Annotated in this window: 43 protein-coding genes and 1 pseudogene; 21 read left to right on the top strand and 23 right to left on the bottom strand. The window is 65.5% G+C overall.

Annotated features, from left to right (window positions below):
• The 3 genes from atpE to Q0672_RS11865 form a co-directional block, all read right to left on the bottom strand.
• A partial coding sequence (gene atpE / locus Q0672_RS11875) for a F0F1 ATP synthase subunit C (RefSeq protein ID WP_298622414.1) occupies positions 1-184 on the bottom strand: 184 nt, incomplete at its 3' end.
• Positions 185-245: 61 nt separating this feature from the next.
• Positions 246-1,088: a F0F1 ATP synthase subunit A gene (gene atpB, locus Q0672_RS11870; protein ID WP_153162341.1), complete on the bottom strand. Its 843-nt coding sequence runs from the start codon at positions 1,086-1,088 to the stop codon at positions 246-248.
• Positions 1,089-1,090: 2 nt separating this feature from the next.
• Complete coding sequence (locus tag Q0672_RS11865; RefSeq protein ID WP_153162340.1) at positions 1,091-1,432, bottom strand: ATP synthase subunit I; 342 nt, start codon at positions 1,430-1,432, stop codon at positions 1,091-1,093.
• Between the two features lie 185 nt (positions 1,433-1,617).
• On the opposite strand from Q0672_RS11865, the gene Q0672_RS11860 reads away from it, so the two are divergent.
• Genes Q0672_RS11860 through Q0672_RS11830 form a run of 7 tightly spaced genes read left to right on the top strand, consistent with a single transcriptional unit; the run spans position 1,618 to position 8,547 of the window.
• On the top strand, positions 1,618-1,929 hold the full coding sequence (locus Q0672_RS11860; RefSeq protein WP_153162339.1) for a helix-turn-helix transcriptional regulator: 312 nt from the start codon (positions 1,618-1,620) through the stop codon (positions 1,927-1,929).
• A gap of 17 nt (positions 1,930-1,946) precedes the next feature.
• Positions 1,947-2,522, top strand: coding sequence for a 1-acyl-sn-glycerol-3-phosphate acyltransferase (locus Q0672_RS11855; RefSeq protein ID WP_298622410.1), 576 nt, complete (start codon positions 1,947-1,949; stop codon positions 2,520-2,522).
• Positions 2,510-4,078 (top strand): AMP-binding protein, encoded by a 1,569-nt coding sequence (locus Q0672_RS11850; RefSeq protein WP_298622408.1) that lies wholly within the window; start codon positions 2,510-2,512, stop codon positions 4,076-4,078. Before Q0672_RS11855 ends, Q0672_RS11850 begins: the two co-directional genes overlap by 13 nt.
• A 15-nt stretch (positions 4,079-4,093) precedes the next feature.
• On the top strand, positions 4,094-4,915 hold the full coding sequence (gene rhlP, locus Q0672_RS11845; protein ID WP_298622406.1) for a rhombotarget lipoprotein: 822 nt from the start codon (positions 4,094-4,096) through the stop codon (positions 4,913-4,915).
• The gene (gene rrtA / locus Q0672_RS11840) at positions 4,905-5,441 is read left to right on the top strand and encodes a rhombosortase (protein WP_298622405.1); all 537 of its coding nucleotides are present in this window, start codon (positions 4,905-4,907) and stop codon (positions 5,439-5,441) included. Before rhlP ends, rrtA begins: the two co-directional genes overlap by 11 nt.
• Positions 5,438-6,670, top strand: a complete 1,233-nt coding sequence (locus Q0672_RS11835; RefSeq protein ID WP_298622403.1) for an amidohydrolase family protein — start codon at positions 5,438-5,440, stop codon at positions 6,668-6,670. Before rrtA ends, Q0672_RS11835 begins: the two co-directional genes overlap by 4 nt.
• Positions 6,667-8,547 (top strand): MFS transporter, encoded by a 1,881-nt coding sequence (locus Q0672_RS11830; RefSeq protein ID WP_298622401.1) that lies wholly within the window; start codon positions 6,667-6,669, stop codon positions 8,545-8,547. The genes Q0672_RS11835 and Q0672_RS11830 overlap by 4 nt, the downstream gene beginning before the upstream one ends.
• An 8-nt stretch (positions 8,548-8,555) precedes the next feature.
• On the opposite strand, the gene Q0672_RS11825 is transcribed toward Q0672_RS11830, so the two are convergent.
• From Q0672_RS11825 to earP, 7 genes are all read right to left on the bottom strand, one after another.
• Entirely contained in the window at positions 8,556-9,152 is a 597-nt protein-coding gene (locus Q0672_RS11825) for a hypothetical protein (RefSeq protein ID WP_153162333.1), read from the bottom strand.
• A gap of 5 nt (positions 9,153-9,157) precedes the next feature.
• On the bottom strand, positions 9,158-10,123 hold the full coding sequence (locus Q0672_RS11820; RefSeq protein ID WP_298622399.1) for a DUF3365 domain-containing protein: 966 nt from the start codon (positions 10,121-10,123) through the stop codon (positions 9,158-9,160).
• An 11-nt stretch (positions 10,124-10,134) separates the two neighbouring features.
• Positions 10,135-10,827: a hypothetical protein gene (locus Q0672_RS11815; RefSeq protein WP_298622397.1), complete on the bottom strand. Its 693-nt coding sequence runs from the start codon at positions 10,825-10,827 to the stop codon at positions 10,135-10,137.
• Positions 10,828-10,986: 159 nt separating this feature from the next.
• A complete protein-coding gene (locus tag Q0672_RS11810; RefSeq protein ID WP_153162330.1) occupies positions 10,987-11,529 on the bottom strand; it encodes a YaeQ family protein in 543 nt (180 codons plus the stop codon).
• A 69-nt stretch (positions 11,530-11,598) separates the two neighbouring features.
• Positions 11,599-11,997, bottom strand: coding sequence for a hypothetical protein (locus tag Q0672_RS11805; RefSeq protein ID WP_153162329.1), 399 nt, complete (start codon positions 11,995-11,997; stop codon positions 11,599-11,601).
• A gap of 174 nt (positions 11,998-12,171) precedes the next feature.
• Positions 12,172-12,732: an elongation factor P gene (gene efp, locus Q0672_RS11800; RefSeq protein WP_153162328.1), complete on the bottom strand. Its 561-nt coding sequence runs from the start codon at positions 12,730-12,732 to the stop codon at positions 12,172-12,174.
• A gap of 56 nt (positions 12,733-12,788) precedes the next feature.
• Entirely contained in the window at positions 12,789-13,934 is a 1,146-nt protein-coding gene (gene earP / locus Q0672_RS11795) for an elongation factor P maturation arginine rhamnosyltransferase EarP (protein ID WP_298622393.1), read from the bottom strand.
• 296 nt (positions 13,935-14,230) lie between these two features.
• Here earP and Q0672_RS11790 point away from each other — a divergent pair, with 296 nt between their 5' ends.
• The 3 genes from Q0672_RS11790 to Q0672_RS11780 all read left to right on the top strand — a co-directional run bounded on the left by Q0672_RS11790 (position 14,231) and on the right by Q0672_RS11780 (position 16,537).
• Positions 14,231-14,500, top strand: coding sequence for a hypothetical protein (locus tag Q0672_RS11790; protein ID WP_153162326.1), 270 nt, complete (start codon positions 14,231-14,233; stop codon positions 14,498-14,500).
• 386 nt (positions 14,501-14,886) lie between these two features.
• Positions 14,887-15,360 carry an SRPBCC family protein gene (locus tag Q0672_RS11785; RefSeq protein ID WP_298622391.1) on the top strand — a complete coding sequence of 158 codons (474 nt, stop codon included), beginning with the start codon at positions 14,887-14,889 and terminating at the stop codon, positions 15,358-15,360.
• Positions 15,361-15,403: 43 nt separating this feature from the next.
• The gene (locus Q0672_RS11780) at positions 15,404-16,537 is read left to right on the top strand and encodes an alanine--glyoxylate aminotransferase family protein (protein WP_153162324.1); all 1,134 of its coding nucleotides are present in this window, start codon (positions 15,404-15,406) and stop codon (positions 16,535-16,537) included.
• A 36-nt stretch (positions 16,538-16,573) separates the two neighbouring features.
• Here the strand turns inward: Q0672_RS11780 and Q0672_RS11775 are convergent, their stop codons facing one another.
• Both Q0672_RS11775 and Q0672_RS11770 read right to left on the bottom strand, forming a co-directional pair.
• Positions 16,574-16,828: a hypothetical protein gene (locus Q0672_RS11775; protein WP_298622388.1), complete on the bottom strand. Its 255-nt coding sequence runs from the start codon at positions 16,826-16,828 to the stop codon at positions 16,574-16,576.
• A gap of 124 nt (positions 16,829-16,952) precedes the next feature.
• A complete protein-coding gene (locus Q0672_RS11770; RefSeq protein ID WP_153162323.1) occupies positions 16,953-17,237 on the bottom strand; it encodes a helix-hairpin-helix domain-containing protein in 285 nt (94 codons plus the stop codon).
• Positions 17,238-17,416: 179 nt separating this feature from the next.
• Between Q0672_RS11770 and Q0672_RS11765 the strand changes: the two genes are divergently transcribed.
• The 10 genes from Q0672_RS11765 to Q0672_RS11720 all read left to right on the top strand — a co-directional run bounded on the left by Q0672_RS11765 (position 17,417) and on the right by Q0672_RS11720 (position 27,791).
• The gene (locus Q0672_RS11765) at positions 17,417-17,620 is read left to right on the top strand and encodes a hypothetical protein (RefSeq protein ID WP_298622384.1); all 204 of its coding nucleotides are present in this window, start codon (positions 17,417-17,419) and stop codon (positions 17,618-17,620) included.
• Positions 17,621-17,707: 87 nt separating this feature from the next.
• Positions 17,708-19,519, top strand: coding sequence for a GspE/PulE family protein (locus tag Q0672_RS11760; protein ID WP_298622382.1), 1,812 nt, complete (start codon positions 17,708-17,710; stop codon positions 19,517-19,519).
• Positions 19,520-19,597: 78 nt separating this feature from the next.
• Complete coding sequence (locus Q0672_RS11755; protein WP_298622380.1) at positions 19,598-20,545, top strand: AEC family transporter; 948 nt, start codon at positions 19,598-19,600, stop codon at positions 20,543-20,545.
• A gap of 69 nt (positions 20,546-20,614) precedes the next feature.
• Positions 20,615-21,520, top strand: a complete 906-nt coding sequence (locus tag Q0672_RS11750) for an EamA family transporter (RefSeq protein WP_298622378.1) — start codon at positions 20,615-20,617, stop codon at positions 21,518-21,520.
• A gap of 216 nt (positions 21,521-21,736) precedes the next feature.
• On the top strand, positions 21,737-22,618 hold the full coding sequence (locus Q0672_RS11745) for a putative selenate ABC transporter substrate-binding protein (protein ID WP_153162318.1): 882 nt from the start codon (positions 21,737-21,739) through the stop codon (positions 22,616-22,618).
• A 51-nt stretch (positions 22,619-22,669) separates the two neighbouring features.
• Positions 22,670-23,476 (top strand): phosphonate ABC transporter ATP-binding protein, encoded by an 807-nt coding sequence (locus tag Q0672_RS11740; RefSeq protein ID WP_298622375.1) that lies wholly within the window; start codon positions 22,670-22,672, stop codon positions 23,474-23,476.
• Between the two features lie 121 nt (positions 23,477-23,597).
• Complete coding sequence (locus Q0672_RS11735; protein ID WP_153162316.1) at positions 23,598-24,419, top strand: ABC transporter permease; 822 nt, start codon at positions 23,598-23,600, stop codon at positions 24,417-24,419.
• 112 nt (positions 24,420-24,531) lie between these two features.
• Complete coding sequence (gene phnE / locus Q0672_RS11730; RefSeq protein ID WP_298622372.1) at positions 24,532-25,299, top strand: phosphonate ABC transporter, permease protein PhnE; 768 nt, start codon at positions 24,532-24,534, stop codon at positions 25,297-25,299.
• Positions 25,300-25,397: 98 nt separating this feature from the next.
• Positions 25,398-27,062 carry an AarF/UbiB family protein gene (locus Q0672_RS11725; RefSeq protein WP_298622370.1) on the top strand — a complete coding sequence of 555 codons (1,665 nt, stop codon included), beginning with the start codon at positions 25,398-25,400 and terminating at the stop codon, positions 27,060-27,062.
• 45 nt (positions 27,063-27,107) lie between these two features.
• The gene (locus Q0672_RS11720) at positions 27,108-27,791 is read left to right on the top strand and encodes an SDR family oxidoreductase (RefSeq protein WP_298622368.1); all 684 of its coding nucleotides are present in this window, start codon (positions 27,108-27,110) and stop codon (positions 27,789-27,791) included.
• Between the two features lie 120 nt (positions 27,792-27,911).
• Here the strand turns inward: Q0672_RS11720 and Q0672_RS11715 are convergent, their stop codons facing one another.
• Positions 27,912-32,657, bottom strand: coding sequence for a S1 RNA-binding domain-containing protein (locus Q0672_RS11715; RefSeq protein WP_298622366.1), 4,746 nt, complete (start codon positions 32,655-32,657; stop codon positions 27,912-27,914).
• Positions 32,658-32,939: 282 nt separating this feature from the next.
• Here Q0672_RS11715 and Q0672_RS11710 point away from each other — a divergent pair, with 282 nt between their 5' ends.
• A complete protein-coding gene (locus Q0672_RS11710) occupies positions 32,940-33,410 on the top strand; it encodes a hypothetical protein (protein ID WP_298622364.1) in 471 nt (156 codons plus the stop codon).
• Positions 33,411-33,749: 339 nt separating this feature from the next.
• Here Q0672_RS11710 and Q0672_RS11705 read toward each other — a convergent pair whose 3' ends face one another.
• The 10 genes and pseudogenes from Q0672_RS11705 to Q0672_RS11660 form a co-directional block, all read right to left on the bottom strand.
• Entirely contained in the window at positions 33,750-34,286 is a 537-nt protein-coding gene (locus Q0672_RS11705) for a DUF2058 domain-containing protein (RefSeq protein WP_298622362.1), read from the bottom strand.
• Positions 34,287-34,397: 111 nt separating this feature from the next.
• A complete protein-coding gene (locus Q0672_RS11700) occupies positions 34,398-34,823 on the bottom strand; it encodes a hypothetical protein (RefSeq protein ID WP_298622361.1) in 426 nt (141 codons plus the stop codon).
• A gap of 11 nt (positions 34,824-34,834) precedes the next feature.
• Complete coding sequence (locus tag Q0672_RS11695; RefSeq protein ID WP_298622359.1) at positions 34,835-36,091, bottom strand: hypothetical protein; 1,257 nt, start codon at positions 36,089-36,091, stop codon at positions 34,835-34,837.
• Between the two features lie 132 nt (positions 36,092-36,223).
• Entirely contained in the window at positions 36,224-36,568 is a 345-nt protein-coding gene (locus Q0672_RS11690) for a (2Fe-2S) ferredoxin domain-containing protein (protein WP_298622357.1), read from the bottom strand.
• Positions 36,565-37,548 carry a precorrin-3B C(17)-methyltransferase gene (gene cobJ / locus Q0672_RS11685; RefSeq protein ID WP_298622355.1) on the bottom strand — a complete coding sequence of 328 codons (984 nt, stop codon included), beginning with the start codon at positions 37,546-37,548 and terminating at the stop codon, positions 36,565-36,567. The genes Q0672_RS11690 and cobJ overlap by 4 nt, the downstream gene beginning before the upstream one ends.
• On the bottom strand, positions 37,545-37,946 hold the full coding sequence (locus tag Q0672_RS11680; protein WP_298622354.1) for a cobalamin biosynthesis protein: 402 nt from the start codon (positions 37,944-37,946) through the stop codon (positions 37,545-37,547). Before Q0672_RS11680 ends, cobJ begins: the two co-directional genes overlap by 4 nt.
• A 4-nt stretch (positions 37,947-37,950) precedes the next feature.
• Positions 37,951-38,727 (bottom strand): cobalamin biosynthesis central domain-containing protein, encoded by a 777-nt coding sequence (locus Q0672_RS11675; protein WP_298622353.1) that lies wholly within the window; start codon positions 38,725-38,727, stop codon positions 37,951-37,953.
• Between the two features lie 30 nt (positions 38,728-38,757).
• Positions 38,758-39,534, bottom strand: coding sequence for a precorrin-2 C(20)-methyltransferase (cobI, locus tag Q0672_RS11670; RefSeq protein WP_298622352.1), 777 nt, complete (start codon positions 39,532-39,534; stop codon positions 38,758-38,760).
• Positions 39,531-40,814, bottom strand: a complete 1,284-nt coding sequence (gene cbiE / locus Q0672_RS11665; protein WP_298622351.1) for a precorrin-6y C5,15-methyltransferase (decarboxylating) subunit CbiE — start codon at positions 40,812-40,814, stop codon at positions 39,531-39,533. The genes cobI and cbiE overlap by 4 nt, the downstream gene beginning before the upstream one ends.
• Positions 40,807-41,006: pseudogene (locus Q0672_RS11660) on the bottom strand (cobalt-precorrin-5B (C(1))-methyltransferase); the annotation flags it as partial. The pseudogene Q0672_RS11660 and the gene cbiE, both read right to left, overlap by 8 nt.

Below are 41,006 nucleotides of genomic sequence, written 5' to 3'. Positions count from 1 at the left end.
CAGCGTCGATCAGACCGGCCAGCAGGAACATCTTGGTCTGCAGGGCGTTCATCAGCTCGGGTTGGCGAGCGGAAGCTTCCAGGTACTTGCTACCCATGATGCCGATACCGATACAGGCACCGATAGCACCCAGACCGATGATCAGACCGGCGGCCAGAGCAACAAAACCGAGAACGTGTTCCATGACTACTCCTTTAGTTGAGATGATTTAAATAGAAACCGAAACGACTGCTTGAAACTGAAACTTAGTGGCTTTCGTGCGCCTGACCAATGTACACCAGGGTCAGCATCATGAAGATGAAGGCCTGCAGGGCGACGATCAGGATGTGGAAGACGGCCCAGATGGAGCCCGCAACGACATGACCGAGGAAGCCGAAGACAGTGGCGGTGCCGCCCATCAGCGCGATCAGCATGAACACCAGTTCGCCAGCGTACATGTTGCCGAACAGTCGCATGCCGTGGGAGACGGTCTTGGCCAGGAATTCGATCATCTGCATCAGGAAGTTGATCGGATACAGGAGCGGGTGGGAACCGAACGGCGCGGTGAAGAGCTCATGCACCCAGCCACCGAAACCCTTGATCTTGATGTTGTAGTACAGACAGATCAGCAGGACACCGATGGACATGCCGAGGGTGCCGTTCAGGTCGGCGGTGGGAACGACGCGGAGGTAAGCGTGCTCGTCACCGGAGATGAGCGCCCAGATCTTGGGAAGCAGATCGACCGGCAGGAAGTCCATGGAGTTCATCAGGAAGATCCAGAAGAACACCGTGAGAGCGACGGGCGCGACGAACTTGCGGGATTCGGCGCTATGCACGATGCCCTTGGCCTGGTCGGCGACCATCTCGACGAGAATTTCGATTGCGGCCTGGAAGCGGCCGGGAACACCGGAAGTGGCGCTGCTCGCGCACTTGATCAGGATCAGCAGCGTGACGATGCCGAGACCGATCGAGAAGAACAGGGTGTCAAGGTTCCAGACACTCCAGTCAATGATCGCAGTCTGGGCATGACCCGTGCTGTTCAGGTGGGTCAGGTGGTGGACGATATATTCGCCAGCGGTGGGTGCGTGGGCTTCGTGGCCAGTACTCATGGTCAGGTCTTCACCAAAAATGCAAACAAATTCGCCTTAAGCGCCACGACCAACCCGATGAACAACGCCAACCAATGGACGTCTGGATACACGAGTTGAACGGTCGCCAACAATCCTACGGTTGACGCGATCTTCAGAAACTCGCCAACAAAAAACGCAAGCGGGTACGACGCAGCCGGCCGCTTTGAAACAAAGTGCAGGCGCAGGGCGAACAACAAATTGGGAAGAACACAGGCTGCGCCTCCCAACGCCGCCGACAACGCACCGCGCACCCCTGTAATCGCTCCGACGATCAATGCCGTCAGAATTGTCGCGCCTATCTGCAGGAATACCGCTTTGAACATGGCTCTCTGCGTGGCACGCCGGGTGTTGCGCCGTCCGCCGTACGAAAAACACGCGGATCCTACGGGTTAACCGTGACAAAGTCAATTACTGACGCACCGCAACATCGCATCAGGGGCTTGAAATTCCGCAGTTCGCCACAAGGGGGCGCTTGACATGCCCGAAAAACATATCGATGATTATCGACATGAACAAGAACTACTCCCGGTCGATCCCCGAAACATGGCGTGATATCTCCGCCATCTTTGCCGCGCTGGGCGATGAACATCGCCAGCGCATCCTGCTCACCTTCGAGCCGGGTGAGCGCCTCAACGTGGGGCAGATCGCAGAGGTCTCGACCCTCGCCCGCTCCACGGTTTCCCACCACCTCAAGGTGCTCCGCGAGGCTGGCGTGCTGATCGCCGAGCGGCAGGGCAAGGAGATTTACTTCCATGTAAACAAGCCTTTCCTGCAAGACGCCTTCGGCAAGGTGACGACTTACCTCGACACCGATCTCTGATCCACTCCGCACGAATCATGCGAAATCTCGTCAAGTCCGTTCTGCGCCGGGTGGCCGGCCTGCTGTTCCGTGTGCGGGTCGCCGGAGCGCTGCCCGATGTCCGCTCGCGCCTGCTGGTGGTGGCCAATCACGAATCCTTCCTCGACGGCCTGCTCCTCGGGCTGTTCCTGCCCCTGGACCCGGTGTTCGTGGTGCACACCGGCGTGGTGCGTAATCCACTGTTCCGGCTGATGCTGAGCCTGGTGGATTACCTCGCAGTCGACCCAACCAGCCCGATGGCGATGAAAAAGGTCATCCGTCTTATAGATGAGGGAAGACCGGTGGTGATCTTTCCCGAGGGGCGCATTACGACCACCGGCAGCCTGATGAAGACCTATGACGGTCCGGCCTTCGTCGCCGCCAAGACCGGTGCGACCATCCTCCCGGTGCGCATCGACGGCGCGGCGCGCAGCTACTTCTCGCGGCTCGCGGCCCATGTGCCGAAGCGCCTGTTCCCGCAGATCAGCCTGTTCCTGCGCCCCACCACCACGATCCCGATGCCGGTAGCGCCCGCCAGCGTCGCCGCAAGGCCGGCGAAGCAATGCGCCGGCTGATGCAGGACATGATCTTCGCCACCCGCCCCACGCAAACCCTGTTCGAGGCGCTCCTAGACGCCGCCGACATCCAGGGCCACGGCCACACCCTGGTCGAGGATCTGAAGCAGATCGAATACACCTACCGGGACCTCATCAAGATGTCCCTCGCCCTCGGCCGCCTGGTGGCCCGCGAGAGCACGCCTGGCGAGCGGGTCGGCCTGCTGCTACCCAACCTGGCGCCCACCCTCGGGCTGGTCTTCGGCCTCACCGCCCACCGACGCGTGGCGGCGATGCTCAACTACACCGCCGGCGTCGACGGCATGCAGGCCGCCTGCACCGCCGGGCAGATCCGCACCATCCTCACTTCGCGCGCGTTCGTCGAGCAGGCCAAGCTGGGCGACAAGCTGGCGGCGCTCACCGATGTGCGTCTGGTGTGGCTGGAAGATCTGCGCGACCGGATGACCCTCGGCGACAAGCTCTGGCTGATGGCCTGGGCGCTGCCCTTCCCCCGCGCCGCGCTGCCCGCCGGTTCGCCGGAGGACGCCGCGGTGGTGCTATTCACCTCCGGCTCGGAAGGCAAGCCGAAGGGCGTGGTGCTGTCGCACCGGGCGCTCCTCGCCAACATCGCCCAGATCCGCGCGGTGGTGGATTTCTCCATCGACGACAAGATCCTCAACGCGCTGCCGCTGTTCCACTCCTTCGGCCTCACCGCCGGTGGGCTGCTGCCGGTGCTGGCTGGCGCCAAGGTCTTCCTTTACCCGTCGCCGCTGCATTACCGGGTGATCCCGGAGCTCGCCTACGACCGCAACTGCACGGTGCTGCTGGGCACCAGCACCTTCCTGGGCAACTACGCCAAGTTTGCCCACCCCTACGATTTCTACCGCCTGCGCTACGTGATCGCCGGCGCCGAGAAGCTCGCCACGCCGGTGCGCGACCTGTGGTTCGAGAAGTTCGGCATCCGCATTTTCGAAGGCTACGGCGCCACCGAGACCGCGCCGGTGCTGGCCGTCAATACGCCGATGGCCTTCCGCAGCGGCACGGTCGGCCAGCTTTTGCCGGGCATCCAGCACCAGCTGGTGCCGGTGCCCGGCATCCCGTCCGGCGGCATGCTCCACGTGAAGGGCCCCAACCTGATGTCCGGCTACCTCCGCTTCGAGCAGCCCGGCGTGCTGCAGCCGCCCGTCTCGCCCGCCGGCGAAGGCTGGTACGAAACCGGCGACGTGGTGGAGATCGACGATGACGGTTTCGTGAAGATCGTCGGCCGGGTGAAGCGCTTCGCCAAGGTCGCCGGCGAGATGGTGTCCCTCGAAGCGGTCGAGAAGCTGGCCGCCGCCGCCGCGCCCGGCGCCACCCACGCTGCCTCGACCCAGCCCGATGCCAGCCGCGGCGAGAACATCCTGCTGTTTTCCACCGATCCGACGCTCACCCGCGACCGCCTCCAGGCCGCTGCCCGCGACGGCGGCTGGCCAGAGATCGCGGTGCCACGCCGGGTCGTCCTGGTCGATGCGCTGCCGCTGCTCGGCACCGGCAAGATCGACTACGTCACCCTCAAACAATGGGCCGAAAAGGCCTGACATCCCGGAGAACCCATGCGTCATCGCACCCTTGCCGCCCTCGTCGCCTCAGCACTGATTTCCACCGGCTGCGCCACCTGGTTCGATCCCCCCGAGAAGACCCACCGCGCCAGCGTCGTGGATTATCTGTACCCGCAGAACGAGCGGCCCGCGCTCAAGCCCACCGTCCCAGAGCTGCACCTGCCGCTGCGCGTCGGCATCGCCTTCGTGCCCGGCGACCTCAGGGGAGACCTGCCGGAAGTCGAACGCAACAACCTACTCAACCGCGTCAAGAGCGCCTTCTCCAACCGGCCCTACATCGACAGCATCCAGGTGATCCCGACAACCTACCTGCGCAGCCGCGGCGGTTTTGGCAACCTGGAGCAGGCCGCCCGAATGTTCAACGTGGATGTGGTCGTGCTCCTGTCCTACGACCAGATGCAGTTCAGCGACAACAACCGGCTGTCGGTCTTCTACTGGACCATCGTCGGCGGCTATCTCGTCAACGGCAGCCAGTACGACGTGAGCACGCTGGTGGATGCGTCGGTCTTTGACGTGGCGAGCCGCCAGCTACTGTTCCGCGCCCCGGGCACCAGCCAGCTCAAGGGCAGTTCGCCGCTGGTCAAGTTTGGCGAGGCATCCCGCGAGGCTCGCACCGAAGGCTACCGCCAGGCGGTGGACTCGCTCATCCCGCAGCTCGACGCCGAACTGGAAGCCTTCAGGCAGCGGGTAAAGGAGCAGAACGCCGCCCGCATCATCCACACCTCGCGCAGCTCCGGCGGCGACGGCGGGCTCGCCGGCCTGGGCCTGTTTGGCGCAACGGCCGCCGTCGCGATCTACCGACGTCGTGCTGGCTGAACATTGGCGCCTGGGGTTGCCCGCCGGGCTGCTGCTGGTCGCCAGCCTGCTGCCGGGCGAGGCGATGGAGCTGAACCGCCAGGCGGTCGCCGAAGGTCAGCTCTGGCGGCTATGGACGGGCCAGTTCTGCCACTGGTCGGTGCTCCATCTGGCCGGCAACCTGGCGGCGGCGGCGGCGATCTGCGTGATCGCCGGCCGGCCGATCCGCCCATGGCTGGCCGCGCTGCCGCTGGTGGCGCCGCTGCTTTCCCTCTTCCTGCTGGCGGCCGCGCCAGAGCTGGAGCGCTACCGCGGCCTGTCCGGGCTGGTGGCGATGCTGGTGGTGGGCGCGGCAATCGAAGGCGGGCTAGTCGGGCGGATTCTGGCGGTGGCCTACCTGGCCAAGCTCGGCTTCGATGCCTTCACCGGCAGTCAATCCGCGCTCCTGCCGGAAGGCATCGCCGTCGCCTGGCCGGCCCATCTGGGTGGATTGTTGCTGGGCCTCGCCACCGCCGGCTGGCTTCATGTGAGACGAAACCCACGATGAACCGCCGTCATTTTCTGCTAGCCGGGCTGGGCGCCTCGGCGCTGCTGGGCGTCGGCGCGGCCAGTGCCGCCCGTCCGCGGGTGTGGAATCCGTGCCGCGCCACGTTGCCACCGGCCGTCCTCGAGCACGACATCGTCCGCGCTGCGTGGGACGGCATCGATGCGGGCAAGGTGTGGGACGTCCACGCCCACCTCGCCGGCACCGGCGACAGCGGCGGAGGCATCCAGATGAACCCGCGGATGCTGAGCCCGCTCCACCCCACCGAATACATCCAGCGCCTGTTCTACCTCAACGCCGGCTGCGCCCACGAGGCGCCGGGCCGGGTGGACCAGAGCTACGTGGAGCGCCTGCACAACCTGGCCGACAGCATGCGGCCCGGCTTCAAGCTGGTGCTCTTCGCCTTCGAGCAGACCCACAACGCGAGCGGCCAGCCCCGCCCCGATCTCACCGCCTTCCACGTGCCCGACCGCTACGCCCGCGACGTGGCCCGCGCCCATCCGGCCTACTTTGAATGGGCCTGCTCGATCCACCCGCTGCGGGAAGACTGCGTCGAGGCGCTCGAAGCCGCCGCGCGCGATGGCGCCCGGGCGGTGAAATGGCTGCCGCCAGCCATGGGCATCGACCCGGCCTCGCCGGCCTGCGATCGCTTCTACACGGCGCTGGCCCGGCTCGATCTGCCGCTCATCACCCACGCCGGCGAGGAGAAGGCCGTCCACGGCGCCGGCCGGCTGGAATGGGGCAACCCGCTGCGCCTGCGCCGGGCGCTGGATCACGGCGTGCGGGTGGTCGTCGCCCACTGCGCAACCCTCGGCGAAGATCGCGATGAAGACAGCCGCCACGGCGGCAAGGTCGCCAGCTTCGATCTCTTCGCCCGGTTGATGGCCGAGCCGCGCGCCGAGGGCCGGCTCTTTGGCGACATCTCGGCGATCACCCTGCGCAACCGGCGCATCGAGGTGATCCGCCAGCTCGTCGAGCGCGACGACTGGCATTCGCGTCTGCTGTTCGGCACCGACTATCCACTGCCCGGCATCCTGCCGCTGGTGTCGCCAGCCAGGATGGCCGCCGAAAAACTCCTGCCGGCCCACGCCGTGCCGGTGCTTGAAACCATTCGCGAGCACAATCCGCTGCTTTTCGATTTTGTCCTCAAGCGCACGCTGCGCTCTGGGGCCCACCGTTTTGCCCCGGGCGTCTTCGAGACGCGGGCCTTCTTCGACCGGAAAACCCCATGAGTTCCCAGTTCCGCCTGCTCAACGAGCAGCGCTTCCGCCCGTTCTTCCTGACCCAGTTTCTCGGGGCGTTCAACGACAACCTGTTCAAGAACGCGCTGGTGGTGCTGCTCACCTTCCAGGCGGCCAGCTGGACGACCATCGACCCGGCGCTGCTGGCCAACCTGGCGGCGGGGATCTTCATCCTGCCATTCTTCCTGTTCTCGGCCAGCGCCGGCCAACTCGCCGACAAGTACGACAAGGCGTACCTCACCCGGCTGGTGAAGGTGCTGGAGATCGCCATCATGGCGGTGGCGCTCGCGGGCTTCCTGGCCCACAGCCTGACGGTGCTGCTGGGCGCGCTGTTCCTGCTCGGCTGTCATTCCACACTGTTCGGGCCGGTGAAGTACGCGCTGCTACCCCAGCACCTGCACGAAGACGAGCTCGTCGGCGGCAATGCGCTGGTCGAGGCGGGCACCTTCGTGGCGATCCTGCTCGGCACACTGGTGGGCGGGCTGTTGGCGGCGGCCGACCACGGTGACCTGTGGATTGCCGGTGGCGGGCTGGTGGTGGCGGTGGCGGGCTATCTCACCAGCCGTGGCGTGCCGCCGGCCCCGGCACCGGAACCCGGGCTGAAGGTCAATCCCAACCCGATCTCCGAGACCTGGCGCAACATCGGCTTCGCCCGCAAGGATCGACCAGTGTTTCTGGCGATCATGGGGATCTCGTGGTTCTGGCTGTACGGCGCGCTGTTCCTGGCCCAGTTTCCGGCCTACGCGAAGAACGTGCTGGGCGGTGGCGAGGGCACGGTGACGCTGCTGCTGGCCACCTTCACGGTGGGCATCGGGCTGGGCTCGCTGCTGTGCGAGAAGCTCTCCGGCGGTCATGTGGAGATCGGGCTGGTGCCCTTCGGTTCGATCGGGCTCACCCTGTTCGGGCTGGACATCGCGCTGGCCTCGCCGTCGGTGGTGCCAGCCGGGGCGCCACTGGCGATCGGCGCGGTGCTGGCTCAGCCGGGCATGTTCCGGGTGCTGCTGGCGCTGCTGATGCTGGGGGTGTTCGGCGGCTTCTTCATCGTGCCGCTCTACGCGATGATGCAGAGCCGCTCGGCGCCGGCCCAACGGGCGCGGATCATCGCCGCCAACAACATCGTAAACGCGCTGTTCATGGTGGTTGGCGCCCTGTCGGCCGGGGCGCTGCTGGGCGCCGGGCTGACGATCCCGATGCTGTTCGGCGTGGCGGCGCTGATGAACGCGGCGGTGGCGATCTACATCTACCGGCTGGTGCCGGAGTTCCTGCTGCGCTTCATCGTGTGGCTGCTGGTGCATAGCGTGTATCGCCTGCGCACCGAAGGCATCGAGCACATTCCGGCCGAAGGGCCGGCGGTGCTGGTGTGCAACCACGTGAGCTTCGTGGATGCGCTGGTGATCGCGGCGGCGTGCCGGCGGCCAATCCGCTTCGTGATGGACCACCGGATCTTCCGCTGGCCGGTGCTGTCGTTCGTGTTCCGCCACAGCCGGGCTATCCCGATCGCACCGGCCAAGGAAGACGCGGTGATGATGGAAGCGGCCTTCGCCGAAGTGTCGAAGGCGCTGGCCGAGGGCGAGCTGATCGGGCTGTTTCCGGAAGGGAAGATCACCGCCGATGGCGAGCTGTGCCCGTTCCGTCCGGGGCTTGCGCGCATCCTTGACGCCAACCCGGTGCCGGTGGTGCCGATGGCCCTGCGCGGGCTGTGGGGCAGCATGTTCTCGCGCAAGGACGGCCCGGCCCTGTCGCGCCCTTTCCGGCGCGGCCTGTTCAGCCGCATCGAGCTGGTGGCCGGGCCAGCCCTGCCGCCGGAAACCGCCAGCCTGCCGCAGGTTCAGCTGCAGGTTGCGATGCTTCGCGGCGACTGGAAGTAAGACGCCGCTCAGGCCGCCATGACGGCCCGGATCGGTTGCACGTTGCCCCCCAGCCGCGACGCCAGACGGGGCCGGACGAGCACCACCGCCATCGTGACCGCACACACCAGGATCACGACGAAGAGCGCGATGAAGCCGCTGTAGCCGAAGGCGTTGGTGAGCGGCTTGGCCACCCCGATGAACGCCGCGTAGATCCACGATGAGGCGCTGATCGCCCCAAACACCGAGGGCAGCGTGGCGGCCTTCAGGGCGTCATGATGGCTACTCCTGAAGGTCGGAAACGCCACCAGATGCAGGGCCAGGCTGTTGATGGTGAGCACCGCCACAACGGTGAGCTTGGCCAGCAACTTGGGCTTGCCGAGCAGCGCGTCAAAATCGAGACCAAGATCAAGAACGACGATCGCCACGCCGGTAGCCCACAGCACGGCAAGGGCAATCGTTGCAAAAACAGCTGCCCGCTGGAGCAGGCCCGAATCAATGCGCTCGCGCCCGAAGATCGCGTAATCACCAATGGCCACGGCCGAGGCTGCACCCGCCAGGGCGAGCAGGTGAAGGTAGATCATGAACATCCGGGACGTTGCCACGGGATCGATGGTGAGTTCCATGGTTATCAGCGCTTAGTCATCTTGCGGTAGAGATATTCGATCGAGGTGTGCATCGCCTTGACCGCCGTATTGAGTTCGTGGATTTCGTTGGCCGAGGCGTGCTCACCCTCGACGAACTCCACCTTGTCGAGCTTGGCTCCGGGCTCGGAGTTGGACGCCGCGAGGGCAAACTTCCGCACCTTACGGACCGGCACGATCACCTGCTGACGGATGAAGAGCAGCAGACCGGCCACGCCGACAGCGATCGCCCCCAGCGCCAGCCACACCTGGCGGTCGAAGCGCTGAACGAAGCCGGCAAAGCTGAATTCCAGGGGAATCGCCACGCTGATCACGCCGGCGAGCTTGCCTTCCTCATAGCCGTAGCCCTGGGGCCCAGGGTAGAGCGCAGCAACCGCGGGCGGCGCCTCGGCGGGCACCCCGTGGCAGCGCAGACAGCCCTTTTCCGCCACCAGGCGGCGGGCATACAGCAGCTGGCCGTCGCGGACTTCGCTGTACTCGGTTGCCCCGGATTCGCGGATCGCGTTCATCGCCACCTTGTCGAATTCGGACGGCGCATTGTTGGGGTTCATGAACCGGTCGGACGTCATCCGGAACTTGGCCTTCGCCGGCGAAGCCATCGTGATGTCCGACAGCTCGCGCTGCACCAGCGCGGGGTTCTTGCGATGGAAGGCAGCCAGGTTCGACATGGTCGAATCGCCGCCAGCCGCCGTCGAAGACGCCTCGCGCTCCAGGAAGCTGCCCACCTGCAGTTTGGGATCGCGGGGATCGTCTTTCACCCACACGCCGCGGTAACGAGTGGCCCATTGGCCAAAGTTATCCACCATGTCCGCCACGGTGCGGGCCTGGTTGCGGATCTCGCTCACATAAACGGATGAGCCGATGAGATAGCTGGCCATTGCCGCCACGAGCGCCAGCACGATCAGGATCAGCGTGAATTGATAGGAAAGGGAGAGTTTCTTGAAGACGTTCATGGAGATTTCGGTCAGGCCAGCAATTCACGGAGAAAATCGGACCGCGCCTTGCCGCTATTCACATGGGCGGCAACAGCTTCGGCAAAGACACCGACAGGAACACCATCGGGATGTTTTGAATAGAGCTCGTCGAGAACGTCATCGACCATCATGCTGGCGACCGGGCCCGCGTATTTCCTGAGCAGGATTCGCGCGCCTTCTATCACGACGTCAATTTCGGGAAGAGGCTGATCGATTCTCGCCACCGCTTTCGGGGCGGGCTCGGCAGATGGGACGACCCCCATCGCAACCGACTTGAGCGCATCGAGAATTGCCGCTGCCGTGCGGCTGATGAATCCCGTCGCACCAGAAGCGACGGCCATGCCTTCCATGCCGGAAAGCAGCGAATTCGTCATGAGAAATAGCGGCGTCGCGATGCCGTTGCGGCGCATCTGCCTTCCGAGGCGGAAACCGCTGCCGCCATTGGCCAGGGACGCTGCGTCGCAGAAGACCGCACCGAAGCTCGCGGATGCGCACATCCTGAGCGCGTCCTCGACGGAATCGGTGATCTTCGCGACCTTCACGAGGCCCGGCGGAACGACCCTGGCATCGGTGGTAACAAACAGAACAGCTGTCGACATGGGGAATTCCCGGTTCGCAAGTTCATGAAGCGAGATGTCATCAAAATCACCGACAAGGTGCGTTTCGACTTCGTGGCGGTCCATGAATCACAATCTGACAAATGATTGTCAAATTATGCAAAGAGGCGAACGGGATTCCCTTCTATAACCTTCGATCTATGTGACGGAAATCACGACCGACATTCCGATGAATTGAACCAATTTGGGTTAATTCAAAACATGTCAATAATTCATTAAAACCAATCAATTCGCGAAAATAGATTCCGGAATAATCGACAGGGTTTTTTCCCCGGCTGAAAACCAGACTTCCCCATCTTGAATGGTGCAGCCTAATTCCATGGAGCGCTCGGCCAATCCGGCGAGTGCGCGGGAACTTTCCACATTCAGCGAAAAAATCTTCAGGTTCTGAAGGCGGCTGAGAGTCGCGCTTTCCTTTTGCCACCAGATATCGACGGTGCGGCCACCGTAGGCCAGTACGATGACTTCATCGGCCCGTCCGGCGGCACGGCGCAGCAGGCGTTCGTCAGGCAGACCGACCTCGATCCATTTGAGGATCCGGCCGGTGTCGTCCTTCAGCCACAGGGCCGGTTCGTCGTCGGTGGAGATGCCCCGTCCGAACTGCAGGCGCTCGTCGGCATTGAGGGCGAAAGCGAGGATGCGCACCATCATCCGTTCGTCGGTCTCGGAGGGATGCCGGGCGATGGTGAGCCCGTGCTCGGCGTAGTAACCACGGTCGAGGTCGGAGACGTTGAGGGTGGCGCGGAAGATGGTGGACTTGAGGGCCATGAACGGAATACTCGGTCAGAAAAAGAAAAACCGGGCACAAGGCCCGGTTTCGACTGCTGGACGGACGGCTTACTTGCCGACGGCAGCCTTGGCCTTGTCGGCGGCTTCCTTGGCAGCGTCGGCGGTCGCGGCGGCCGCTTCCTTGCCAGCTTCCTTGGCGGAGCTGGCTGCGTCCTTGGCGGCAGCAACGGCATCCTTCGCAGCTTCCTTGCTGGCGTCGACGGCTTCCTTGCCGGCTTCCTTCGCAGCGCCGGCGGCGTCCTTGGCTGCATCGGTGGCGGAGCCGGCAGCGCTCTTGGCAGCTTCGGCGGCCTGCTTGGCGGCTTCTTCAGCCTTCTGGGCAGCTTCCTTGGCGGCGTCGGCAACGGCGGGGGCCGGAGCCGGGGCGGGCGCGGGCTCTTCCTTCTTGGAACAGGCGGCAAGGCCAATGGCGAGGAGGGCGGCGAGAAGAACGGAACGGGTATTCATCGGATGAGTCTCCAACAGGATGTTGAGGGGGTGCTCGGGTGAGCGGGGTCGGGGCAGGGTGCCCGACTGCAAATGCACGCGACATCGTAACGCATGAACCCGCCGATTGGATGACATCGGCCGACAAAGAAAAAGGCCCTGAAGGGCCTTTTTCGACGGACAGCTGCACCAGGATTACTTCACGCGGTTGCGGTATTCGTCGGTGCGGGTGTCGATTTCGATCTTGTCGCCGATTTCCACGAAGGCCGGAACCGACAGCTCGAAGCCGCTGGGGGCGATGCGGGCGGGCTTCAGGACCTTGCCGGAGGTGTCGCCCTTGACGGCGGGTTCGGTGTATTCGACTTCGCGAACGACGGTGGTCGGCAGTTCCACGGAGATGGCCTTGCCGTTGTAGAACACCACTTCGCAGGGCATGCCGTCGACCAGGTACTTGAGCGCGTCGGTCATGTTCTCGGCTTCGACTTCGTACTGTTCGTACTCGGCATCCATGAAGACGTACATCGGATCGGCGAAGTAGGAGTAGGTCACTTCCTTGCGATCGAGGACGACGATCTCGAACTTGTCGTCAGCCTTGTAAACCGACTCGGACGGGGCGCCGGTGAGCAGGTTCTTGAGCTTCATCTTCACGACAGCGGCGTTACGGCCAGACTTGTTGTATTCGGCCTTCTGAACCACGAGGGCGTCGCTGCCCACCATGATCACGTTGCCGGAGCGGAGTTCCATTGCGGTTTTCATGCTGTTTCCTGCTGTGCTGTTGATCGCGGCACGTGCCACGGATAAAAGGTAACTTATTATTCTATCTCATCTTTACAGAACTGCACCAGGTTTTGGGCGAGCTCGCCCGCCTCGCGCAGACCGGCAGACCATGCCTTGCCGTGGGCGGCCAGCGCCGGTAGCGCCTGCCGGAAAGCCGGCCAGGCTCCGGCAACGCCCTGTCCCCGGTTCCATGCCTGCCAGAAGGCGGTGACGGCCTCGGCGGCGGCCGGTTCCAGCCCCGGCCGGAAGCGGGCCAGGAAGGCATCCAGTTTTTCGAGGTGGGCATCCTCGTCCTGCACGTAGATGTGCCAAACGAAGGGATGCGCCGCCCACTGGGCGCGAACGAACGAATCCTCACCGCGCACGAAATTGAGATCGCAGGCCCACAGCAGCTCGTCGTACCGGGGCTGGGCGACGAAGGGCAGGATCTGCACGGTCAGGGCATCGCGCACCAGGCGGTCGCCGGCACGCAGGTCGGTGAGGCCGAAGATCGGTGCCACGCAAGGCAGCGCCCGCCCTTCCGGCACCAGGCAGGTGACCGGCGTCGGCCCCTGGCGCCAGAGTTCGAGCAGCTCGCCCAGAGCCGGCGTTTCGTAGCAGAACAGCGACACCCGCAGCTCGTCGGGAGCGGGCGGCAGCAGATCCAGGCCACGCCAGAAATCGGCTGGCGAGAAACGCGCCCGGCGGGCGTCGTAGTCGGCCTCGCGGAGCAGGCCGCCGGTCTGGCGATCCAGCCCGGGAAAGAAGAAGTGCTGCCGCAAGGGCAGGCGCGGATGGGGCGACGGCAGGCGATGGCAGCCGGCCACCCAGTCTTCCGCGCTCAGGTATTCGAGATTGATCCACACCGGTTTCGGATCGCGCCGGGCCATCGCCTCGACGAAGCCATCGGGCAGGCCGCACGCAAAGGCCGCGATCACCACCGCGCCGGGTTCCATGTCCGGAAAAGGCGCGGTCCAGTGGCGGATCTGCACCCCTTCGACCTGCTGCACATCCAGTCCCGGAAGCGCCGACGGCACCAGGCGGCAGGCGCTTTTCAGGTCGTCGATCCACAGGCGGACAGCGATGCCGTGTTCGGCCGCCAGTTGACGGGCAAGCCGCCAGCAGACACCTACGTCACCAAAGTTATCCACAACGGCGCAAAAGATGTCCCAGCAGGGCGCTGGAGAATGGGAGAGGGTCAAGGCTGGGGACAAACCGGGGAAAGGTGGACTGACAGATTGTGCACAAACTGGGTAAACGGCGCGAGGCTGAAATTCCTCAACAATCCGCACACACTTCGTGCCCTGCCGTGTCGACAGACTTATGAACTGCCCAAGTGGCTGAATGCGTTAGACTAAAGGGGGTTTTCCACAGAAAACCGGAAAGCGTTAACGTAAACAGTGTTTACATATAAATAAAAACTAACAACACCCTGTTGCGGAGACCACAGGGGCCAGTACGGCGCTGGCCGGAGTCAGAAACAAGAGAGGTAACCGCAATGCTGTCGATCATCGATCTCAGGGATTTCATCGACCTGGACAACGAAACCGTCCAGATCGTCAACGAAACCACCCAGCTTTCCGACGCCCAGGCCACCGCCCTGGCGCGCGAGCTGCTTCGCACCGAACGGGGCATCCACACACTGCACGAGATGTTCCGGGATCAGATCGCCCAGGCGGCCGAGAGCCACGACATCTTCCGGGAGCGGGACCTGCGCAAGGCCTACACCTACTTTGCCCGCAAGTACCCGATGCCCCGGATGCTGTGAGTTCCGGCAGCCAAACTGTGCACAAAGCGGCGGACAGGGCGGGTACAAACTGTGGGCAAGCAGTGATTCAGCACCAGGCTGAAAAACCCTCCCCAATTCGTCCAAGCGTTAACAGGCGCCCTTTCCAGAGCTTTTTCAAGTGAACAAAGGTTTGAGCTAAAACGGTTTTATCGGGTTATCCACAGAAACAGCCCGAGCATAGTTAACAGTATCTTTTATATAAATAGAAAACTTATAAAACCCAGTTCTGCAGCCAGCTCGCCAAACCTGAGCCCAAAATGGGCGTTCAAAACTTTTTTGGTGTGAGGCGTTAAATTCAGCCCTGATCAGGCTGACGGCGCGATACCGGAACCGATACACTGCGCAGCTGACTTCCGGAGCGAGCCTTGCGTTTCGAACACCTCATCGAGATCAACGACCCTCTCAATCCGCTCATCGAACCCCTCAGCCGCGAACAGGTGTGGGACGGCCTGATGTACCGGGTCGACGAACCCACGGTCTTCCTGCCCGGACTGGAACGCTGTGTGATCCTGTCCCGCAGCGCCGACCGGGTCGAACGGGAACTGTATTTCGGCCAGGTCCGCATCCGCGACACGGTGACCTTCGCGCTGCACGACTGGGTGTGCTTCGAATCGGCTGCCAACGCCGAACACGCCGGCGGCAGGCTGACGATCAGCCTCGGTCAGCCCGAGCCCGGGCGGCTGTTCCTGCGTTTCACCTACGAAACCACGCTGCCCGAGGGCATGGCGCCGGGCGAATTCCTGCAGGTGTCGGAGTTCGTCAAGTCCGCCTACCGGGAATCGGATGTGGACACCGTTCGCATCATCCGGATGATCGCCGCCAACGGCCGGCCCCAGTAGGCGCCCGCCAGATCACGAAAAGACAAGAACAGCAGGAGATCCCATGACTATCGAACGACCCGCGATCCAATCCTTCCAGCCGCCGGTGCGCACCCTGATGGGCCCCGGGCCTTCCGACGTGCCGCCGCGGGTGCTTTCCGCCCTTGCCCGACCCACCGTCGGCCATCTGGATCCGAGCTTCGTCGGCATGATGGACGAGGTGAAGACGCTGCTGCGCTATGCCTTCCAGACCCGCAACGACCTGACTTTCCCGGTTTCCGGGCCGGGTTCGCTGGGCATGGAGACCTGTTTCGTCAATCTGGTAACCCCGGGTGACAAGGTCATCGTGTGCGTGAACGGCGTGTTCGGCGGTCGGATGGTCGAGAACGTGCGACGCCTGGGCGGCACGCCGGTGATCGTCGAGGATGCGTGGGGCTCGCCGGTGGATCCGGCCAAGGTCGAGGACGCCTTCAAGGCCAATCCGGACGCGCGTCTGTTTGCCTTCGTGCATGCCGAGACGTCCACCGGCGCCCTGTCGGATGCCGCAACCCTGGCGGCCATCGCCCGTCGCCACGACGCGCTGACGATCATGGACTGCGTCACGTCCCTGGGTGGCGTGCCGGTGCTGCTGGACGAGTGGGGCATCGACGCGGCCTATTCGGGCAGCCAGAAGTGCCTGTCGTGCACGCCAGGCCTGTCGCCGGTGAGTTTTTCGGAAGCCGCGGTGGCTCGCATCCGCGCCCGCACGACGCCCTGCCCGAGCTGGTTCCAGGATCTGGGCCTGGTGCTGGGCTACTGGAGCGGCGCCAAGCGCACCTACCACCACACCGCGCCGGTCAATCCGCTGTACGGCCTGCACGAATCCCTGGTGATCCTCGCCGAGGAAGGCCTCGAGGCCGCCTGGCAGCGCCATCGCGACAATCACCTGCGTCTGGCGGCGGGTCTGCAGAAGCTGGGGCTGGATTTCGTGGTGCGGGAAGACGCGCGTCTGCCGCAGCTCAACACGGTGTGGGTGCCGCAGGGCGTGGATGAGGCCGCCTGTCGGGCCCGTCTGCTGAACGAATTCGGGCTGGAGATCGGTGCCGGCCTCGGCGCCCTGGCCGGCAAGGTGTGGCGCATCGGCCTGATGGGCCACTCGAGCCGCGCATCCAACATCGCCCTGTGCCTGGCGGCGCTGGAGACGGTGATCCGCGGCTGATTCCAGCCTCCGGATGTGCCAGAGAGGCAGCCGGCCCTAGCGGGTGGCTGCCTCGATTTCTTTCCGGCGCTCCTCGGCCTGTTGCTGGGCAGCGTCGAGCTGGTTGGTGATCTGGACCTGGGCGGCCTTGGCCTGTTCGGCCTCCTGGGCCTTGAGCTTCGCGGCGGTGGCGGCGCTGCTGCCGACATCGCCAAGGCCGCAGGCGCACAGCAGCAAGGAGGCGGTGAGGGACACCACGATGCGGAACGTGGATCCGCGGCCGGATTGCGGATCTTGTGGTCTGGTTGGCATGGTTTTCTCCGGAAAAAAGGCAGGCCAGCGGCCATTCTGCGCCGTCCGGAGCGGGTTCGGGGTGGTTACCGGGAGGTGACGGTGGTGCCATGCCGGCAGCCACCGTCATCGGGGGCGGAAGGCCTTACTTCTTGGCGCCTTCGCCGCCAGCCACGCTCAGTTCGCCCTTCAGCTTGGCGATGCTCTTTTCGCCAAAGCCCTTCACGTTCTTCAGGTCGTCCAGGCTCTTGAACGGGCCGTGCTTGCTGCGGTAATCGACGATGGCCTGGGCCTTGGACGGGCCGATGCCCTTCACGCCGTCGAGGTCGGCCGGGGTGGCGGTGTTGATGTTGACCGCCGCGAAGGCGAGGTTGATGCCGGCAAGGCCGAGACCAAGGGCGCACACAAGGCGGGACAGGATGTTTTTCATGATGCTCTCCGGTTAAATGAGCTTTGTATTTTACTGTAAGAAATAACACTAAATGCAAGCGGAATTTTCATGACTGATTTCGTTGTCGCCTGCACGTCCGGCAACATTTGGAGACTGTTTTCGCCATAACCGATGGCAGGTTCGCGCGTTGAAGGGGGACATCCTCGCTGGAGCGCTCCATGAAACGCCTGATCGCCACTGTTCTCCTCGCCGCTTCCCTTGGCGGCTGCATCGTTGCGCCGCCGGCCCCGGGCTACTACGGCCATCGCCATCCGCGCTACGTGGAGCCACCGGTGGTGGTGGTGCCGCCCTACCGCGGTCACGGTGGCCCGCGCCACGGCTGGGATCGTGACCGGGGCGGAGACTACGGCCGGCGCTGGTAAGCCGCTGGCGTAAAGCTGGGCAAATTTCCGCCGGCGGAGGCGGGTTCGGGGTTATCTTTCGCCCTGAATCCCGATCGTCCTCCGCCGATGCACGCCGCCACCGCCCAGACCGCCCGTGAACACCGCCTGACCCTTGTCGAAGTGCTCGACATGCTGGTGGGCGACGGGCTTGTTGCGCAGATGGACGCCGAGGCGCTGCTGGCATCCCAGGCGCGCAAGCCGGAGGACATCCACCCGCTGCTGCTGGTGGGTCGCCAGAAATGGCCGTCGAAGCTGCCGCCCCACCGCCCGCTGGGCGCGGAGGAACTGACCGAGTGGCTGGCCGGGCGGGTCAAGCTCGATTACTACCGCATCGACCCCCTCAAGATAGACTTCGCGGCGGTGACGGCGGTGATGTCGTCGGCTTACGCGACGCGCTTTGGCGTGCTGCCGGTGCAGGTTGGCCTGCGGGAGGTGGTGGTGGCGACGACCCAGCCCTTTCTGCGGGAATGGGAGAAGGAAGTCGCCGGCATCCTGAAGAAGGAGATCCGCCGGGTGGTGGCCAACCCGGCCGACGTGGCGCGCTATCTGGTCGAGTTCTACAACCTGGCCCGCTCGGTGAAGAACGCCGTGCAGAGCAGCGGCGGCCACGGGGGCGGCAGCAGCCTGTCGAGCTTCGAGCAGCTGGTGGAGATCGGCCAGGCGAACAACCGCCAGTACGACGCCAACGACCGCCACATCATCAACATCGTCGACTGGCTGTGGCAGTACGCCTTCGAGCAGCGCGCCAGCGACATCCACATCGAGCCCCGGCGCGACATGGGCGTGGTGCGCTTCCGCATCGACGGGGTGCTGCATCAGGTCTATCAGATGCCGATGCCGGTGCTGGTGGCGATGACCAGCCGGATCAAGATCCTCGGCCGGATGGACGTGGTGGAGAAGCGCCGTCCCCAGGACGGCCGCGTGAAGACCCGGGTGGCGAGCGGCAAGGAGGTCGAGCTGCGCCTCGCCACGCTGCCCACGGCCTTCGGCGAGAAGCTGGTGATGCGCATCTTCGATCCTGAGGTGCTGGTTCGCAACATGGTCGAGCTGGGCTTTTCGGAGCAGGACGAGGCGCGCTGGAAGTCGATCTCCGGCCGGCCCAACGGGATCATCCTGGTCACCGGCCCCACCGGCTCGGGCAAGACCACCACGCTGTACTCGACCCTCAAGCAGCTCGCCACGCCGGAGGTGAATGTCTGCACCATCGAAGACCCGATCGAGATGGTGGAGCCGGCCTTCAACCAGATGCAGGTGCATCAGGCCATCGACCTGGGGTTTGCCGAGGGCGTGCGGGCGCTCATGCGGCAGGACCCGGACATCATCATGGTCGGCGAGATCCGCGACCTGCAGACCGCCGAGATGGCGATCCAGGCGGCGCTCACCGGGCATCTGGTGCTCTCGACGCTGCACACCAACGACGCCCCGTCGGCGATCACCCGGATGCTCGACCTGGGCGCGCCGGCCTACCTGCTCAACGCCACCCTGCTGGGCATCATGGCCCAGCGGCTGGTGCGGGTGCTGTGCCCCCACTGCAAGGCCGCCCACCCGCCGACGCCCGAGGAGGAGGCGATCTGGGATCACCTGGTGGCGCCCTGGAAGGTCGCCCGGCCGCCGCGCATCCACCGGGCGGTGGGCTGCATGGAATGCCGGATGACCGGCTTCATGGGGCGCATCGGGCTGTACGAAATCCTGCTGATGTCGCCGGAGATCCGCAAGGTGGTGTCGGCCGATCTCGATCTGGCGCGGGTGCGGGAGCTGGCCATCCGCGAGGGCATGCGCCCGCTGCGTCTGTCCGGCGCGGCCAAGGTGGCGGCGGGCATCACCACGCTGGAGGAAGTGGTCAAGGTGGCCCCGCCGGCCGACGACGAGGGGCACTGATCCCCGGGCAAACCGCAACTGCCGCGGCGCAGCAATTTCGGTTAGGCTCGACGGTTTCGATCTGCGCCCGCCCCTCCGATGTCCGGCTTTCTCCACCAGCTCAACCTGGCCGCGCCCTTCTTCGCGCTGGTCTTCATCGGCTACGGGCTGATGCGCTTCTCCGGTTGGCCGAAGGCGATGTCCGAGAACCTCTCGCGCTTCGTGTTCTCGGTGGCGATGCCGGCGATGTTGTTCCACATGATGAGCGACCTGTCGCGCCTGCCGCCGGTGGATGCGCGCCTGCTGATTGCCTTCTTCGGGAGCTGCGCGATCGTCTTTGCCATCGGTCGGGTGGTGAGCTGGAAGCTGTTTGGCCTCAATGGCCAGGCCCAGTCGATCTTCGCGATGGGCGGGGTGTTCTCGAACAACGTGTTCCTGGGGATCCCGCTCGCCAAGGTGGCGCTGGGCGATGCGGCGATGCCCTCGGTGGCGCTGGTGCTGGTGTTCAACTCGCTGATCCTGTGGACGCTGGTGACGATCAACATCGAATGGGCGCGCCACGGCAGCTTCTCGGTGAAGGGCTTTGCGAAGACCCTGCGCGGCGTGCTCACCAACCCCATCGTGGCGAGCATCCTGTCGGGCAGCCTGTTCGGTGTGTCGGGGCTGGCGGTGCCCGATCTGATCGACCGGCCGCTGGCGATGATCGGCCAGGCCGCCGCGCCGATGGCGATGATCGTGCTGGGGATGGGGCTGGCCGAATACGGCGTGCGTGAAGGCTGGCGGATCAGCACCGGGATTACCGTGCTCAAGCTGGTGGTGCAGCCGGCCATCGTCTGGCTGCTGGCCCGGGCGCTCGGTCTGCCAACCATGGAGACCCAGGTGGTGGTGATGCTGGCGTCCCTGGCGGTGGGCGCCAACGTGTATCTGATGGCCCGCCAGTTCAAGCTGATCGAGGGCCCGGTGGCGGGCAGCCTGATCCTGTCCACCGCCCTGTCGTCGGTGACGACGCCGCTGGCGCTGGCCCTGATGGGCGCGACGCCTCCGTGATTCGGCCCGCCGCCGCGAACTCCGCCTGCTGCAGGCGGTCTTTCCGCTTTGCCTTTCCGTGAGTCGCCGATGCCCTCGTATTCCCCGTTGAGCCGTTTCCTGCCGGCGATCGCGCTGATCGTGCTGTCCTGTACCTGGGGCTACACCTGGGTGCTCATCAAGCAGGCGCTGACTTACGCCTCCCCCTTTGCGGTGGCGGCCCAGCGCTGCGTGGGCGGCACCCTGGCGCTGATCCTCGCGGTGCGCCTGTCGGGCAAGTCGATGCGGCTGGCGGCGCCGGGGGCGACGGTGCTGATCGGGCTGGTGCAGGTGGCCGGCTTCACGCTGCTGCAGACATCGGCGCTGGTGGAAGGCGGCCCGGGCAAGACCGCGGTGCTGATCTTCACGATGCCGATCTGGACGCTGCTCCTGGGCTGGCCGCTGCTCGGCGAGCGGGTGCGCGGCAAGCAGTGGCTGGCGGCCGCCAGCACCCTGGGCGGGCTGATGCTGATCATCGAGCCCTGGAACATGCACACCAGCCTGCTCAGCAAGGCGCTGGGGCTCGGCGCGGCCCTGTGCTGGGCCGTGGGTACCATCCTCATCAAGCGGCTGCGTCAGGCCCGTCCTGTGGATCTGCTGGTGCTCACCATGTGGCAGATGATCTTCGGCTCGATCCCGCTGGCGATCATCGCCGCGGTGCTGCCCGGCGAGCCGACCCGCTGGACGATGGACTACGTGCTGATCCTCAGCTTCCTGTCGGTGGCGAGCGTGGCCCTGTGCTGGTGGCTGTGGGTGTGGATCCTCGACCGGGTGCCGGCGTGGGAAGCCAGCCTGTCGGTGCTGGGTACGCCGGTGGTGGCGATCCTGTCGTCGCGCCTCACGCTGGGCGAGGCCTTCAAGGCCAGCGAGGTGGCCGGCATCGTGCTGATCGGCGGCGGGCTGGCGTTGCTGTCCCTGTTCGGCTGGCTGGCCAGCCGGCAGGCGGCGAGGGCCTAAACCGCCCGCCCCGGAGGGCGATGTTTTCGGTCGGGGTGCGTCTGGCCTGTTCACTCCGGCGGTGTCCGTCGCTATAGTCCGCCCCGCGGTCTGTGTACCGCTTCAAGCGTGATGAGCGGGGCTGCCGTGTGCCGGCCCCGGAAACTTAAGCCGGGGCCGTTCTCCCCCGTCCCGGCGGCTGGCGTCGTGTTGCGATGCCGTTTCGAGGAGCTGTCGATGACTTCCGTGCCCTTTGCCCGGCGCGCGCTGCTGCGTGCCTTTGCCGTTTCTGCCCTGGCCGCCGCTGCCGGCGTGCCCTTCGCCGCCCAGGCCGAGGACGTCCTGCGTGTCTCGGCGATCCCCGACGAGGCGCCCACCGAGCTGCAGCGCAAGTTCGCCCCGCTGGGCGCGTATCTCGAAGCGGAAACCGGGATGAAGGTCGTCTTCGTGCCGGTGACCGACTACGCCGCGGTGGTCGAAGCCCTCGCCACCCGCAAGCTCGACATGGCCTGGCTGGGCGGTTTCACCTTCGTGCAGGCCAGGATCCGCACCGGCGGCACCGCCGTGCCGCTGGTCCAGCGGGCCGAGGACGCGAAGTTCACCTCGCGCTTCATCACCGCCAGCGACAGCATCAAGACCTTCGCCGACCTGAAGGGCAAGACCTTCGCCTTCGGCGCGCCCTCGTCCACCTCCGGCCACCTGATGCCGCGCTACTTCCTGGGCCAGGAAGGCATCAACCCGGACAAGGATTTCAAGACGGTGGCCTTCTCCGGCGCCCACGATGCCACCGTGGCCTTCGTGCAAGGCGGCAAGGTGGATGCCGGCGTGCTCAACACCTCGGTGTGGGACAAGCTGGTCGAGCAGAAGAAGGTGGATACCAGCAAGGTCCGCGTCTTCGCCACCACGCCGCCCTACTTCGACTACAACTGGACGGTGCGCGGCGACCTCGACCCGAAGATCCAGGAAAAGCTCAAGCAGGCCTTCCTGAAGCTCGACCCGGCCAACCCGGCCCACAAGGAAATCATGGCCCTGCAGCGCGCCAGCAAGTTCATCCCCACCAAGGCGGAGAACTACAAGGGCATCGAAAGCGCCGCCCAGGCCGCCGGCCTGCTGAAGTAAGGCGCGCCGCCCGGCGCGGGGCTTTCCCCGCCGGGCCGCCCAAGGATCACCATGAACCTCTCCCTCGAAGGCGTGGGCCTCGTCCATGCCAACGGCCATCAGGCCCTGCGCTGGATCGACCTGCATGTCGAGGCCGGCGAGCGGGTTGCGCTGATCGGCGCGTCCGGTGCCGGCAAGACCACCCTGCTGCGGGTGCTCGCCGCGGCCCTGCGCCCGAGCGGGGGGCGGCTGCGGATGGAGGGTGGAGACCCGTGGGCGGCGTCGCCGGCGCAGTTGCGCCGGTTGCGCGCGCGCATCGGCCTCGTCCATCAGGCCCCGCCGATCCCGCCCCGCCAGCGGGTGGTGACGGCCGTGCTGGCCGGCCGGCTGGGTCAGTGGCCGCTGTGGAAATCCCTCGCCTCGCTGGTGCTGCCGGCGGACGCCGAAGGCGCCCGGCACGAGCTGGCCCGCCTCGATCTGGCCGACAGGCTCTTCGAGCGCTGCGACCGCCTCTCCGGCGGCCAGCTCCAGCGGGTGGCCCTGGCCCGGGTGCTGTACCAGCAGCCCGATCTGCTGCTGGCCGACGAGCCGGTGTCGGCGATGGATCCGGCGCTGTCCGAACTCACCGTGGCCCTGCTCAACGAAGAAGCCACCCGCCGCGGCGTGACCCTGGTGGCAAGCCTCCACGCGGTGGATCTGGCCCTGCGGCACTTTCCGCGGGTGGTGGGGGTGAAGGACGGCGGCGTGCTGTTCGACCTGCCGGCGAGTCAGGTGACCGAGGGCCAGCTGCGCGAGCTCTACGCCGCCGAGGGCGGGCTGCCGATCGCCGGGGCACCGGCCTCGGCAATCGTCGACCTTTCGCCGCTGCGTTGCTCATGAGCGGGATGCTGTTTTTCGTGAATCCGGCTGTAGGTCGGACTTCAGTCCGACAATTCCCTGCATGCTCGACGCGTGATGTCGGACTGAAGTCCGACCTACAGGATCGGCGGAGCCAGGGGCGATGAGCGCCTCCGTCCGCGATCCTGCCGCCCTGCCCCGCTTGGGCTGGACGCTCGTGGCGCTGGTGCTGCTGTGGCCGCTCCTGCGGCTCACCGATTTCCGTCCGGCGGCGCTGTTCGACGACGGCAACCTCAATGCGATGGGGCATTTCGTCGGCGGGTTCCTGCCGATGGAGACTTCACCAGATTTCCTCGCCCTGCTCGGCAAGGCGACCATCGAGACCCTGGCGATGGCTACCGCCGGCGTGGCGGTGGCTTTCGTGCTGGCGGTGCCGCTGGGCCTCGCGATGACCCGCAGCCTGTCGGTGTCGCGCCTCGGGCCGGGGCGCGGCGGCTGGATCGGCCAGTTGCTGCGGGCGCTGGTGCGGGCCGTGCTGGCGGTGCTGCGCGGGGTGCCGGAGCTGGTGTGGGCGCTGCTTTTCGTGCGCGTCTTCGGCCTGGGCGCGGCGGCCGGCGTGCTGGCGCTGGGCATCACCTACGGCGGCATGCTCGGCAAGGTGTATGGCGAGATCCTCGAATCCACCGACGACCAGCCCACCCGCGCCCTGCTCGAAGCCGGCAGCGGACGCCTCGCGGCCTTCTGCTACGGCCTGCTGCCCAACGCCGGGCAGGAGCTGGTCTCCTACACCGTGTATCGCTGGGAGTGCGCGGTGCGCGCCTCGGTGGTGATGGGCTTCGTGGGCGCCGGCGGGCTTGGTCAGCTGATGGACCAGTCCATGAAGATGCTCAACGGCGGCGAGGCGGCGACCATCCTGGCCACCTTTCTGGCGCTGGTGGTGGCGGCCGACGCCATCTCCGAGCTGCTGCGGCGGAGGCTGGCATGAGCGTGGGCTTCCGTAGGTCGGACTTCAGTCCGACAAACCCCTGCCTGATCAACGCGTGCTGTCGGACTGAAGTCCGACCTACAGGTCATCCACTTTGCGCCGGGGGGCCGCGATGAAACCCGGCGTCACCTTCGGCGGCCTCGCCGCGATCGTGCTGGTGCTGGCGGCGGTGGCGGGTAGCTTCGCCTACCTGGACATGCCGCTGGGCGCGCTGTTCACGGGCGCCGCGGCGGGCGAGGCGGTGGCTTTCGTGCAGCGCTTCTTCCCGCCGGATCTGTCGGCGGATTTCCTCGCCAAGGTGGGCGGCGCGGCGCTGGAGACGCTGGCGATCTCGCTGGTCAGCACGCTGCTGGCGGCCATTGCCGGGGCGCTGCTGGCGATGCCGGCGGCCGGACGGCAGGGGCGGGCGGTGCGTCGCGTCGCGCGTTTCGTGTTGAATCTGCTGCGTTCGGTGCCCGAACTGGTGTGGGCCACGCTGATGGTGCTGGCGGCGGGCCTCGGGCCTTTTGCGGGCACTCTGGCGCTGGCGCTGCACACCACCGGCGTGCTCGGCCGGCTGTTTGCCGAGGCGCTGGAGAACGCCCCGCCGACCCCGGCCGAGGCGCTTGCCGGCAGCGGCACGCCGGCGGTCGCGGCCTTCCTCTACGGCACGCTGCCGCTGGTCGCCCCCCAATGGCTGGCCTACAGCCTGTACCGCTGGGAGATGAACATCCGGATGGCAGCGATTCTCGGCTTCGTGGGCGCCGGGGGCTTGGGCGGGCTGCTGTACTACAGCCTGTCCCTGTTCCACGAGGCCCAGGCCAGCACGGTGATCCTCGCCATGCTGGCGATGGCCATCGCGGTGGATGGCGCCAGCGCCTGGCTGCGCCGCAAGGCCTGATCGCGCATGCCCCTCCCGGGGGCTTTCGATCTGGATTACCCTTGGGCGATGAGTCGCCTCCATCCGCCTTCTGACCTCTCACGCCGGAGCCGCCGCTGATGCTGTGGGAAGCCCTCGGTGCCGCCCGCGATCTCGGGCGCGTCCATGACATCGCTGCGGTGCTGATCCGCTACGGCTTCGGTGATCTCGTCCAGCGCCTGGGCATGGCGCGGGCGCTGGAGCGGGCCGGCAAGGTGCTGCATCTGCGCGGCCAGGACGACATCGCCCGGCTCGAACCGGCCGCCCGGGTGCGGCGCGCGCTGGAGGAGCTCGGCCCCACCTTCGTGAAGCTCGGGCAGATTCTCGCCACCCGCGCCGATCTCTTTCCGCCGGAATGGATCGCCGAGTTCGGCAAGCTGCAGGACGCGGCGCCGGCGGTGCCCTTCGAGGCCATCCGCGACCAGCTCGCTGAAGACCTGGGCGATCTCCCCGAAAACATCTTCACCGAACTCGACACCACGCCCCTGGCCGCAGCCAGCTTGGCCCAGGTGCATCGGGCGCGGCTGGCGGACGGCACGCCGGTGGCCCTCAAGGTGCGCCGGCCCGGGATCCGCCCGGTGATCGAGGCCGACCTGCGGCTGCTGGCCCGGCTGGCCGAGATCGTCGAGGCCGAGGCGCCGGACCTGCGCCGCTACCGCCCCCGCGAGGTGGTGCGCCAGTTTGCCCATTCCCTGCGCCGGGAGCTGGATTTCTCGGCCGAAGGGCGCAACGCCGAACGCATCGCCGCGAGCTTCGTGGATCAGCCGGAGATCGTCGTGCCGCGCATCCACTGGCAATGGTCGGGCGAGCGGCTCAACGTGCAGGATTTCATCGAGGGCGTGCCCGGCCGCGCGGTGACCGCGCTGCCCGAAGGCTACGACCGCCGCCTGCTGGCCCGGCGGGGCGCCCGCGCGGTGCTCAAGATGGTGCTGGAGGACGGCTTCTTCCACGCCGATCCGCACCAGGGCAACGTGTTCTACCTGCCCGACAACCGCCTCGCCTTCATCGACTTCGGGATGGTCGGGCGGCTGCCCGAGGCCCGGCGCTACGAGGTGGCCGAGCTGCTCCACGGGCTGGTGGACCGGGACGGCGGGCTGGTCACCCAGGTGCTGCTGGGCTGGAGCGACGCGGCCGAGGCCGACAGCGTATCCCTGCGCGCCGACATCGACCGCTTTGTGGATGAGTACCACGGCGTGCCCCTCCGGCAGCTGGATTTCGGCGCCATGCTGGGCGACGTGGTGGGCATCCTGCGGGAGCACGGCCTCGCCCTGCCCCCGGATCTGGCGCTGATGATCAAGGCCTTCATCACCCTCGAAGGCCTCGGCCGCCAGCTCGACCCGGATTTCGACATTGCCGGCGAGGCCGCGCCCTATCTGCGCGAGGTGATCCTCGCCCACCACGCGCCGGACGCCATCGCCCGGCGCGGCTGGCGCGGGCTGGTGTCAGTGGCCGACCTGCTGGCTGGGCTACCCCACGATCTGGCCCGCCTGCTGCGCATCGCCCGACGGGGCAGCCTGAAGCTGGAGGTGGACGTGCCGCCCCTGAAGGCCTTCGGCGACCAGCTCGACCGGGCCGCCAGTCGGCTGACGATGGGCATCGTCACCGCCGCGCTGATCGTCGGCTCGTCCATCGCCCTCACCGTCAATCGCAGCGATTCGGTGTCGCTGATCGGCCTGTTGGGCTTTGTGGGCGCGATGCTGGGCGGCTTGTGGGTGCTGGTGTCGGTGTGGCGCGGCGGGCGCTGATCCGGCCCGGCAAGGTTTTTCTGACCGAAGACAGGAGGAGCGGCAATGTCGAATCCGATGCTGAGCGGAAAACGGGTGCTCGTCACCCACGCGGACCAGTTCATGGGGCCCGTGCTGTGCGACGTGTTCGAGCGCCACGGCGCCGTGGTGATCCGCGATACCGATCCCCTGCGGGCGCCCGGTGCTGTCGAGGCCTTGGTGGCCAGGGCCGGGCAGATCGACGCGCTGGTGGCCAATCTGGCGATCACCGCGCCCACCACCGCGGTGACGGACGTGACCGACGACGAGTGGCAGGACTGTTTCGCCGCGCTGGTGCATCCGCTGGCCACCCTGTGCCGGGCGGTGCTGCCGGCGATGATCGAGCGGCGTGCCGGCAAGATCCTGGTGATGGGCAGCGCCTCGGCCCTGCGCGGCATGAAGCGCGCGTCCAGCTACAGCGCCGCCCGGGGCGCCCAGCTGGCCTATGTGCAGGCGGTGGGCGTGGAAGTGGCGCCCCACAACGTGCAGGTCAATGCCATCGCCCAGAACTTCGTCGATAACCCCACCTACTTCCCGCCCGAAGTGCAGGCCAACCCGCGCTTCCAGGAACGCCTGAAGCGCGAGGTGCCCCTGGGCCGGCTGGTGGGCGCCAACGAGGACGCCGAGTTTGCCGCCTACCTGTGCAGCGACGCCGCCAACTGCTTCGTGGGGCAGGTGTTTCCGGTGTGTGGCGGGTGGGTGCCGCGCTAGCCGCTGCAAGTCTGGCTGCCCGTTATTGAGATAGGTCGTGTTGTTGCGGGTTGGATGCAGGTGGTTCAATGACTACAGAATTACGTTTGGTGTGGCTCAGAGTCCCGTAAAGTGACGTCATTAAGATAAGTGTTTTCGCTTTATCGTTGGGGCTAATACAAGCTTCCCGTCTGCTTTGACTTCGAGTACCTGAACGCGAATCGGCATTCCTAATGAGTAATCCGTTTGTCTGTATTTTTCGAGAAAAAATTTTTGTTTGTGAACAAGGCCTTTGTTATTGCCGATTCGGACGAATAGTCCGTAATCCTTTATACCAGTAATGATCGCTTCGCATTTCTCTCCGACTTTTAAATGTGCGTCACTAGCCATTGGGAGTGCTTGATCTATTGCTGGCGCGAGTTCCAGTCCTCTGTCCTTCTGCCCAAGCACTTTCACCTGCATCGAACTTCCTTTTGGGTGCATGGCCCGGAATTCTGAGAAGTTTGAACATTGACTTGAATGTAGTAGCCCTGTCCTAGGGTAGATCTCTACGATTAAGCCGTAGTCGCGCTGGTCTAAAACCTTCCCTTCGTGGATGTCTCCCACCTTGATGTCGATCGGCTTCTTAATTCCGACCTCAACATAATCCTTCGATGGATTAATTATGAGGACAAAGAACTCCATTTTTGAGCCTTTTTCAAGGCGAAGGCGGTGGTTATTATTTAGCCATCGTGCCATTAGTCCTATTTCAAGTTCGACCGAAAAAAATTGGTCTCTTTTCGCAGTAATAACGCCTTGAATTGGCCTGTTTGTAATCATTGCTTCGCGCGCATATCTCCATGCTGGCGCGGTAGTTCGGTTGGAAACCGAATGTGCCAAACCCTGTATTTTTATTGGAAAATCCGATTTTTTATTTTTTATATTGCTGAGGACTTGATCAATTATTCGCCAATGCCCGTTGTTAGGGCAGGCTATTAACCGTCGAGCTAACTCATCGGACAGTTTCAATGACGCGGGGTGTTGAGGTGCATTTGCAATGAACTTTGCAGCTCGGATCAACCAACCTGGTTCATTGACTCCTGTTCTAGCTAGGTGTAGTGCGGCAGTGTCGAGAAAGGAAGTTTCAACGTAGGAGTGGTCTAGTAGTGTTTCACAGACAAGACACCAGTCAGCCCGACTACTTCGTCCTTCCAACCACTGATGCCCTTGCTGCAGCAGGGCCATCGAGGTCAGTCTGGATGGAAAATTAATTGCGTGCGCCAACAAATCTCGCCAAATGTGGGTCCACTCGGGGCGTTCTTCGCGCCCGATGAGCCATTGACAACCGAGACGGAATAGATCGTGAAGACCTTGTTGCGAGGGCAACAAAGTTGCGTTGGCGATTAAATCTTGCCAGACGTGGGCCCAATCAGCACGAGTTTCCCGGCCTGAAAGCCAGCTGTGACCTATTGTGAGTAGATCGATGAAGGTCTGGGAGGATGGTCGTGACCGGCAGTTAGCGATCAAACTTTGCCAGACGTGTGCCCAATCAGAGCGACCTTCGTTGCCTGTGAGCCAGCTGTGCCCAATAAGAATTAAATCGTCGAGAACCTGCGGTGATGGCAACGTCGCGGCCTCAGTAAGTAAGTCTTGCCAGATAAAGGTCCAGTCTGGGCGCTCTTCACGTCCAGATAGCCAATTACGACCAATTACGCGCAACTCTGCGAGTGTTAGTGAGTCTGGCAGTGCCGTAGAACTAGCACGTAAGGTCTGCCAGACGTGTGTCCACTCTGCGCGATCCTCATGCCCTTTGAGCCAGTGGCGCCCACGGGATAGCAGATTCTCTAGTAGGGGTTGTGATGTCGGCAGTACCAAGTCTAAGTTAGCAGAAAGCAAAGCTTGCCAAACGTGTGTCCACTCGGCACGTTCTTCACGCCCGTCGAGCCAATGCCCCCCGAGCGCTAATAGATCGATACGGGTTATTGAGTGTGGCAGCGACTGCGGATTCTCAAGCAGGGTCTGCCATACGTAAAACCACTCAGCGCGTTCCTTATGATCTGAGAGCCACCGATGGCCGAGGATTAGCAGATGAGCTAGTGCTTGAGACTGCGGCGGTTCCAAGTGATTTTTGAGCAAAGCGCGCCAAACGTAAAACCATTGCGGCGCATCTTCTCTTCCGGCGAGCCACTTGTGGCCAATAGATAGCAAATCACTGAGGGGTATAGTTTGCGGGATGGCTGAAGCGCACTCGAGCAAGGTTTGCCAGATGTGGGTCCATTCTGAACGCTCTTCGCGCCCGATGAGCCAAGCTTTGCCGAGAGATATCAGCTCATTAAGGAGCAATGTCGGCGGTAGCTGTTGGGCAATGGATAGTAGGTGCTGCCAAACATACGCCCATTCGCGGCGGTTCTCATGCTTCGAAAGCCAGTTTCGACCGAGTCTGAGTAGATCGCTGGAAGCCTTTGATGGAGATTGAGTTTTCGCGTTATCTAGCAGGGATCTCAAGACATACGGCCATTCGGCACGTTCTTCGCGACCGGATAGCCAGTCATTGCCCAATGATGAGAGTTCGGCTGCCACTTCGTCACGCTGTTGCGCGAGTCCGAGCAGGTCTTCCAGAACATAGGCCCAGTCAGGCCCGTCGTGTTCGGCATGAAGCCTGCGTAGACCTAGCGCCAACACTGGATCGTTCTCCCAGTTTTCAGCCTCTTGTTCTGGCAGTAGTTTTTTCCAGACGTAATGCCAATCGGGCCGACGAATGCTTCGCTCTAACCAGTGCAACCCTATAGTGCGCCAAGGATCGCTTCCACCTGAACTAGTTAAGCATTCTTCCCAAATTAATGACCACATTTGGTGCTTGAGCCGCACGGGGTTCGGCAAATGAGTCCTTGCCCACTCAAGCAATGCCGGACGTTCTGATATGCGGTGTGCAAGGCGCATCCAGCAATATGGCCAGACTTCTAATGCCTTATCAAGCTTTGCGAGTGCCGCATCAGCCAGATTGCCGCCCAGTGTCTCTTCGATTTCAGGATGACGCTGTGCCCAAGAAGCCCAGCATGTCGCTATGACAGCTGTGTCGTCGTGGGATAGAGTGAGGCTGGTGTGTTTATTCCACTCTTCAGCACAGTTTCTTGATAAGTGTGCGTCATTTGCGATAGTGAGTCGCTTTCCAACAAGACCATTGTCCGGCTCCGAGAACAAACGTAGTAACTGAACTATTAAGCGAGTATTTCGTTCTTCTAGGGAGCGTCGGAAGATAGCTATGAGGTCGTTGGTGTATGCCTCGATATTGCCGGGTTTGCGAAGTGCTAGGTAGAGCGCGTCGGCAAGATGCGGATGCGTCAGTCGGACAATTTGCCCCTTTTCTCCGGTGTCAAGTAAACGAAAGTCCCCGTCCAAATTTAATGAGGTGAGCTTTTCGCGGTCGCTTTCGCTTAGCCAGTCGTACGGCGCACGTAGATACAGGCGATTTAGGGCAAGAGGCAGTCTTAGCGCATCATCAAGATCATTAATCCGTACTCGATCTGCAAACCGTCGTGCAAACTGGCGTAAATCTCCGTGAGTTAGTTCGACAGCCAGTGAGATGAAAAGCCCACCGTCGTCTTCATGCGTTTGCTCGAATGCGGGGCCAAGTTGAGGAGTCCGTCCGGTGCGTTCCTGATACCACTCACCAATCGCTTGTGACTCGCTTCCTGCGATGGGGGGCACAATTTCGCGGTGAACCGCGAATCCTCTATAGCGCGAGTCCTCCTCGAATGCTTCAGCAAATTCCGTTGGGCCGCAGGTGAGGATCAGGGGCCATACCCGGTAGCCGCATTCGTCGATGAACGTGCCAAGGCTCTCCAGATCAAGCCGGGTGCGCGCGTCGCGATCGTAGAGGTCGTCGATTGCGATGAACTCCGGGCAGAGTTCGGCGGGAACTTCGGCGAGGGCGCGTAGGGCGGGTTCCAGTTGTTCCGCGCGTCCGCCCAGCCACAGCACACGCCTGCCGTCGAGGACGAGACTTTCGACCAACTGCAGCATGAGTACGCTCTTGCCGACACCGGAACGTCCGGCGAGCCAGAACACGCGGGCGGCGCATTGAAGATCCCGATGGCGGAGGTCGGCGCGTGTGAGCAGGTTCGCCAGCATTGCATCGCGCCGTTGGGGGCGAGGCATGTATTGCTGGTCGCGCAGCCGTGCAAGAGTTATCTCGCGACCGATCTCGAGGGTGGGGCTGGGATCGGGATTCGGTGCGAAATCCTGGGCGGTCAACAGCGCGCCCGGATGTGTTGCAGAGCGCCGAAGCTCAGCATAGCGTTCGCAGATGTCATCGCGGACGCGTTGGGCGTCGGCTGCGCTCGTGGTGCGCCCGAGCGCCCGATCCAGTGCGAAACGGACAAAACCGTATGGATCGCTGAGGGTGTTCCAGACTGCGACGATGGAGCGCCAGCCGGGGTCGGGTTCGATGCGGGGAGGATGAAGCCGCCCATCGGCAAGGAGCTGCCGTACCGTTGCGTAGGCGGGGTGGTTGGCTGGCAGGGAGGTCCAGTCAATGGGGTTACCCTGGGAGGCGATCAGCTCGAACTGTGCTCTCGGGTGCCAATCTGGATGGGTCTGCTGGAGAAATTGGTCGATTGCGAGGAGTTCGTCCGCCGCATCCTTCAGAGTTGCCGTCGTCAGCGTCCGCTTGGCCTGGATGCAGATTAGCCTGTCGTCGTGTGTGCGTTCGGCGAGATCGGAGAGGGCTTCGAGAAAGACCTGTCCCGCAGTTTCTACCGCTCGATCGTCCCGGCCCAGGGATTCCACGAGGCGGGCCACATATGCCCGCAACTGGTAGTTGAATCCGGCAAGCGCATAGATGCCGCCATGGGCCCTGCGCGGCTGGATCTGCCCGTAATCCGAAAGTACGCCAACCAGGTCTGTCATGAGAAATCGATTGGATAAAAGGACGGAAATCCTCCAGCGAGTTCATGAGGACTTCAGGTTTGCCTTGCGGCGAGCCTATGGTTGCAGGCCCATGTCGATCATTCGAGTCGGATAGCCTTGCCGAGACAGGATGTTACCAGCATCCGTCAGCTATTTTGAGAAGGTCGTTACTGGCTTCTAATGTCAATTGGATTGCTATCCTGACCGTGTCGCCACTAGAATGCCGGCCGCACCATGGCGTGCATTTGACATATATCGACAACCGCGAGGAGGCGTTTTCCCATGTCCCAGAATCTGGTTTCCCTGTCCGTATCCGACGAAGCGATGAAGGAGATCGAGGCCGCCCTGGCCTCGCTCGAGAAACACCTCGACGGGCTGATCTCCCTGTCGGTGGCGGAGCGCGGCGAGCTGGTGAAGATGGGGCCGAAATCCGAGACCTTTGCGCGCAAGGCCCACGATGTGCTGGTGCAGAGCCCGGACATCCTGCCGCGCTCGTTCTCGGTGGAGGAGTTTGGGGCCGACAACCGGGCGCTGGACCAGCTGCGGCCGGTGTTCCTGCGGATCACGGCGCTGGCGGGGCGGGCGGAGGATACCGAGATGGCCCTGGGCAGCGACATCATGAACGCGGCGCTGGATGGCTACCGTTTTGCCAAGTCGGCGGGCAAGGGCACGGCGCTGGACGAGCTGCGGGCCCACGCGGCGGTGCGTTTTGGCAAGGGCGGGCGCGGCGCAGGGGGGCCGGCGGCGTCCTGAGGGGGAATGCCGGGCCCCGTTGCGGCGGGGTCGGACCTTTGACCACCAGTGTTGGCAGTCAGACTGCCAGCACTGGCAGTTCGAGGTGCAGGCGTGGCAGTTTCAGGTGCAGGGTTGCGGGTTTGAGGCGCACGCATGGACCTCTGAGGTGCAACGCCGGACCTCAGAGGTCCATGCATGCAGGTCGGAGGTCCGACCGTGCACCAGAAAGGGGCACGGTTGCCGGTCTGAGGTCCGCGTTTGCGGGTCGGACGTGCAGGGTCGGATGTTCGAGGTGCAGCGCTGGCAGTCTGAGGTGCAGGGGTGGCAGTGGGTGGCCCGCCACCGTCTGCCGGCCGCTCACCACATCAGGTCGTCCGGCACCTGGAAGGCGGCGTAGGGGTCGTCTTCGTCCACTTCGGTGCTGGCTTTCTTCACGCGGACGACGATGTTCGGGTCGCGTTCGGCGATCTTGTCGGCGATGACCTTGGGCACCAGCTCGGCGCTCTCGCCCTGGCAGACGATCACCAGATGCCCGGCGACGATGTGGGCCTGGACGGCGGCGGAGACGTACATCCGCTTGATCTTGCCGTCGTGGGTGTAGTTGTAGGCGATGTCGCCGCGGCCCTTGTCCTGGCGGTTCTGCTTGACCATCTGGATGATCTGGGCGGCGATGGCCTTCTGCAGCGCGGCGGCGTCGCGCTGGGCGTTGAGCTCGCGGGCGCGCTCGGCGTTCTTGCGCTGGGTTTCGAGGGCGGCGAGGCGGGCTTCGTCGACGCTCTCGGTGCCGGTGCGGCGTTCGATCTTCTTCTGCCGGGCCTTGTCCTGGTTGGTCTGCTTGACCTTGTTCTTGTCGACCAGGCCGGCTTTCAAAAATTGTTCCTGCAAAGAGGCCATGTGTGCGCCACCCCGTGAGATGAAGTTGGCCGGCGCGGGCTGCGGTGCCGGCCGGCGGGAAGGCGGCAGGATAGCAAAAATGCGGGGGCTGCCGCCCCTGGCGACGCCGGCTTACTTCTGCTGCAGGATGTTCATGCCCGCCGGCACTTCGTCGGCGTCGATGTAGGCCACCGCGCCGGGATTGGTGCGGACGTAGGCGATGACTTCGGCGCTGGTGCGCAGCTCGACCGGGGGCGAGCCGAGCCCGACGAAGCGGCGCACCGTCCAGTAGCTGGTGTAGTGCTCTTCGTCCTGCCCCAGGAAGGTGGCGAGGAAGCGGGTGCGCAGCGGGTGGCCGGCGGGCAGGTTGATGGGGCTCACCGATACGCCGCGGATCTCGACCACCTTGCCGGTGAAGAGGCGCCGGATGACGGTGGTGTCGACCCGGGGCAGCGGGTCGTGGCTGATGATGGCAATGCCCTCGGCGCCCGCCACCGGGGCGATCAGCAGGAGCAGGAGGGGCAGCAGGGGCCGCAACAGGATGGTGTGCCGGATCATGTTCGGCACCTTCAGAAGACGAAGCTGTACGAGAGGGACAGTACGTTGAAGCGCTGGTGGCTCGCGCGCTCGCCGGCCGGGGTATCCACCAGGCTGGAGGCGGCGCCCACGTGGGTCTGGCTCCACTCGGCCTTGAGCTTGCTGGTCGGGGTGAGGGCGTAGGCGGTGCCGATGCTCCAGGTGTATTGGTCGTAGGCGCCGAAGGCGTCGGCGCCGGATTTCTGCATGGCGGTGATGAAGCCGGTGGGGTCGGCGGCGGCCGGTATGGTGGGGTTGTCGAGGGCCCGGTGGAGATCCAGCTGGGCGCCGCTGGAGCGCAGGCGCGCGTGATAGACGTAGGGCGTCCACTGGCCGATCCGCTTGCGCAGGGCAAGGTAGCCGCCGGTCATGTTGAAGACGCTGGGGATGTCGAAGGTCTTGCACTGGACGGCCTCGCCCGCCAGGCGGAAGCCGTTGCCGATGCCGACGTCGGCGCCCAGGGCGAGCACGCTGAGGCGCATCTCTTCGGGGCCGCCGGGGACAAGGTTGTAGTAGCTCACGCCGGGTGCCGGCGTCTCGAGGGTCGGCACCACCCACCTGTCACCCGAGCGCTGCCGGTCGCGTATCTGGTAGTAGGTGAACTTGTAGACGTCCTCGTCCCGGTGGAAGGCGAGCGACAGCCCGCGGACCTCCAGCGTGATGGGCAGGTAGTAATCGCCGGCCGGGCTCATGCCCAGGTAGCTGGTGCGGAAGTACTGGCGCCAGTAGCCGTTGTTGCGGCCCCAGTAGGCCTCGAGGCTGATGTCGCCGCTGTCGGTCGCCCAGGTCTTCAAGGCCGACCCGCCGACGAAATCGACGATGGACGACAGGAAATACACTTCGGCGGGGAGCCGGGCGTAGTCGAAGGTGGTGCCGACCTCCATGTTCTCGGCGTGGAGGTAGCCGGGGATGCGCAGCTTGCCAGCGCGCAGCTGCCAGTCGTTGCTGGGCCGCCACGATACGAAGGCCCAGGCGAGGGTTGCGTCGAGGCGGTCGTCGGTGAAGTTGGCCGGGGCCAGCCGGCCCTGCAGCGTGGCGCTCCATTCGGGTGAGACGCGGATGTCGAGCTGTGCGCCGAGCACGCTGTCGCGCAGGAAGGTGCCGTTGTCGTCGATGCTGCGCTGATAGGCGAAGGGATGATCGGAGCGGGCGTAGCCCAGCGTGCCGAACACGGCGGTGGAGTAGTCGACGGCAGAGGCCGGCGCCGACACGGCGATGGCGGCCAGCAGCAGGGCGGTGGGCGTTCTCATGGGCAGGACTGGATGCGGTGCGGGTTGCCCGCTCGGGGACGGGATTATCCGTGCTGCCGCCGATTCCTGCATGGCTTATGCGCCGGGGGTGCGCCGGATCGTGCCCGGCCCGATCCGGCGGATGGCGCTGCGTCAGGCGCCGTCGTGGTTGCTCTGGTGGAAGACGTGTTCATCCACCGGCCGACCGCCGACGAGGTGCTCGTGGATGATGCGCTCCATCACCGCGTCGGTGACGCCGTAGTACCAGGTGCCGTCGGGTTGCACGCACAGGATCGGGCCGCCCTTGCAGGCGGCGAAGCAGGCGGTGCGGGTGCGTTTGATGCGGAGCTCGCCGGCATCGAGCCCGGCGGCCTTGAGCCGGGGCCCGAGGCTGTCGAAGAGGGCCTGGGCCTGGCCGTCGGTGGTGCAGCGGGGGCCGGTGCACACCAGCAGGTGGCGGCGGTAGGCGCCGATCCGGGGTTTGACGGGATCGCTCATGCGTCGGCTCCGGTGGGTTCGCCGGCGGGCTCGGGGGCGAGGGGTTCGGCCAGCAGGGCGGCGATGTAGTCCTCGGGCAGCCGGTGGAGGGCGGCCAGCTCGGCGGCGCCGAGGCCGCTGGCGAAGAGGCCGGCGAGCCAGCCGTCGAGGCCGGTGGAGAGTGATCGCCCGGCCTGCTCGCCGGCGTGGGTGGTGCCGCTGTCCACGTCGTACTTGTTGCTGTAGCCCCGCGGCGTGACCATCAGCCCGTGGCGGATGAAGGTGTTGGAGTTGCCGATGAGCACCGTGGAGAGCATGCCGATGTCGCACTCGGTCATCTTCTCGAGGGTGGTGAATTCGATGCGCTGCTTGGGGCGGTAGGCCGACTTGACGATGGCGACGGGGGTGTCGGGGCGGCGGTGGCGCTGGAAGAGCCGGCGCGCTTCGACGATCTGCCGGGTGCGGCGGCCGCTCTTGGGGTTGTAGAGGGCGACGACGAAATCGGCGTGGGCGACGGCGTCGAGCCGGCGGGCGATGGTCGGCCACGGGGTGAGCAGGTCCGACAGGCTGATGGCGCAGAAGTCGTGGGTGAGCGGCGCGCCGACCAGCGCGGCGCAGGTGTTGAGCGCCGAGGCGCCGGGGATGATCTCCACGTCGATGCCGCTGTCGGGCGTCCACCCGGCCTGGAACAGCACCTCGAAGGTGGGCCCGGCCATGCCATACACGCCGGCGTCGCCGGAGGAGATCAGCGCGACCTTCTTGCCGGCGCGGGCGCGCTCGAAGGCTTCGATGGCCCGGTCGAGCTCTTCGGTCATCGACTTCCTGATGACTTCCTTGCCGTCGAGCAGGTCGGCCACCAGGCGGATGTAGGTGACGTAGCCGATGACGGTGTCGGCTTCGGCGATGGCCGCGCGGGCGCGGGCGGTGAGGTGGGCGTGGCTGCCGGGGCCGAGGCCCACCAGCATGATCCGGCCGCCGGACGGGGTGGAGGTGTCGCTCATTGGGGAATCCTTGCGATGGAGACGGTGGCGTTGCGGCCGTCGGGGCCGCGGAACTTGAGTTTTTCGACGATCAGCTGATCCATGCCGGCGCCGGCCGCCAGCAGCGCGGCGGCTTCGGAGACCGAGGGCGTGCCGGTGTATTTGCGGACGGTTTCGGAGGGGTGGGGCACCGGTACGGCGGCCAGCGCAGCGGCGGGGTAGAAGCGGATCGTCCAGCCCTGCCAGTCGGCCAGGGCGTGCAGGCCGGGCTCGTCGGCCTTGAGGTCGATGCTGGCCACCGCGGCCACGTCGGCGAGGCTGGCGCCGCAGCGGGCGAGGGCGTCCACCACCGCCCACACGAGGGTGGTGGCCGGGGTGCCCCGGTCGCAGCCGAGGCCGAGGGCGATCGGGCTGCTCACCGGATCACCCGCAGGGCGCCCCGGTGGGGCGGTAGATCACGCGCTTGCCGGCGAGGGGCGCGGCGAGGGCGGCCGGCAGGGGCCGGTGGCTGATCCACAGCACGGCGCCGAAGCGGGCGATGTCTACGTCCTCGAGGCGGGCGAAGCGCTGCAGGTTGGCCGGCAGGGGGCCGCTGCGGCCGTTGGCGTGGCCGCGCCACCAGTCGTCGCTGCCGCTTTCCTGGACGAGGGCGACGGGTTCGTCGTTCACCACCGCGGCGCTGGCGCGGACGATCTCGTCGTGGCTGGCTTCGAAAGTCCAGCCCAGCTCGCGGCCGAGGAGATCGACGGCGAGCGTCTGGCGGGCGTCGGAGGCGGTGGTGAGCACCACGGTGGCGTCGAGGGCGTGGGCGATCTGGCCGGCCAGGGCGTTGGCGCCGCCCAGGTGGCCGGAGAGCATCGGGATGACGAAGCGCCCGGCCTCGTCGATGACGACCACGCCGGGGTCGGACTCCTTGCGGCCCAGGTGGGGCGCGACCAGCCGCACCATCGCGCCCAGCGACACGACGGCGACGATGCCGTCGAAGTTGGAGAACAGGATGGGGATCTGCTCGCCGGTCTTGCCGGCGTAGCAGCTGGCGGCGCCAGGGGCAGCGGCGTGGGCTTCGGTGGAGAATTTCTCGGGGGCGAACAGGCGCGCGCCGGGCAGCGCGGCGACCACGTGGCCGGCCAGGGCGATGCCGTGGCGGGTGATCGAGACGACGGCGATGCGTTCGTGGGGGAAGGGCAGGTGTGGATTCATGGGTGGGCGGGGAAAAAGTGAGGTGGGGAATCAGGCCGGCTCGGCGGCGCGTTTGCGGCAGCCGCGGCGCAGCTCGCCGCGCACCCGCTTGGGGTTCTGCACGAGGAGCAGGGAGAGGTAATTGACCTTTTCGCCGGCAAGGCTTGCCACGTCGCGGACGATGCGTTCGTCGGGTGAGCCGACCTTCTCGATGAAGCAGCTGGTGGCGAGGAGCCCGCGGCGGGCCAGCAGGGCCAGCACCTCGTCGAGCAGCGGCTTGACCTTGAGCAGCACGAGGGTGTCGAACTCGTCGAGGAGGCGCTCGATCACCGGCACGCCGTAGGCGGCGGGGATGACGGCGAAGGTTTCGTCCTCTTCGGCAAGGGTGAGCCCGGTGCCGGCCGCGGCGGCGGCGAAGGACGACACACCGGGGATGGTTTCCACCTCCACCTCGGGGGCGAGCTCGCGCACCACCCGGGCGAGGTGGCCGAAGGTGGAGAAGGTGGAGGCGTCGCCTTCGACCAGGAAGACCAGATCGCGGCCTTCGCGCAGCAGCGCGACGGTGCGGGTGGCGGCGCGGCTCCACGCCTTGGCGAGGGCCACCGGGTCGCGGGTCATCGGGAAGACCAGGGCTTCGGCGTCGGCGGGGATGGCGAGGCCGCCGCGCTCGACGATGCCGAGGGCGTAGGAGGATTCCTCGGCTTTCTTGACCGGGTAGAGCCAGCGGGCGTCGCCGTTGAGGCAGGCCCACGCGCGGCGGGTGATGAGCGCCGGATCGCCGGGCCCGAGGGAGGCGCCGATCAGGCGGCCACAGGTGGGGGTGGTCATGGGGCGTCCTTTCGGGTGGAGACGATCCACACCGGGTTGTGGGCGGCGAGGCGGTGCATGTCGAGGATGGGCTGGCTGCGGGAGGCTTGCAGCTGGACCACGTCCCACTGCGCGCCGGCATCGCCGAGGGTGGCGGTGGCGGTGGCGAGGTTTTCGAGGGTGACGAAGTTCATCACCAGCCGGCCGCCGGGGCGCAGGCGGGTGAGGATGAGGCGGATGAGCCCGGCGAGCTCTCCGCCGGAGCCGCCGATGAACACGGCGTCCGGGTCGGGCCAGGTGTCGAGGCCGTCCGGCGCCCGGCCTTCCACCAGGGTGTAGTTGCTGGCCTTGAGGAGACGGGCGTTGTCGCGGGCGTTGGCGGCGTCGGCGGCGTTCTTCTCGATGGCCCACACGTGGCCGGCGTGGGCGATGCGCGCGGCTTCGAGGCCCACCGAGCCGGAGCCGGCGCCGATGTCCCACACCCGGCTGTCGGGCCGCAGGCCCAGCCTGGCGAGGGACAGGGCGCGGGCTTCCTGCTTGGTGATGAGGCCTTTCTCGGGGGTGCGCTGGACGTAGTCGGCATCGTCGAAGCCGAACACGGCGCGGGGCTCGGGCGGCGTGATGCGCGTGAGCACGACGATGTTGGGGTCGGGGAAGCGGCGTGCGGCGGCGTCGGCCAGCGGCAGGTCGGCCACCACGCTTTCGTCGGGCAGACCCAGCCTGGCGGCCACCGAGAGCTGGAAATCGGCGCCGTGGCCGGCGGCGATCAGGGCCCGGGCGATGCGGTCAGGGCTGTTCTCGGGGCTGGTGAAGGCGCCGATCAGGGTGGCGTCGGCGGCAGCGCGCACGAGGGGGTAGAGCCCGTGGTCGGGCGTGGCGCCGGGCATCCATTCGCCGGCGTCGCGGCTGTGCACCGAGACGATCCGCGCCGCCTGCCAGGGCCGCTTGAGGCGGGCGAAGGCGAGCTGCAGGGTCGAGGCGGCGGGCAGCACCTCGACCCCGTCCGCGCCGAGCCGGCCGATGAGGAAGGCGCCGATGCCGTGGCACAGGGGGTCGCCGGTGGCGAGCACCACGCAGGGCTGACCGGCAGCCAGCGCCGCACGGACCCATTCGGGGACACGGCCGAGCTGGCCGTCCATCGCCCGTTGTTCCACCCGGGAGGGAAGGTGGGGGGCAACGAGTTCAAGCGTGCGGCGGGCGCCGATCAGCAGGTGGGCTGTGCGCAGGCGGTTGCGGGCGGTTTCGCCCAGCCCGGCCCAGCCGTCGTCGAGGATGCCGATGAGGGCGCAGGGTTCAGACAAGTTCGTGTTCCTCCACGGTGACGATGGGGACGCCTTCGAAATTGCAGGCGAGCACGGTGAGGCGGTGGGGGCCGGGGTAGCGCTGGCGCAGGCTGCGGATGGCCCGCTCGGCGAGCGCCCGGTGGAAGGCCACCGCCAGATCCAGTTCGGCCAGCCTTTCGGCGGCGAAGCGGGCGGTTTCGGCGGCGCGGA

Source organism: uncultured Zoogloea sp. (genome assembly GCF_937894855.1).
GTDB classification, from domain to species: Bacteria; Pseudomonadota; Gammaproteobacteria; order Burkholderiales; family Rhodocyclaceae; genus Zoogloea; species Zoogloea oryzae.
Note: the sequence above shows the minus strand (reverse complement) of the source record. Positions and strands in the feature narration are given on the sequence as shown.

Excerpts from the sequence above, each read along its gene's own strand:
- atpB (WP_153162341.1), bottom strand. The coding sequence starts at position 1,088 with ATGAGTACTGGCCACGAAGCCCACGCACCCACCGCTGGCGAATATATC.
- Q0672_RS11865 (WP_153162340.1), bottom strand. The coding sequence starts at position 1,432 with ATGTTCAAAGCGGTATTCCTGCAGATAGGCGCGACAATTCTGACGGCA.
- Q0672_RS11860 (WP_153162339.1), top strand. The coding sequence starts at position 1,618 with ATGAACAAGAACTACTCCCGGTCGATCCCCGAAACATGGCGTGATATC.
- Q0672_RS11855 (WP_298622410.1), top strand. The coding sequence starts at position 1,947 with ATGCGAAATCTCGTCAAGTCCGTTCTGCGCCGGGTGGCCGGCCTGCTG.
- Q0672_RS11850 (WP_298622408.1), top strand. The coding sequence starts at position 2,510 with ATGCGCCGGCTGATGCAGGACATGATCTTCGCCACCCGCCCCACGCAA.
- rhlP (WP_298622406.1), top strand. The coding sequence starts at position 4,094 with ATGCGTCATCGCACCCTTGCCGCCCTCGTCGCCTCAGCACTGATTTCC.
- Q0672_RS11835 (WP_298622403.1), top strand. The coding sequence starts at position 5,438 with ATGAACCGCCGTCATTTTCTGCTAGCCGGGCTGGGCGCCTCGGCGCTG.
- Q0672_RS11830 (WP_298622401.1), top strand. The coding sequence starts at position 6,667 with ATGAGTTCCCAGTTCCGCCTGCTCAACGAGCAGCGCTTCCGCCCGTTC.
- Q0672_RS11825 (WP_153162333.1), bottom strand. The coding sequence starts at position 9,152 with ATGGAACTCACCATCGATCCCGTGGCAACGTCCCGGATGTTCATGATC.
- Q0672_RS11820 (WP_298622399.1), bottom strand. The coding sequence starts at position 10,123 with ATGAACGTCTTCAAGAAACTCTCCCTTTCCTATCAATTCACGCTGATC.
- Q0672_RS11815 (WP_298622397.1), bottom strand. The coding sequence starts at position 10,827 with ATGGACCGCCACGAAGTCGAAACGCACCTTGTCGGTGATTTTGATGAC.
- Q0672_RS11810 (WP_153162330.1), bottom strand. The coding sequence starts at position 11,529 with ATGGCCCTCAAGTCCACCATCTTCCGCGCCACCCTCAACGTCTCCGAC.
- Q0672_RS11805 (WP_153162329.1), bottom strand. The coding sequence starts at position 11,997 with ATGAATACCCGTTCCGTTCTTCTCGCCGCCCTCCTCGCCATTGGCCTT.
- efp (WP_153162328.1), bottom strand. The coding sequence starts at position 12,732 with ATGAAAACCGCAATGGAACTCCGCTCCGGCAACGTGATCATGGTGGGC.
- Q0672_RS11790 (WP_153162326.1), top strand. The coding sequence starts at position 14,231 with ATGCTGTCGATCATCGATCTCAGGGATTTCATCGACCTGGACAACGAA.
- Q0672_RS11780 (WP_153162324.1), top strand. The coding sequence starts at position 15,404 with ATGACTATCGAACGACCCGCGATCCAATCCTTCCAGCCGCCGGTGCGC.
- Q0672_RS11775 (WP_298622388.1), bottom strand. The coding sequence starts at position 16,828 with ATGCCAACCAGACCACAAGATCCGCAATCCGGCCGCGGATCCACGTTC.
- Q0672_RS11770 (WP_153162323.1), bottom strand. The coding sequence starts at position 17,237 with ATGAAAAACATCCTGTCCCGCCTTGTGTGCGCCCTTGGTCTCGGCCTT.
- Q0672_RS11765 (WP_298622384.1), top strand. The coding sequence starts at position 17,417 with ATGAAACGCCTGATCGCCACTGTTCTCCTCGCCGCTTCCCTTGGCGGC.
- Q0672_RS11760 (WP_298622382.1), top strand. The coding sequence starts at position 17,708 with ATGCACGCCGCCACCGCCCAGACCGCCCGTGAACACCGCCTGACCCTT.
- Q0672_RS11755 (WP_298622380.1), top strand. The coding sequence starts at position 19,598 with ATGTCCGGCTTTCTCCACCAGCTCAACCTGGCCGCGCCCTTCTTCGCG.
- Q0672_RS11750 (WP_298622378.1), top strand. The coding sequence starts at position 20,615 with ATGCCCTCGTATTCCCCGTTGAGCCGTTTCCTGCCGGCGATCGCGCTG.
- Q0672_RS11745 (WP_153162318.1), top strand. The coding sequence starts at position 21,737 with ATGACTTCCGTGCCCTTTGCCCGGCGCGCGCTGCTGCGTGCCTTTGCC.
- Q0672_RS11740 (WP_298622375.1), top strand. The coding sequence starts at position 22,670 with ATGAACCTCTCCCTCGAAGGCGTGGGCCTCGTCCATGCCAACGGCCAT.
- Q0672_RS11735 (WP_153162316.1), top strand. The coding sequence starts at position 23,598 with ATGAGCGCCTCCGTCCGCGATCCTGCCGCCCTGCCCCGCTTGGGCTGG.
- phnE (WP_298622372.1), top strand. The coding sequence starts at position 24,532 with ATGAAACCCGGCGTCACCTTCGGCGGCCTCGCCGCGATCGTGCTGGTG.
- Q0672_RS11725 (WP_298622370.1), top strand. The coding sequence starts at position 25,398 with ATGCTGTGGGAAGCCCTCGGTGCCGCCCGCGATCTCGGGCGCGTCCAT.
- Q0672_RS11720 (WP_298622368.1), top strand. The coding sequence starts at position 27,108 with ATGTCGAATCCGATGCTGAGCGGAAAACGGGTGCTCGTCACCCACGCG.
- Q0672_RS11715 (WP_298622366.1), bottom strand. The coding sequence starts at position 32,657 with ATGACAGACCTGGTTGGCGTACTTTCGGATTACGGGCAGATCCAGCCG.
- Q0672_RS11710 (WP_298622364.1), top strand. The coding sequence starts at position 32,940 with ATGTCCCAGAATCTGGTTTCCCTGTCCGTATCCGACGAAGCGATGAAG.
- Q0672_RS11705 (WP_298622362.1), bottom strand. The coding sequence starts at position 34,286 with ATGGCCTCTTTGCAGGAACAATTTTTGAAAGCCGGCCTGGTCGACAAG.
- Q0672_RS11700 (WP_298622361.1), bottom strand. The coding sequence starts at position 34,823 with ATGATCCGGCACACCATCCTGTTGCGGCCCCTGCTGCCCCTCCTGCTC.
- Q0672_RS11695 (WP_298622359.1), bottom strand. The coding sequence starts at position 36,091 with ATGAGAACGCCCACCGCCCTGCTGCTGGCCGCCATCGCCGTGTCGGCG.
- Q0672_RS11690 (WP_298622357.1), bottom strand. The coding sequence starts at position 36,568 with ATGAGCGATCCCGTCAAACCCCGGATCGGCGCCTACCGCCGCCACCTG.
- cobJ (WP_298622355.1), bottom strand. The coding sequence starts at position 37,548 with ATGAGCGACACCTCCACCCCGTCCGGCGGCCGGATCATGCTGGTGGGC.
- Q0672_RS11675 (WP_298622353.1), bottom strand. The coding sequence starts at position 38,727 with ATGAATCCACACCTGCCCTTCCCCCACGAACGCATCGCCGTCGTCTCG.
- cobI (WP_298622352.1), bottom strand. The coding sequence starts at position 39,534 with ATGACCACCCCCACCTGTGGCCGCCTGATCGGCGCCTCCCTCGGGCCC.